The sequence below is a fragment of the Streptomyces sp. NPDC027185 genome, from assembly GCF_055567035.1.
In genome coordinates this window covers 645,657-702,402 of sequence record NZ_JBVHRF010000002.1, presented here as the reverse complement: position 1 = coordinate 702,402, position 56,746 = coordinate 645,657, and the positions used below count along the sequence as shown (strand labels likewise).

General features: G+C 73.4%; 50 protein-coding genes (1 of these 50 running past the window's edge). 27 read left to right on the top strand and 23 right to left on the bottom strand.

What is annotated here, in order from left to right:
• The 5 genes from ACZ4M8_RS08270 to ACZ4M8_RS08250 form a co-directional block, all read left to right on the top strand.
• A protein-coding gene (locus ACZ4M8_RS08270) for a sugar kinase (protein WP_467605308.1) crosses the window boundary here: on the top strand, nt 1-809 show its 3' portion. 313 nt of this gene lie to the left of the window's left edge; 809 of the gene's 1,122 nt are visible here — the last part of the coding sequence; its start codon lies off the left edge, out of view; the stop codon is at nt 807-809.
• A complete protein-coding gene (locus ACZ4M8_RS08265) occupies nt 806-1,594 on the top strand; it encodes an IclR family transcriptional regulator (RefSeq protein ID WP_467604440.1) in 789 nt (262 codons plus the stop codon). The genes ACZ4M8_RS08270 and ACZ4M8_RS08265 overlap by 4 nt, the downstream gene beginning before the upstream one ends.
• On the top strand, nt 1,591-2,001 hold the full coding sequence (locus tag ACZ4M8_RS08260; protein ID WP_399086577.1) for a RidA family protein: 411 nt from the start codon (nt 1,591-1,593) through the stop codon (nt 1,999-2,001). Before ACZ4M8_RS08265 ends, ACZ4M8_RS08260 begins: the two co-directional genes overlap by 4 nt.
• Nucleotides 2,002-2,314: 313 nt before the next feature.
• On the top strand, nt 2,315-3,793 hold the full coding sequence (locus ACZ4M8_RS08255; RefSeq protein WP_467604438.1) for a GntP family permease: 1,479 nt from the start codon (nt 2,315-2,317) through the stop codon (nt 3,791-3,793).
• Between the two features lie 267 nt (nt 3,794-4,060).
• The gene (locus tag ACZ4M8_RS08250) at nt 4,061-4,978 is read left to right on the top strand and encodes a S1 family peptidase (protein ID WP_467604437.1); all 918 of its coding nucleotides are present in this window, start codon (nt 4,061-4,063) and stop codon (nt 4,976-4,978) included.
• 124 nt (nt 4,979-5,102) lie between these two features.
• Here ACZ4M8_RS08250 and ACZ4M8_RS08245 read toward each other — a convergent pair whose 3' ends face one another.
• A complete protein-coding gene (locus tag ACZ4M8_RS08245; protein WP_467604435.1) occupies nt 5,103-6,149 on the bottom strand; it encodes a chitinase in 1,047 nt (348 codons plus the stop codon).
• Between the two features lie 371 nt (nt 6,150-6,520).
• On the opposite strand from ACZ4M8_RS08245, the gene ACZ4M8_RS08240 reads away from it, so the two are divergent.
• The 12 genes from ACZ4M8_RS08240 (at nt 6,521) to ACZ4M8_RS08185 (ending at nt 16,918) form a co-directional block, all read left to right on the top strand.
• Entirely contained in the window at nt 6,521-7,774 is a 1,254-nt protein-coding gene (locus ACZ4M8_RS08240; protein ID WP_467604433.1) for a hypothetical protein, read from the top strand.
• Nucleotides 7,771-8,487 (top strand): Flp pilus assembly protein CpaB, encoded by a 717-nt coding sequence (gene cpaB / locus ACZ4M8_RS08235; RefSeq protein WP_467604431.1) that lies wholly within the window; start codon nt 7,771-7,773, stop codon nt 8,485-8,487. Before ACZ4M8_RS08240 ends, cpaB begins: the two co-directional genes overlap by 4 nt.
• A 13-nt stretch (nt 8,488-8,500) precedes the next feature.
• Complete coding sequence (locus ACZ4M8_RS08230; RefSeq protein ID WP_467604429.1) at nt 8,501-9,847, top strand: AAA family ATPase; 1,347 nt, start codon at nt 8,501-8,503, stop codon at nt 9,845-9,847.
• A gap of 97 nt (nt 9,848-9,944) precedes the next feature.
• Complete coding sequence (locus ACZ4M8_RS08225) at nt 9,945-10,358, top strand: TadE/TadG family type IV pilus assembly protein (RefSeq protein WP_467604428.1); 414 nt, start codon at nt 9,945-9,947, stop codon at nt 10,356-10,358.
• Complete coding sequence (locus ACZ4M8_RS08220) at nt 10,355-11,017, top strand: TadE/TadG family type IV pilus assembly protein (RefSeq protein WP_467604426.1); 663 nt, start codon at nt 10,355-10,357, stop codon at nt 11,015-11,017. Before ACZ4M8_RS08225 ends, ACZ4M8_RS08220 begins: the two co-directional genes overlap by 4 nt.
• Nucleotides 11,014-12,351, top strand: a complete 1,338-nt coding sequence (locus ACZ4M8_RS08215; RefSeq protein WP_467604425.1) for a CpaF family protein — start codon at nt 11,014-11,016, stop codon at nt 12,349-12,351. The genes ACZ4M8_RS08220 and ACZ4M8_RS08215 overlap by 4 nt, the downstream gene beginning before the upstream one ends.
• Entirely contained in the window at nt 12,348-13,292 is a 945-nt protein-coding gene (locus tag ACZ4M8_RS08210) for a type II secretion system F family protein (RefSeq protein ID WP_467604422.1), read from the top strand. Before ACZ4M8_RS08215 ends, ACZ4M8_RS08210 begins: the two co-directional genes overlap by 4 nt.
• Nucleotides 13,293-13,299: 7 nt before the next feature.
• Nucleotides 13,300-14,193, top strand: a complete 894-nt coding sequence (locus ACZ4M8_RS08205; protein WP_467604421.1) for a DUF5936 domain-containing protein — start codon at nt 13,300-13,302, stop codon at nt 14,191-14,193.
• Nucleotides 14,194-14,648: 455 nt separating this feature from the next.
• On the top strand, nt 14,649-14,816 hold the full coding sequence (locus ACZ4M8_RS08200; RefSeq protein WP_399086539.1) for a hypothetical protein: 168 nt from the start codon (nt 14,649-14,651) through the stop codon (nt 14,814-14,816).
• A 41-nt stretch (nt 14,817-14,857) separates the two neighbouring features.
• Nucleotides 14,858-15,574 carry a pilus assembly protein TadG-related protein gene (locus tag ACZ4M8_RS08195; protein ID WP_467604419.1) on the top strand — a complete coding sequence of 239 codons (717 nt, stop codon included), beginning with the start codon at nt 14,858-14,860 and terminating at the stop codon, nt 15,572-15,574.
• A gap of 85 nt (nt 15,575-15,659) precedes the next feature.
• Entirely contained in the window at nt 15,660-16,241 is a 582-nt protein-coding gene (locus tag ACZ4M8_RS08190; RefSeq protein ID WP_467604417.1) for a hypothetical protein, read from the top strand.
• Nucleotides 16,242-16,249: 8 nt separating this feature from the next.
• Nucleotides 16,250-16,918: an OmpA family protein gene (locus ACZ4M8_RS08185; RefSeq protein WP_467604414.1), complete on the top strand. Its 669-nt coding sequence runs from the start codon at nt 16,250-16,252 to the stop codon at nt 16,916-16,918.
• A gap of 221 nt (nt 16,919-17,139) precedes the next feature.
• Here the strand turns inward: ACZ4M8_RS08185 and ACZ4M8_RS08180 are convergent, their stop codons facing one another.
• Together ACZ4M8_RS08180 and mgrA are read right to left on the bottom strand one after the other, a co-directional pair.
• Nucleotides 17,140-17,508 carry a DUF192 domain-containing protein gene (locus ACZ4M8_RS08180; RefSeq protein ID WP_467604412.1) on the bottom strand — a complete coding sequence of 123 codons (369 nt, stop codon included), beginning with the start codon at nt 17,506-17,508 and terminating at the stop codon, nt 17,140-17,142.
• A 654-nt stretch (nt 17,509-18,162) separates the two neighbouring features.
• Complete coding sequence (gene mgrA / locus ACZ4M8_RS08175) at nt 18,163-19,200, bottom strand: L-glyceraldehyde 3-phosphate reductase (RefSeq protein WP_467604410.1); 1,038 nt, start codon at nt 19,198-19,200, stop codon at nt 18,163-18,165.
• Between the two features lie 309 nt (nt 19,201-19,509).
• Here mgrA and ACZ4M8_RS08170 point away from each other — a divergent pair, with 309 nt between their 5' ends.
• From ACZ4M8_RS08170 to ACZ4M8_RS08155, 4 genes are all read left to right on the top strand, one after another.
• Nucleotides 19,510-20,289: an isoprenyl transferase gene (locus ACZ4M8_RS08170; RefSeq protein WP_467604409.1), complete on the top strand. Its 780-nt coding sequence runs from the start codon at nt 19,510-19,512 to the stop codon at nt 20,287-20,289.
• 414 nt (nt 20,290-20,703) lie between these two features.
• On the top strand, nt 20,704-22,041 hold the full coding sequence (locus ACZ4M8_RS08165; protein WP_399086517.1) for a PhoH family protein: 1,338 nt from the start codon (nt 20,704-20,706) through the stop codon (nt 22,039-22,041).
• A gap of 408 nt (nt 22,042-22,449) precedes the next feature.
• Nucleotides 22,450-23,145, top strand: a complete 696-nt coding sequence (locus tag ACZ4M8_RS08160; protein WP_467604406.1) for an aggregation-promoting factor C-terminal-like domain-containing protein — start codon at nt 22,450-22,452, stop codon at nt 23,143-23,145.
• 131 nt (nt 23,146-23,276) lie between these two features.
• Nucleotides 23,277-24,791: an AI-2E family transporter gene (locus ACZ4M8_RS08155; RefSeq protein ID WP_467604405.1), complete on the top strand. Its 1,515-nt coding sequence runs from the start codon at nt 23,277-23,279 to the stop codon at nt 24,789-24,791.
• Between the two features lie 148 nt (nt 24,792-24,939).
• Here ACZ4M8_RS08155 and ACZ4M8_RS08150 read toward each other — a convergent pair whose 3' ends face one another.
• Nucleotides 24,940-25,542, bottom strand: coding sequence for a helix-turn-helix domain-containing protein (locus tag ACZ4M8_RS08150; RefSeq protein WP_467604403.1), 603 nt, complete (start codon nt 25,540-25,542; stop codon nt 24,940-24,942).
• 100 nt (nt 25,543-25,642) lie between these two features.
• Here ACZ4M8_RS08150 and def point away from each other — a divergent pair, with 100 nt between their 5' ends.
• Complete coding sequence (gene def / locus ACZ4M8_RS08145) at nt 25,643-26,302, top strand: peptide deformylase (protein WP_467604400.1); 660 nt, start codon at nt 25,643-25,645, stop codon at nt 26,300-26,302.
• A gap of 118 nt (nt 26,303-26,420) precedes the next feature.
• On the opposite strand, the gene ACZ4M8_RS08140 is transcribed toward def, so the two are convergent.
• Together ACZ4M8_RS08140 and ACZ4M8_RS08135 are read right to left on the bottom strand one after the other, a co-directional pair.
• Complete coding sequence (locus ACZ4M8_RS08140) at nt 26,421-26,954, bottom strand: alkyl hydroperoxide reductase (RefSeq protein WP_030287967.1); 534 nt, start codon at nt 26,952-26,954, stop codon at nt 26,421-26,423.
• Between the two features lie 11 nt (nt 26,955-26,965).
• Nucleotides 26,966-27,520: a peroxiredoxin gene (locus ACZ4M8_RS08135; protein ID WP_467604399.1), complete on the bottom strand. Its 555-nt coding sequence runs from the start codon at nt 27,518-27,520 to the stop codon at nt 26,966-26,968.
• 296 nt (nt 27,521-27,816) lie between these two features.
• Here ACZ4M8_RS08135 and ACZ4M8_RS08130 point away from each other — a divergent pair, with 296 nt between their 5' ends.
• Nucleotides 27,817-28,794 (top strand): hydrogen peroxide-inducible genes activator, encoded by a 978-nt coding sequence (locus tag ACZ4M8_RS08130; RefSeq protein WP_467604397.1) that lies wholly within the window; start codon nt 27,817-27,819, stop codon nt 28,792-28,794.
• Between the two features lie 301 nt (nt 28,795-29,095).
• Here the strand turns inward: ACZ4M8_RS08130 and ACZ4M8_RS08125 are convergent, their stop codons facing one another.
• The 7 genes from ACZ4M8_RS08125 to ACZ4M8_RS08095 form a co-directional block, all read right to left on the bottom strand.
• Nucleotides 29,096-31,375, bottom strand: a complete 2,280-nt coding sequence (locus ACZ4M8_RS08125; RefSeq protein ID WP_467604394.1) for an FtsX-like permease family protein — start codon at nt 31,373-31,375, stop codon at nt 29,096-29,098.
• A gap of 74 nt (nt 31,376-31,449) precedes the next feature.
• On the bottom strand, nt 31,450-32,139 hold the full coding sequence (locus ACZ4M8_RS08120; RefSeq protein WP_467604391.1) for an ABC transporter ATP-binding protein: 690 nt from the start codon (nt 32,137-32,139) through the stop codon (nt 31,450-31,452).
• Nucleotides 32,136-32,660 carry a PadR family transcriptional regulator gene (locus tag ACZ4M8_RS08115; protein ID WP_399086492.1) on the bottom strand — a complete coding sequence of 175 codons (525 nt, stop codon included), beginning with the start codon at nt 32,658-32,660 and terminating at the stop codon, nt 32,136-32,138. The genes ACZ4M8_RS08120 and ACZ4M8_RS08115 overlap by 4 nt, the downstream gene beginning before the upstream one ends.
• A 119-nt stretch (nt 32,661-32,779) precedes the next feature.
• Nucleotides 32,780-35,152: an FtsX-like permease family protein gene (locus ACZ4M8_RS08110; protein WP_467604389.1), complete on the bottom strand. Its 2,373-nt coding sequence runs from the start codon at nt 35,150-35,152 to the stop codon at nt 32,780-32,782.
• The gene (locus tag ACZ4M8_RS08105; protein ID WP_467604387.1) at nt 35,149-35,835 is read right to left on the bottom strand and encodes an ABC transporter ATP-binding protein; all 687 of its coding nucleotides are present in this window, start codon (nt 35,833-35,835) and stop codon (nt 35,149-35,151) included. Before ACZ4M8_RS08105 ends, ACZ4M8_RS08110 begins: the two co-directional genes overlap by 4 nt.
• A 272-nt stretch (nt 35,836-36,107) precedes the next feature.
• Nucleotides 36,108-36,401, bottom strand: coding sequence for a type II toxin-antitoxin system antitoxin (locus tag ACZ4M8_RS08100; protein WP_467604384.1), 294 nt, complete (start codon nt 36,399-36,401; stop codon nt 36,108-36,110).
• Nucleotides 36,398-37,363 carry an SPFH domain-containing protein gene (locus ACZ4M8_RS08095; protein WP_467604381.1) on the bottom strand — a complete coding sequence of 322 codons (966 nt, stop codon included), beginning with the start codon at nt 37,361-37,363 and terminating at the stop codon, nt 36,398-36,400. The genes ACZ4M8_RS08100 and ACZ4M8_RS08095 overlap by 4 nt, the downstream gene beginning before the upstream one ends.
• Before the next feature lie 281 nt (nt 37,364-37,644).
• Between ACZ4M8_RS08095 and ACZ4M8_RS08090 the strand changes: the two genes are divergently transcribed.
• Nucleotides 37,645-39,930 (top strand): transglycosylase domain-containing protein, encoded by a 2,286-nt coding sequence (locus ACZ4M8_RS08090; RefSeq protein ID WP_467604378.1) that lies wholly within the window; start codon nt 37,645-37,647, stop codon nt 39,928-39,930.
• Between the two features lie 79 nt (nt 39,931-40,009).
• Here the strand turns inward: ACZ4M8_RS08090 and ACZ4M8_RS08085 are convergent, their stop codons facing one another.
• The 8 genes from ACZ4M8_RS08085 to ACZ4M8_RS08050 form a co-directional block, all read right to left on the bottom strand.
• Entirely contained in the window at nt 40,010-41,473 is a 1,464-nt protein-coding gene (locus tag ACZ4M8_RS08085; protein WP_467604376.1) for a catalase, read from the bottom strand.
• Nucleotides 41,474-41,689: 216 nt separating this feature from the next.
• Complete coding sequence (locus ACZ4M8_RS08080) at nt 41,690-44,020, bottom strand: SpoIIE family protein phosphatase (RefSeq protein ID WP_467604374.1); 2,331 nt, start codon at nt 44,018-44,020, stop codon at nt 41,690-41,692.
• Between the two features lie 85 nt (nt 44,021-44,105).
• Nucleotides 44,106-44,789, bottom strand: a complete 684-nt coding sequence (locus ACZ4M8_RS08075) for a class I SAM-dependent DNA methyltransferase (protein ID WP_467604372.1) — start codon at nt 44,787-44,789, stop codon at nt 44,106-44,108.
• Between the two features lie 223 nt (nt 44,790-45,012).
• Entirely contained in the window at nt 45,013-45,741 is a 729-nt protein-coding gene (gene fomD, locus ACZ4M8_RS08070) for a cytidylyl-2-hydroxypropylphosphonate hydrolase (protein WP_467604369.1), read from the bottom strand.
• Nucleotides 45,742-45,862: 121 nt separating this feature from the next.
• Nucleotides 45,863-47,284, bottom strand: a complete 1,422-nt coding sequence (locus ACZ4M8_RS08065) for a class II fumarate hydratase (protein WP_467604367.1) — start codon at nt 47,282-47,284, stop codon at nt 45,863-45,865.
• Between the two features lie 143 nt (nt 47,285-47,427).
• Complete coding sequence (gene hemC / locus ACZ4M8_RS08060; protein WP_467604365.1) at nt 47,428-48,363, bottom strand: hydroxymethylbilane synthase; 936 nt, start codon at nt 48,361-48,363, stop codon at nt 47,428-47,430.
• Nucleotides 48,364-48,578: 215 nt separating this feature from the next.
• A complete protein-coding gene (locus tag ACZ4M8_RS08055; RefSeq protein ID WP_467604363.1) occupies nt 48,579-49,601 on the bottom strand; it encodes an acetamidase/formamidase family protein in 1,023 nt (340 codons plus the stop codon).
• Nucleotides 49,598-51,271 carry an APC family permease gene (locus ACZ4M8_RS08050; protein ID WP_467604361.1) on the bottom strand — a complete coding sequence of 558 codons (1,674 nt, stop codon included), beginning with the start codon at nt 51,269-51,271 and terminating at the stop codon, nt 49,598-49,600. The genes ACZ4M8_RS08055 and ACZ4M8_RS08050 overlap by 4 nt, the downstream gene beginning before the upstream one ends.
• 201 nt (nt 51,272-51,472) lie before the next feature.
• Here ACZ4M8_RS08050 and ACZ4M8_RS08045 point away from each other — a divergent pair, with 201 nt between their 5' ends.
• Nucleotides 51,473-51,550, top strand: a complete 78-nt coding sequence (locus ACZ4M8_RS08045; protein WP_370443954.1) for a 50S ribosomal protein bL37 — start codon at nt 51,473-51,475, stop codon at nt 51,548-51,550.
• A 266-nt stretch (nt 51,551-51,816) separates the two neighbouring features.
• Here the strand turns inward: ACZ4M8_RS08045 and ACZ4M8_RS08040 are convergent, their stop codons facing one another.
• Complete coding sequence (locus tag ACZ4M8_RS08040; protein WP_467604359.1) at nt 51,817-52,479, bottom strand: hypothetical protein; 663 nt, start codon at nt 52,477-52,479, stop codon at nt 51,817-51,819.
• 703 nt (nt 52,480-53,182) lie between these two features.
• On the bottom strand, nt 53,183-54,880 hold the full coding sequence (locus ACZ4M8_RS08035; RefSeq protein ID WP_467604356.1) for a fumarate hydratase: 1,698 nt from the start codon (nt 54,878-54,880) through the stop codon (nt 53,183-53,185).
• Between the two features lie 384 nt (nt 54,881-55,264).
• On the opposite strand from ACZ4M8_RS08035, the gene ACZ4M8_RS08030 reads away from it, so the two are divergent.
• Entirely contained in the window at nt 55,265-55,963 is a 699-nt protein-coding gene (locus ACZ4M8_RS08030; RefSeq protein ID WP_467605305.1) for a DUF1707 SHOCT-like domain-containing protein, read from the top strand.
• 301 nt (nt 55,964-56,264) lie between these two features.
• Nucleotides 56,265-56,624, top strand: a complete 360-nt coding sequence (locus tag ACZ4M8_RS08025; RefSeq protein ID WP_399086444.1) for a WhiB family transcriptional regulator — start codon at nt 56,265-56,267, stop codon at nt 56,622-56,624.
• Nucleotides 56,625-56,746: the final 122 nt, after the last annotated feature.

Sequence of the window (56,746 nt, the reverse complement as noted above, 5' to 3'; positions counted from 1 at the left end):
GCGCCGGATCCGCCGCCTCCGCCATGGCGCCCGGCTCCCCGGAGCCCGCCGCCCTCGCCGGCGCCCGGATCCTGCACCTCACCGGCATCACCGCCGCCCTCTCCGACACCTGCCTGGACCTGCTGCGCACCCTCACCCGCCGCACCCCGGGCCGTCCCCTCGTCTCCTTCGACGTCAACTACCGCGTCGGGCTGTGGCAGGGCCGCCCGCAGGGCCCGAAGACCCTGCTCGACCTCGCCCGCGGCGCCGACCTCGTCTTCGTCGGCGAGGACGAGGCCGCCGCCGCCTGGGGCCTGCACGGCCCCGAGGCGATCCGCGCGGCGCTGCCCGAGCCCGCCGTCCTCGTCGTCAAGCAGGGGTCGGAAGGGGTGACGGTGCTGCACCGGGAGGACGGCGCGGCTTCCGGGGACCGCCTGGTTTCCGGGGACGGCCTGGTTTCCGGGGACGGCCTGGTTTCCGGGGACGGCGCACAGCCCGGAGCGCCCGCCGCCGCGCCCGCACCCGACACCGTCACCTACGCCCCGGCCCTCACCGTCGACGTCGTCGCGCCGGTCGGGGCGGGCGACGCGTTCGCCGCCGGGTTCCTCTCCGGGACGCTGCGCGGACTGCCGGTCTTCGACCGCATCCGGCACGGGCACCTCATGGCCGCCGCCGCCCTCACCGTCCCCGGTGACCTCGCCGCACCGCCGCGCCGCGCCCTCGCCGACCGCTTCGCCGCCCTCCCGGCCGAGGACTGGGGGAGACTGCGACTCGGCCCCGGCTGGACGGCGGAGCCGCACGACGCACGGGTGGAGGTCCCCCAGACATGAGCCAGACAGTCGACCGCGCACTGAGCATCCTGCCGCTGCTCGCGGAGGGACCGGCCAATCTCGAACAGGTCGCGGTCCGCCTCGGCGTCCACAAGTCCACCGCCCTGCGGCTGCTGCGCACCCTGCACGAGCACGGCATCGTCTACCGCCAGCCCGACCAGCGCTACCGCCTCGGCGCCCGGCTCTTCGCCCTCGCCCAGCAGGCCGTCGAGAACCTCGACGTCCGCGACATCGCCCACCCCCACCTCGTCGCCCTCAACGAGAGCTGCGGACACACCGTCCACCTCGCCGTCTACGAGGAGAACGAGGTCCTCTACATCGACAAGGTCGAGAGCCGCTACCCGGTCCGGATGTACTCGCGGATCGGCAAGCCCGTCGCGATCACCGTCGCCGCCGTCGCCAAACTGCTCCTCGCCGACCTGTCCGAACCCGAGCGCCGCGCCGTCGCGGAGAAGCTCGACTACCCCCTCTACACGCCCCGTTCCACCCCGAACGCCCCCGCCTTCCTGCGGGAGCTGGAGAAGGTACGCGAACAGGGCTGGGCCACCGACCTCGGCGGCCACGAGGAGTCCATCAACTGCGTCGGCGCCCCGATCCGCGGCGCCGACGGACGGGTGGTCGCCGCGATGTCGGTCTCCGCACCGAACGTCGTCGTCACCGCCGAGGAACTCCTCACCCTCCTGCCGCTGCTGCGCCGCACCGCCGACGCCATCAGCCGGGAGTACTCCGGAACCGCAATCCCCCGGCCCCCCGCCGGCCCCGCACAGGAAGCTGGAACATCATGACCGAGAAGACCGCGCTCACCCCGGCCACCCACACCACGCCGCCCGCGAAGTTCTCCCACGGCGTCAAGAAGGGCAACATCCTCCAGGTCGCCGGCCAGGTCGGCTTCCTCCCCGCCGTCGAGGGCCAGGCCCCCACCCCGGCCGGCCCGACCCTGCGCGAGCAGACCCTCCAGACCTTCGCCAACGTCAAGGCGATCCTCGAAGAGGGCGGCGCCACCTGGGACGACGTCATGATGATGCGCGTCTACCTCACCGACGTGGACCACTTCGCCGAGATGAACGAGATCTACAACGCCTACTTCGAGGAGCAGGGCCTGACCGCCCCGCCCGCCGCCCGCACCACCGTCTACGTCGGCCTGCCCAAGGGCCTGCTCATCGAGATCGACGCGCTCGCCGTCCTCGGCTGAGCCCACGGACCCGGCCATCCGGCCACCGTCCGCCCCGGTGCGGGCCACCCGCCCGCACCGGACCCGCCGGCCACCCGTACGGCGCCCACCGCAGGGACGCCGTACGGGGCCCGCGCCCGGGAGACCCACCGCAGGGGACGCCCGGCCGCACCACCCCCACGAGCAACCGCCTTGCCCTTAAAGCACCTTCACCCGCACCACCCGCCGCACGGCGCGGCGCCCCGTACTGCAGGGGCGCCGTGCCGCGGTCCGCCCTGCACCGAGACGCATTCCAGGGGCGCCCCCGGGCCCCCGACGACAACGGAGTCACACGATGTTCCTCGCCGCCGCCACCGCCCCCGCGCCGCCACCACCTCCGCACACCGGCGGGCTGCTGGCCCTGATACCGGGCACCCCGGGACTGCTGACCGTCGCCGTCCTCGGCATCGCCCTGCTGCTCCTCCTCATCATCAAGTTCCGGCTCCAGCCGTTCGTCGCGCTGCTCACCGTCTCCATCGCGGTCGGCCTCGGCGCCGGACTCTCGGTCACCGAACTCTTCGGCACCGTCCAGAAGTCCGACGTGAAGTCCATGATCGAGAGCGGTATGGGCGGCACCCTCGGCCATATCGCGATCATCATCGGCCTGGGCACCATGCTCGGCTCGATCCTGGAGGTCTCCGGCGGCGGCGAAGTGCTCAGCACCCGCCTGCTCAACCTCTTCGGCGAGAAGCGCGCCCCGCTCGCCATGGGCCTGACCGGCCTCCTCTTCGGCATCCCGGTCTTCTTCGACATCGGCATCTTCGTCCTCGCCCCGATCGTCTACGCGGCGGCCAAGCGCGGCGGCAAGTCGATGCTGCTCTACTGCCTGCCGCTGCTCGGCTCGCTGTCGATGACCCACGCCTTCCTGCCGCCGCACCCCGGCCCCGTCGCCGCCGCCGGCCTCTTCCACGTCGACCTCGGCTGGGTCATCCTCATGGGCCTGATCTGCGGTGTCCCCGCCGTCCTCGCCACCTGGGCGTGGGCCGCCTGGATCGGCAAGCGGATCTTCGTCGAACTGCCGCAGGACATGGCCGAGGCGGCGGACGAGGCGAAGGCGGCGGTCCTCGCCGAACAGCGCGCCGCCGGTGTCACGCCGCAGGAGAAGCCGGTCTCCCTCGGCGCCGTCCTGACGATCATCGCGATCCCGCTGGTGCTGATCCTGCTGTCGACGTTCTCGTCCATCGTGCTGGAGCCCAGCACGGCCCGTTCCGTCATCGAGTTCTTCGGCAACCCGTTCGTCGCGCTGACCCTCGCGCTGTTCGCCGCGTACTACCTGCTCGGCATCTGCCGCGGCTGGTCGCGCAAGTCGCTGGAGCGGGTCTCCACCGCCTCGCTCAAGCCGATCGGCAACATCCTGCTGGTCGTCGGCGCCGGCGGGGTCTTCGGCGCGGTTCTCCAGGGCAGCGGCGTCGCGACCGCCCTCTCCGACACCTTCCACGGCGTGGGCCTGCCCGTCATCGTGCTGGCCTGGCTGCTCTCGCTGGTCCTGCGCGTCGCCCAGGGCTCGGCCACCGTCGCCATCGTCACCACCGCCGGGATCGTCCTCCCTCTCGTCCAGGACCAGGGCCTCTCCCAGCCCCACCTGGCGCTGATCATCATGGCGATCTCCGCCGGTTCGATCTTCGCCTCGCACGTCAACGACGGCGGCTTCTGGATGGTCGCGAAGTACTTCGGCATCTCCGAACGCGACACCCTCAAGTCCTGGACGGTCCTGGAATCCGTCCTCTCGGTCGCCGGCTTCGCGGTGGCGGCGCTGGTGAGCCTGGTCGTGTAGCGGGACGGGGCGGAGCGCCGCCGGGGTGGCGGCGGGCACCTGTGCGGGGGTGCTTGCCGCCGCTCTTCCGTGCCTCGGGGGTACGGGCCCCGCCCCCGGAACAACCCGGACAACCCCGCCACTCCGGGCGCCGCAAGGGGGCGCGGTACGTCAACTTCCGGTTGATCCGGGCCGATTCATTGCCCTGGGGCCCCGGGGCGCCAACAATGCGCACGACAAACCGAAGGGCTGTTCGCCCTGCGGTACGCAGCGTGAGAGGACCCCACAATGAACCGACCTCTCGTCGGCACCCTCGCCACCGTCGTCCTGGGCGCCGCCGCCCTGGCGGGCACCGCCGGGACGGCCGGCGCCGCCCCGCGGTCCGGCACGGAGGCCACCGGCACGTTCCGTGCGCCCGGCACCATATCCGCCCCGGCGGCGTCCGGCGTCCACACGAAGACGGCGGACTTCGCCGGCACCGTCGCGCTCGACAACTGCTCCGGCTCGATCATCAAGCTCCCCACATCCAAGGACACCGACCCGGCGCTCGTCATGACCAACGGGCACTGCCTGGAGTCCGGGATGCCCGGCGCCGGCGAGGTCATCACCGACCAGCCCTCCAGCCGCGCCTTCACCGTCCTGGACGCGAGCGCCGGTGACCTCGGCACCCTCAAGGCCACCAAGGTCGTCTACGCGACGATGACCGACACCGACGTCACCCTCTACGAGACCGGCTCCAGCTACGCCGACATCCAGCAGAAGTACGGCATCAAGCCGCTGGAGCTGGACACCGCGCACCCCACCGACGGGCACAGGATCACGGTGGTGTCGGGCTACTGGAAGCAGACCTACTCCTGCTCCATCGACGGTTTCGTCCCCCAGCTCAAGGAGGGCGACTGGACCTGGAAGGACTCGGTCCGCTACACCACCGACTGCAAGACCATCGGCGGCACCTCCGGCTCCCCGGTCATCGACGAGGAGACCGGCAAGGTCACCGCGATCAACAACACCGTCAACGAGAGCGGTGAGAAGTGCACGCTGAACAACCCGTGCGAGGTCGACGAGAACGGCCAGGTCTCCGTCCACAAGGGCACCCCCTACGGCCAGGAGACCTACGGCATCGCGAAGTGCTTCACCGCCGGGAACAAGCTCGACCTGAACGCCTCGGGCTGTGAACTGCCCAAGCCGTCCGGCGTCCGCCGCTGACCCCCGCGACACGGCAGGCACCCGCCTCATGCAAGGACCGGGCCCCGCGCGCACGCTACGCGGGGCCCGGCCCGTATGAGGGGTGGCGCCGGGCCCGCCGCATCCGGGCCCGCGCGCCGGATGGCTACGGCAGCCCGTGCACGTGGCCGCCGACCTGGGTGGCGAAGGCGTTGCCGTTCTTCGCGTCCCAGTTGGTCGACCAGGTCATCGCGCCGCGCAGCCCCGGGTACGTCTTCGACGGCTTGAACGTGCCGCAGCCGCTGCCCTTCGTCAGGCAGTCCAGCGCGTCGTTGACCACCGACGGCGCGGTGTAGCCGCCGCCCGCCGCACTGGAGGACGCCGGGACACCGAGGCCCACCTGCGAGGGGTCGAGGCCGTTCTCCAGCTGGATGCAGGCCAGTCCGGTCAGGAAGTCCACGGTCCCCTGCGAGTAGACCTTGCCGTCACAGCCGAGCATCGAACCGCTGTTGTAGTACTGCATGTTGACGACGGTCAGGAAGTCCTTGATGGCCAGCGCCGTCTTGAAGTACTCGTTCTGCGGCGACTGCATGTCGATGGTCTGCGGCGCCATCGTCACCACCACATCGGAGTGCTTCGCGTGCACCGCCTTCAGCGCCTGGGACATGTAGGTGGAGTTCAGGCCGTTCTCCAGGTCGATGTCGACCCCGTTGAAGCCGTACTCGTCCATCAGCTTGTTCAGCGACGCGGCGAAGGCGTCCGCGGAGGCCGAGTCGGCGACCGACACCGACCCCTTCTCGCCGCCGACGGAGAGGATCACCGACTTGCCCGCGGCCTGCTTCGCCTTGATGTCGGCCTTGAAATCGTCCACCGAGCCGTAGCCGAGCGCCGGATCGAGGTGGAAGGTCAGCTCGCCCGGCTTGCCCGTGGCGTCGGCGAAGGCGACCGCGATGATGTCGTACGCGTCGTCGACGTCCTTCAGCTTCTGGACGGTGGCGCCGTTGTCGAAGTTCTGCCAGTAACCGGTCACCGCGTGCTTGGCGACGGCGGACGCGCCCGCGGCCGGTGCGGGTGCCCGGTGGGGCGCCGGCGCCGCCTGGGCGGTGCCCGCCGACAGCGCGCCGGCCGCCAGCAGCGCGGTCGCGGCGGCCGTGGCCAGCAGCGTCTTCCTCGTCGTACGGGATCGGACGTTCCTCGATGGTGCGCGAACCACGACTGCCTCCGTCTGTGGGGGAGTTGGGGGGTGCGGATGCGCGCTCAGGGGCCCCTGCGCTGCCGTACAACGTGGTCCAGACCAATGCCTCTGTCAAGGTTTCCGACGCCAACCGTTGCCCCGTGCGGGTGGCGGGCGTGACGATGGCGGGGAGGTGAAGTGGCCCTTCCGCGGGGGCCGCAGGCCCGGGGCGAGTGGTCCGGAACGTGTTCTCCCGGGCGTATCTCGCGGATAAAGTGGCTGGACGTACGGCGCCGAAGAGGCCGTCCCGCGCACCCGTCAGGGAGCGGCGGAGCGGCCACGGGGGCGCGAGCAGTGCCGATCCGCGGCCCCGGGGCCCCCGGAGGCCGGAGGGAGTTGGGGGGAAGCGCGTGCCGACCGCGATCGCCGTCACCGGCTCCGATCTCGCGCTGCCCGCCGCCGACCGCACCACCCCCGCGGCGGTGGTGCTCCCCGCCCCGCACCTCCAGCCCCTCGGCGAGGCGCTGACGCAGACCGCCGCGGTCCTTGAACACCACGGCCACCTCATCGTCCTCCACTCCGACGCCTGCCCGGCGGAGCACGTACGGCGGCTGCACACCCTGCGCGCCCTCCTGGAGAGCGACCGCATCGCCCTGGTCAAGGTCGACCTGCCGCCGCTCGGACTCGCCGTCCTCGCCCGCCAGCTGCGGGAACTCTCCCGCTCGGCGCTCAGCCCCGGCGTCCTCGCCTGCGCCGCCCGGCTGCTGGCGCACTACATCCACGCCGGGGCGCTGCTCGCCACCGTCGGCGGACTGGACCGCGTCGAGGTCGACCTCCGCGCCCATATGGCGTCCTGGCTGCCCGGCGTGCAGTTCGCGGTCCTCGCCGCGCCCGCGCCGCACCTGGTCAGAATCGAACGCCACAGCACCGACGCCGGACTCCCCGCCCCCTCGTACGCCACGGAACTGGCGCTCGCCAGGGGGCATTTCACCGGCGACTGGGTCGGCTCCGTCCTCGCCCCCGCCTGGCAGGTGCGCGGCGCCGAGGAGGTCCCGCTGCCCGCCGAGTCCGCCCACTGGTGGGGCACCCGCAAGCTCGTCGAGTTCGCCGCCGCCATCCCCGACCCGGCCCTGCTGCACCGCCTGGTCTCCTCCGTCCGCCGCGAGGAGTGCACCTGGTGCGGCCTCGAACTCCTCGGCGACCGCTGCGCGTTCTGCGGTACGCCCGCCCGCGCCGGGGAGCCCGTCGCCGCAGGTGGACGCGCGGTGACCGGCGGGCGGACGGGTGCCCGGAGCGCCCCGGCCGCGCTGCCGCCGGGCGGCCCGCCGGCGCTGCCCGGACCGCCGCCCGCGGTGGTGCCGCCCGCCGCGGTCCCGCCCGGGGGAGCGCCGCCCGCGGCCGCCGCGCCGTTGCCGCCGGACGCGCCGCCCGCGGGCCCGCACCCCCCGGGCACGCTCCCGGGCGGCCCGCACCTCCCGGGCCCGGCCCCCGGGCCCGGGGGCCCGTTCGCCGGGCCGCCGCCCGCCGGTCCGGCCGGGCATCCGCCGCCCGCCGGGCCCCCGTACGGTCTCGGGCTCTCCCCGGTGGCGCCGCCCGGCGTGCCCGGGGGCGTGCCCCGTCCGCAGCAGCCCCGTCCCGCCCCGATCGAGGTCCCCCACCCATGAACGCACGTCAGCGCCGCGGCCTGGTCCTGCTCCTGCTGTCGGTCCTGTGCGCGGCCGGCGCCTTCGCCGGGGTGCTCTCCGTCATCCGCGACGTCGAGTCGAAGGTCGGACCGGAGCGGACCGCGTACCGCCTCAAGGCCGATGTGGCGGCCTACACGCCGCTGGATCCGGGGCAGTTCGAGAAGGTCGCGATGCCCGAGCGGTGGCTGCCGCCGACCGCCGTCACCGATCTCGACGCCCTCAGCGGGAAGATAGCGGTCACCCCGCTGCACAAGGGCTCGCTGCTCCAGAACGACATGATCGTCGCCCGGCCCGCGCTCCGGCCCGGCCGCCAGGAGATCGCCATCATGATCGACGCGGCCACCGGTGTCGCCGGGAAGATCACCCCGGGTGCCCGGGTCAACATCTACGCCACCTTCGAGGGCAAGCGCCCCGAGGACAAGCCGGTATCCAAGGTCATCGTGGCCGGTGCCCAGGTCATCGACGTCGGCAAGCTCACCCCGCTCGCCGCGCAGGACCCCGGCGACAGCGCCACCGCCCGCCGCGAGGGCGAGGCCGTCCCGATCACCTTCTCGCTCGACACCAAGGACGCCCAACGCGTCGCCTACGCCGAGTCCTTCGCCTCCCACGTACGCCTCGCCCTGCTCGCCCCCGGCTCCGACCGCGCGATCCCGCCGGGCGAGCGCACCTACACCCTGGACGGCGACAAGTGACCCGGAGGCCCCGGTGACCATCCGCATCCTGCCCGCGGCCGGCGACCCCGACGCCGCGCGCGCCTTGAGCACCCTGCTCGCCCAGGTGCCCGACGCGGCCGCCGCGCCGCCGGTCGCCGACTCCGCCGCGCTCCTCGACGCGCTGGCCGGGGCGGCGCCGCCGGACGCCGCCGGGCCCGCCGCCGTCGAAGCGCTGCCCGAGGTCGTCCTCGTCCACGAACGCATCGGGCCGCTGCCCGCCCTCGACCTGATCCGCGAGGTCGCGCTCCGCTTCCCCGCCGTCGGCGTCGTCCTGCTCACCGCCGACGCCGGGCCCGCCCTGTACTCCGCCGCGATGGACGCCGGGGCCCGTGGCGTGGCCGGACTGCCGCTGGGCCACGACGAACTCACCGCGCGGGTACGGGCCGCCGCCCAGTGGGCCGCCGGGGTCCGCGTCCACCTCGGCGGCGGCCGGGAGCACCCGCCAGGGCCCGCCGGGACGCTGGTCACCGTCACCGGCGCCAAGGGCGGCACCGGCACCACCGTCACCGCCGTCCAACTCGCCCTCGCCGCCTGCCAGGCGGGCCGCCGCGTCGCTCTCGTCGACCTCGACCTCCAGTCCGGCGACATCGCCTCGTACCTGGACGTGCAGTTCCGCCGGTCGGTCGTCGACCTCGCCGGGATCGCCGACCTCTCCGCCCGCGTGCTGGCCGACGCCATACACGAGCACCCCACCGGCCTCGCGCTGCTCCTCGCGCCCGAGGAGGGCGAGCGCGGCGAGGAGATCGACGACCGCGCCGCCCGGCAGATCGTCACCGCGCTGCGCGCCCGCTACGACGTCGTCATCGCCGACTGCGGCTCCCAGATGCAGTCCGCCAACGCCGCCGCCGTGGAACTCGCCGACACCGCCCTGCTGGTGACCACCCCCGACGTCGTCGCCGTACGCGCCGCCAAACGGCAGGTACGGCTCTGGGACCGGCTGCGGATCCGTAAGGCCGGGTCGACGCTCACCGTCGTCAACCGCCTCACCCGGCACACCGAGATCCAGCCGCCGCTGATCGCCAAGGCCACCGGCACCGCGGTCGCCGCCGCCGCCGTCCCCGCCGCCTTCAAGGAACTCCAGCCCTGCGTCGACTCCGGCCGGATGCAGGACCTCGACGCCCGCTCCACCGTCCGCGCCGCCCTGTGGGCGCTCGCCGGTGAACTGGGCCTGGTGGCGGGCGCCCCCGCCGTCCCCCGCCCCAAGTCCGGCCACCGCACCCGCCCCTCGCTCACCGGCCGCCGCCGCAAGGCCCTGCCCGCCGGCCCCGCCACCGCGCAGCCCGCACCGGGCCCGGCGCCCGCCCCCGCGGCCCCGGCGGGCCCGTACGAGGAGGGCTGACGGGGTGAGGTGGCGGCCGGGGGGCGCGGTGCGCGGCGGCCCTGCGAGTACGGAGCGTGCGCCCGGGGCCGGCCGGTGCCCGGACCGGGGCGGGGCGGTGGTGGCCGGTGCGGCGCCGCTTAGCCGGCGTGACCGCGCCCGGTACGCCCCGGATCGCGGTCAGGTCACCGTCGAGTTCGCCGGGATGCTGCCGCTGATCCTGCTGGTCCTCGTCCTGCTGTGGCAGTTCGTGCTGGTCGGCTACACGTTCTCGCTCGCCGCGCACGCCGCCGACCGCGGGGCGCGGGCCGCCGTCGCCCTGCGTGGCGGCGGCCCCGGCGCCTGCCGCTCCGCCGCCACCGGCGAACTGCCCGCCGCCTGGCGCTCCGCCGCCACCGCCTCCTGCGCCGCCGACGCCGGACTGTGGCGCGCGACCGTACAGCTCAAGGTCCCGGTCCTCTTCCCGGGTTCCGCCGCCTTCCCCTGGACGGTCAGCGGCACCGCCGGAGCCGTCGACGAGGAGGGACGATGAGCACGGCCACGTACGACGGGACGCGCCGGACGCGCCGGATGCGCCGTACGGACGACCCGATCCGGCGCACCGGGCCGGGCGCCGGGGACGCCGCCGATGTCTCCGGCGCGCCCGGCGCGGTGTGGCTCCCCGGCGCGCCCGGTTCCGCCTCAGGCGCGCACCCGCCCGCCCCGCGCCGCCCCCTCGGCCTCCCGGGCGCGGGCCGCCTCCGGGCTCCCGCCCGCGCCCGCAGCCGTCCGGCCGCCCGCCGTCCGGCCGCCGCTCGCGACCGTGGTCAGGCGTCCATCGAATTCCTCGGCTTCCTTCCCCTGCTGCTGATCGTCGCGCTCGCCGTCGTCCAGCTGGGCGTGGCCGCCTTCGCCGTGCAGCAGGCCGGTACGGGGGCCCGCGCCGCCGCCCGGACCGCCTCGCTCGACCCGCGCGACCAGCAGCGCGAGCCGGCGGCCGCCGGGCGCGCCGCGATGACCGGCTGGGTCGCCGACCGCGCCCGGATCGGCGTCGCCGGGGCGGGCGACGCGGTCCGCGCCACCGCGACCGTCTCCCTGCCGTCCCTCATCCCCGGTGTCTCCCTCGGCTCCGTCAGCCGCAGCGCCACCATGCCCCGCCCCGCGGCCGCGCACGCACCGGGCGCCGCCCCCGAAGGAGCCCTCGCGCCATGAGCCTCAAAGGCCGGATCACCGCCCCGGAACCGGAGGGCGAGGCCCGCTCCGACGGACGCCTGGTGCCCGTCTACCGCGCCAAGCTGCTCCAGGAGATCGACCTCGCGGAGATGTCCGCGCTGACCGCCGCCGAACGCCGCTCCCGCCTGGAGCGCGTCCTCGGCCACATCATCAGCCGCGAGGGCCCGGTCCTCTCCACCGCCGAACGCGATCTGCTCATCCGCCGCGTGGTGGACGAGGCGCTCGGCCTCGGCGTCCTCGAACCGCTCCTGGAGGACGCCTCCATCACCGAGATCATGGTCAACGGCCCGGACCGGATCTACGTCGAACGCCACGGCCGCGTGGAGCCCGTCCCCGTCCGCTTCGCCTCGCACGAACAGCTGATGCAGACCATCGAGCGGATCGTCTCCACCGTCAACCGCCGTGTCGACGAGTCGAACCCGATGGTCGACGCCCGCCTGCCCACCGGCGAACGCGTCAACGTCATCATCCCGCCGCTCGCCCTCAACGGCGCCGTCCTCACCATCCGCCGCTTCCCCCGCGCGTACGCCCTCGCCGAACTCCTCGGCATGGGCACCCTCGACGAGCAGACGCTGCTGCTGCTCGCCGCCCTCGTCCGCGCCCGCTTCAACATCGTCGTCTCCGGGGCGACCGGCGCCGGGAAGACCACCCTGCTCAACGCGCTCTCCGGACTCATCCCGGACGGCGAACGGATCATCACCGTCGAGGACGCGGCCGAACTCCAGCTCCAGCAGAGCCACGTGATCCGCCTGGAGTCCCGCCCGCCCAACGTCGAGGGCAAGGGCCGTATCACCATCCGCGACCTGGTCCGCAACTCGCTGCGGATGCGGCCGGACCGCATCATCGTCGGCGAGGTCCGCGGCGGGGAGACCCTCGACATGCTCCAGGCGATGTCCACCGGCCACGACGGCTCGCTCGCCACCGTCCACGCCAACAGCGCCGAGGACGCCCTGATGCGGCTCCAGACGCTCGCCTCGATGTCCGACGTCAAGATCCCGTTCGAGGCGCTGCGCGACCAGATCAACAGCGCCGTCGACTGCCTCGTCCAGCTCGGGCGGGGCGCCGACGGCGCCCGCCGCATCACCGAGGTCGCCCTCCTCGACTCCCGCGGCCACCAGGCGTACCGCCTCGCCGCCGTCTGCCGCTTCGACACCGAACCGATGACCGCCGACCGGCGCGTCCACGGCCGCATCCGCCACTTCCCGCTGCCGCGCCGCACCGCCGAACGCCTGCGGATGGCCGGCGAATCCGTCCCGCCCGCCTTCGGCGTCGCCGCCACCGACGATCAGCTCGCCACCCGGGAGGCCCGATGACGCGCGCCCTCGACCCCGCGCTCCTCACCGCCGGCGCCGCCCTGCTCAGCTGCGTCCTCGCGGTCGCCGGGCTCCAGCTCTACGCGTCCGGGCGCGACCGGCGCCGCGCCGTCGTCGACCGGCTCGCCGACGACCGGCCGCCGGTCACCGGCCGGGGCCGCCGCTTCGCCGCCCTCGACCGTACGGTCCGCGCCACCCGCTACGGCCGGCGGCTGGAGAAACGGCTCGCCGCCACCGGACTCGACGTCACACCGGGCGAGTTCACCGCGTACCTCGCCGGGACGGTCGTCGCGCTCTGGCTGATCGCGCACGCCGTCCTCGCCGCGTTCTTCGGGCCGATCGCCGCGCTCACCGCCGTCTGGGCGGCGTTCGCCTTCCTCGACTGGCAGCGCCGCAAGCGCACCGAGAAGTTCATCAACCAGCTCCCGGAGCTGTCCCGGATCCTCGCCAACGCCACCCAGGCGGGTCTGGCGCTGCGCACCGCCCTCGGGATGGCCGCCGAGGAACTGGAGGCACCGGCGGGTCAGGAATTGGCCAAGGTGTCCGACAAGCTCGCCGTCGGCCACTCCGTCGAGGAAGCCCTCGGCGAACTCGCCGAACGCCTTCCCTCCCGCGAACTCGTCGTCCTCGTCACCACCCTCGTCCTCGCCAACCGCGCCGGCGGCACCGTCGTCGGCTCGCTGCGCAACCTCACCCGCACCCTGGAGGAGCGCAAGGAGACCCGCCGCGAGGTCCGCACCCAGCTCTCCCAGGTCACCGTCACCGCGTACGTCGTCCCGCTGCTCGGCATCGGCACCCTGCTGCTGATGAACCGCATCGCGCCCGGCGCCATCGACCGGATGACCTCCTCCTTCCTCGGCCAACTCGCCGTCGTCACCGCCTTCGTCCTCTACGGACTGGGCTTCTTCCTCATCCGCCGGCTCTCCAAGATCGACGTCTAGGGACCCCATGGGAATCGGAATCCTGCTGGCGCTGCTCTCCGCGCTGTCCGTCGCGGGCGTCTGCGGCGGTCTCGCGCTCTACCGCCGCGAGGCGAAACTCCCGCCCGACCTCGCCCTCTCCCTGGAGGTCGGCGCCCGCCGCACCACCGCCGTCGGCTCCGCCGTCGACCGTACGGGCATGCGCTACGCCCCGCTGGTACTGCGGCTGATGGGCCCCGACCGCGTCTCCCGGCTGCGCCGCCGCATCGACCTGGCGGGCAACCCGGGCGGACTGACCGTCGACCGGTACGCGGCCCGCCGCGCGGTCTACGGCGCGCTCGGGCTGTTCGGCGCGCTGGTGATGTTCCTGCGCGGCCAGCCGCTGCTCGGCGTGTTGATGGTGCTGTTCGCGTGCTTCTGGACCGAGGTCGGCATCCGCGCCGCCATCCGCCAGCGCAAGGACACCATCGAACGGACCCTGCCGGACTTCCTCGACGTCCTCGCCGTCGTCGTCAGCGCGGGGCTCGGTTTCCGCCAGGCACTGGACCGCGTCGCCGACCGTTACGAAGGCCCCTGGGCGGACGAACTGCGCATCACGCTGCGCCAGATGGACATGGGCGTCAGCCGCCGCACCGCCTTCGAGGAACTGCGCAAACGCAACGACTCCGAGCAGGTCGCCCAGTTCGTCACCGCCCTCCAGCAGGGCGAGGAGCTGGGTGCGCCGATCGTCGACACGCTCATCCAGATCGCCGACGACATGCGGCGCACCGACGCGCAGAGCGCCCGCCGCCGGGCCGCCCGCGCCGTCCCCAAGGCCACCGTGGTCGTCACCACCTTCATGGTCCCGGCCACCATGATCCTGCTGCTCGCCGGATTCTTCCTCGGCTCCGGCACCGACTTCGGCGCCCTGACGGGCAGATGACCGGCGCCGCCCGCCCCACCGGGCCGCGCCCCGCCGTACGCCCGGACGCCCGCCCCGCGGCGCCCCCGGCGGAGCGCCCCGTACCGGATGTGGGCAGGCGTCCGAAACCGTACGCGGACGACGACCGCTTGCCCCCAACTCCTTCGCTACAGCAACGAGTTGTGTCACAGTGGAGCCGCCATCGGGGTACGGGGTGTCCCGCGCGGGGACCGCAGGCGGATCGGGGGTGAACACAGTGCGAGCGGCGTCGCCACCGCCACGCACGCCGGATGGCCGGATTCTTTCGCTCCGGGCCTCCGTCGTGTCCTCCGAACAGGTTGGGGTAAGGATTCCCTGTCCCGGGAGGGCTCTCCCGGCGTACTTTTCTCGTGTCGTGACCGCGGGACTACGCGCCGACACCACGGGGACTGCCCAGCCGGACCAGAGCGGTACGGGGGCCCATGGAGGAGAAGACGATGGCGAAGCGGATTGTGGGGAACGACGACCGGGGGCAGACCTCGATCGAGTACCTCGGCATCATCGCGGTGGTCGTGGCGATCGTCCTGGTGCTGTCCACCACGGACTTCGGCAGTCAGATCGCGAACGCCATCGCGGACAAGATCTCCGAAGTCGTCGGCATCTAGCGGGCCGCGCCCCCGCGACCGCCCCGCCCGGCGCCCCCGCCATGACCGCCCCCGCCGCCCGCCCCCCGCGCGATGCCGGACAGGCGTTCCCGGTCTACATCGTGGCGGTCGCCGGGCTGCTCTTCCTCGCCCTCGCGTTCTTCGCCGTCGGCCAGGCCGCCGCCTCCCGGGGCGGCGCGCAGACCGCCGCCGACGCCGCCGCCCTCGCCGCCGGACAGAAATACCGCGACCGGCTGACCGAGAGCCTTCTCGACGCCCTGCGCTCCGGCGCCGACTGGCGCGACCTCCTCGAAGGGCGCGGCGCCGACTCCCGCGCCGCCTGCGACAGCGCCGGCTGGTTCGCCGGCCGCAACGACGCGGTCCTCACCGACTGCACCCCCGACTCCTGGCCCACCTCCTTCACCGTCCGGGTCCGCGCCCGCTCCGCCGTCGGCCGCTCCGTCGTCCCCGGTACGGAGTCCACCCACGCCGAGGCCCGCGCCACCGCCGTCGTCGAGCCCCGCTGCCACGCGGACCCGGCCGGCGACACACCCGCGCCACCCGGACCGTCCACCCCCGGCAAGGGGGTACCCTCCACCACCCCCGGACCCACCGGCGACCCCGGCACGGGAAAGGGGAAGGACGACGGCGCGGACGACGCCCCCCTCCCCGGGCTCGTCTGCGACGGAAAGGCATGGGACATCGAGCCCGGCGATCTCGACGACGGCCGCCGACTGCCCGGGGCCACCGACCTCTTCGCCGTACGGCTCACCCGATGACCGCGCCGCCGCCGGCCCCGGGCGCCCTGCCGACCGCCGTCCCCGACTGCCCACCGACCCGCTGACGACCGAAGGACTGGCATCCATGAGCATGCGGCGCACGACGAAAGCCGCCCGAGGAGCGGCCGCGACGGCCGCCGCGGCCGGCCTGACGCTGGTCGTCGCCGGCTGCGGTGGCGGCGACGCCGGGGGAGGGCGGACGGACGACCGGGCCCCGGCCCGCGACACCCGCCCCGCACCCGCCGGGTCCACCGCCCCCGCCGCCGACACCGACAAGGCCATCGGGGAGATGAAGGGCCCGGACGGCGTCACCCTCACCCTGCACTCCGCCGTCCGCGACTCCGGCGGCTTCGTCACCGTCAACGGCACCGTCACCAACCACGGCACCCGCGTCTTCAACGCCATCGACTGGCGCTCCAACGAATCCGAACTCCACTCCCGCTCCTCGCTCTCCGGCGCCACCCTCGTCGACAAGGCCGGCAAGAAGCGCTATCTCGTCCTGCGCGACACCGACGGCGAATGCCTGTGCACCACGGGCCTGAGCGGGCTGCGGCCCGGCGAGAGCCGCCCCGTCTTCGCGCAGTTCCCCGCCCCGCCCGCCAAGGTCACCGAGGTCGACTTCCAGCTCCCGACGATGCCGCCCGCCGACGTACGGATCACGGAGTGACCGCGACCATGCCCGCGACGCACCCGCCCCGCCCCCGCCCGACCGGTACCCGCCCCGCCGGTACGCGACCGCCGCGCGCCACCCGGACCGGCCGCGCCGTCACCGCCGCCGCCCTGCTGCTGGCCACCGGACTCGCCGCCCCCGCCGCCCGCGCCGACACCCCGCCCGGTCTGACCGAGGACACCACACCGCCGGTCGCCGTCGATCCGCACGACCCCGACCTGCGGATGGTGCAGGGCGCCACGCTGGCCCCGGCGAAGGTCCTCAACATCAAGTCCGTCGTCGAGACCGACGACGGCACCGAACGCCGCCAGGACACCAACGACAACGTCACGTTCGCACTCCAGGCGGAGGTGCTCTTCGGCAAGGACAGCGCCGAGCTGACCGACGACGCGCGCTCCCGCATCGCCGCCATCGCCGACGAGGCCACCAAGCAACACGCCGCAAAACTCCGGGTCTTCGGCTTCACCGACAACCTCGGCTCCGCCGCCCACGGCCTGACCCTCTCCCGCAAGCGCGCCGGTGCCGTCCAGCGCCGCCTCGCCCAGGACCTCGGCCCCGGCACCGCGTTCGAGATCCGCGGCTACGGCGAGCAGTACCCCATCGCCGACAACTCCACCGAAGCCGGCCGCAGGAAGAACCGCCGCGTCGAGGTCAGCTTCCCGCGCGAGGAGTGAGGGACGGCAGGGGAACGGCGGCGAGGCGCGCCCCCAGATGACTGCCCGTCAGTTTCGCGGCGCCCGCCGCCCGGGGGCGCACCGCCGCTGGCGCTTCGGTGCTCCAGGGCTCCGTCCCCGCCATCGATGAGGGCGCCCGACCACGTCGCCCCCGCGCGTACCACCCTGGTCCCTTCCGCCACCCGCCGTGTCCCTGCCGCCCACGGGCGCGCCGCCCTCGCCTACGGAGCGGTCTCCTCCGCCGTGGTACGCAGCGACAGCCGTACGCCCGGCCGCAGCCCCCACCCGGCCATCGCCCCGGCCGACGCCTCCAGGACATACCGGGCGCGCGGGCGCGGCAGGCCCAGCCGGCCCGGCTCCATGGTGCGCACCGCGAGCACCCGCAGGCGCCGGTCGAGATAGGCGACGTCGATCGCGAACCGCATCCCGAAGGTGTGCACCCCGCTCGCGGGCGTCAGCAGCAGCCCGCCCGTCACCCCGTCCCGCCCCAGCAGCCCCCGCCGCCGCGCCCGGTAGGACGCGGCGATCTCCACCGCGACCGGCACATCCGCCCCGTACACCGTCCCCGTACCGTCCCGCCACCGCGCCATGGCGGCCGTTCTACCAGCCGACCGCCGCACGGGCACGGCCGGTCGGGCCTCTTTCCGGAGCCCGGGGCTTCCCGCGGCCGCACTTCCCCCGCCTCCCGCGGTCCGGCCCGGCGACCGGGCGCCGCGCTCCGCGGCCGTACGGGGAACACGCCGGGCGAGGCCGTCCGGCGAGGGGCGGGGCGGGGCCGGCGGGGTGCCGGGCCCCGGGCCGGTGGGGCGCGGCAGCCACCCGGCGAGGCGTGCGGCGCCCGTCCGGGCGACGGTGATGCGCCCCGGCGCGCGACCGGGGCACACCGGTTCTTCGATGTTGCGCACACCACAGGGCTCATGGGGTTATGGTGGAAGCCCCCCCTCGGGCCGGTCCGTATCCCCCCACGGACCGGCCCGCTTTTTCTTTTTCCCGGCTCCGCTCCCGCGCCCGGCGCACGCCAGGGGCACAGGGCGCACAGGGGCGCACACCGCCCCGGCCACCGCACCGGCCGCTCCTCACCCGCACGACGGACCCGCGTCGCCGGGCGCCGCCCGCCGCCCCTCGGACACGGCCACCGGACCGCAGGGCCCCGGGTGCCCGGAGCCGGACCGCTGCCCCGGACACCGGCGGACCTCGGCCCCTCCCCTTCCGCCGCGCTCAGCTCCGGTGGCTTTTTCTCCCGCTCAGCTCCGGCGGGCCCAGATGTTCACTCCGTCGGTGGTCTGCGCGAACTCGTCGATCTCGGACAGCTCCGTCTCCGTCAGCTCCGGGGCGCCCAGTGCCGCGATGTTCGCCTCCAACTGCGTCACGCTGCTCGCTCCGATCAGCGCCGACGTCATGCGCGGATCGCGCAGCACCCAGCCCAGCGCCAGCTGCGCCAGCGACTGGCCCCGGCGGGCGGCGATCTCGTTGAGCCCCCGCAGCCGCCGCACCACGTCCTCGGAGAGCAGCCCCGGATCGAGCGACTTGCCCAGCGAGGCGCGCGAGCCCTCCGGGACGCCGTGCAGGTACTTGTCGGTGAGCAGCCCCTGGGCCAGCGGGGCGAACGAGATGCAGCCCATGCCCTCGCTCTCCAGGGTGTCCAGCAGCCCGTCGTCCTCGGTCCAGCGGTTGATCATCGAGTACGACGGCTGGTGGATCAGCGCCGGCACCCCCATCCCGCGCAGGATCCGCGCCGCCTCCCGGGTCTGCTCCGAGCTGTACGAGGAGACCCCGGCGTAGAGCGCCTTGCCCTGGCGGACGGCGGACGCGAGGGCGCCCATCGTCTCCTCCAGCGGGGTTTCCGGGTCGAAGCGGTGCGAGTAGAAGATATCGACGTAATCGACGCCCATCCGCTTCAGCGAGGCATCGAGCGAGGAGAGGAGATATTTCCGCGAACCCCATTCCCCGTACGGACCGGGGCGCATCCGATATCCCGCTTTGGTCGAGAGAATGATCTCGTCGCGGTAGGGCCGGAAGTCCTGAGCGAAGATCTTTCCGAAGTTCAGCTCCGCGGACCCGGGCGGCGGACCGTAGTTGTTGGCCAGGTCGAAATGGGTCACGCCCAGGTCGAAGGCGCGGCGCAGGATCGCGCGCTGGGAGGCCAAGGTGCGGTCGTCACCGAAGTTGTGCCAGAGTCCCAGGGAGATGGCCGGAAGTTTCAGGCCGCTGCGTCCGGTGCGCCGGTACTCCATGGAGTCGTAGCGCGATTCCGCGGCGCGGTACGGAGAAGAATCAGTCATGGTCAACTCCCTATCACGGCCCTGTGACGTACCTGATGGGGCCGCCGGTGGGCCCGAGAAGTAAAGTTGTCGGAATCAGGGAGTGTCTTCCCGATCTTCGTGGGCCCATGGTGCCCGGCGCCGCTCCGCGCGGCGCGGCCGCCTCACCCGCGACAAGCCGGTCCCGGAACGAGGCCCCGCCTCGTGGCGTACGGCACCGGACGCGACAGGCTCGCCGGCGAAGAGCGACGAGACACCCCCGTGGGCGACGGGGCGACCGCCAAATGGGCACGGAGGGGCTGGACCACACTCATGCTGCGATCTTCCGGGATGCGTATTCCGTATCCGCAAGCACTGCGGAATCTGGTCTACCGGCTGTACGCGCGACGGGTCGAGGGCCGGCTGGACCACAGCCAGGTGCCCAAGCACATCGGCGTCATCCTCGACGGCAACCGCCGCTGGGCGCGGGCCGACGGCCGCACGACCGAGCAGGGCCACCAGGCCGGCGCCGCCAAGATCGGCGAACTGCTGGGCTGGTGCGCCGAGACCGACGTCGAGGTGGTCACGCTCTGGCTGCTGTCGACCGACAACCTCGACCGGCCCGAGGGCGAACTGAAGCCGCTGCTCGGCATCATCGAGAACACCGTCCGTGATCTCGCCGCCGACGGCCGCTGGCGCGTCCACCACGTCGGCAACCGCGATCTGCTGCCCTCCGACACCCAGATCGTCCTCAAGAAGGCGGAGCAGGACACCGAGGACAACACCGGCATCCTGGTGAACGTCGCCGTCGGCTACGGCGGGCGTCAGGAGATCGCCGACGCGGTCCGCTCGCTGCTGCTCGAACACGCCGAGCGCGGCACCTCCTTCGAGGAGCTGGCCGAGACCGTCGACATCGACCTCATCTCCAAGCACCTCTACACCAGCGGCCAGCCCGACCCGGACCTCGTCATCCGCACCAGCGGCGAGCAGCGGCTGTCCGGATTCATGCTCTGGCAGTCGGCGCACTCCGAGTACTACTTCTGCGAGGTCTTCTGGCCCGCCTTCCGGAAGGTCGACTTCCTCCGCGCGCTGCGTGACTACGCGGCCCGCCACCGGCGTTACGGCTTCTAGCCCGCGATACCCGGTCCGTCCCGGTACGTCCCTCTCGGGGGCGGCCCGGCGCGGCACCGGAACCGGCCGCTCCCGTGCCCCGGTCACCCCAGGTGGTGGCCGGGGCACGGCCGTTCACGGCGTACGTCACCCAAGGTTCACCGCCTGTGCGCCCGCGCGCCGGGCATGGGCGCACCCCAACACGGGAAGGTTCCTGGCAGGTCGGCGTCCGGAATCAGACACGGGCGCCGTATCTCAGCGGACGGCATGGGGCCGTCCGCCCGGGAGGCCCTTTGCGCATCACGCAAGGCCCGTGCGATCCGCACGGACGACGCGGAGGGGCCGGTGTTCGGCCCGCGCAGCGCGGCCAGAACCCGGTCCTGTCCCCCGCGACGCCGTCGCACCCCGACCTCATCCGAGGGGGTTCGTCCACCCGTGGTGAACAGCAACAAGCGCCGTGAGAGCGGCCGGCACACCTACGTCCTCGACACCAGCGTCCTGCTGGCCGATCCAGGCGCCATGTCCCGCTTCGACGAGCACGAGGTCGTGCTGCCGGTCGTGGTGGTCACGGAGCTGGAGGCCAAGCGGCACCACCCGGAACTGGGGTACTTCGCCCGCCAGGCGCTGCGCCTGCTGGACGAGTACCGCGTACGGTTCGGGCGGCTGGACGCGCCCCTCCCGATCGGAGACCTGGGCGGCACCCTCAGAGTCGAACTCAACCACTCCGACCCGGGCATCCTGCCCGCCGCGTTCTGGAACGGCCACAGCCGCGTCGGCGACAACGACGCGCGGATCCTCGCCGTCGCCCGCAACCTCCAGGCCGAGGGGTACGACGTCACCGTCGTCTCCAAGGACCTGCCGATGCGGATCAAGGCGTCCTCCGTCGGTCTGCTCGCCGAGGAGTACCGCGCCGAACTCGCCGTCACCGACTCCGGTTGGACGGGCATGGGCGAGGTCACCGTCCCCGCCGACCAGGTCGACGCGCTCTTCGCCGACGAGGTCGCGCACATCCCCGAGGCCGCGGAGCTGCCCGTCCACACCGGGCTCGTCCTCCAGTCGGAGCGGGGCAAGGCGCTCGGCCGGGTCACCGAGGACGGCGCGGTGCGGCTGGTGCGCGGTGACCGCGAGGCGTTCGGCATCCACGGCCGCAGCGCCGAACAGCGCATCGCCCTCGACCTCCTGCTCGACCCGGACGTCGGCATCGTCTCGATGGGCGGCCGGGCCGGGACGGGCAAGTCGGCGTTGGCGCTCTGCGCGGGCCTGGAGGCGGTGCTGGAGCGTCGTCAGCACCGCAAGGTGATGGTCTTCCGGCCGCTGTACGCGGTGGGCGGGCAGGAGCTGGGCTATCTGCCGGGCAGTGAGTCGGAGAAGATGAGCCCCTGGGCGCAGGCGGTCTTCGACACGCTCTCCGCGGTGACGAGCAAAGAGGTCATCGAGGAGGTCGTGGAGCGCGGCATGCTGGAGGTGCTGCCGCTGACCCACATCCGCGGCCGGTCCCTGCACGACGCGTTCGTCATCGTCGACGAGGCCCAGTCCCTGGAGCGGAACGTCCTGCTGACGGTGCTCTCCCGGATCGGTGCCAACTCGCGGGTGGTGCTGACGCACGATGTCGCGCAGCGGGACAACCTGCGGGTCGGCCGGTACGACGGTGTGGTGGCCGTGGTGGAGAAGCTGAAGGGCCACCCGCTCTTCGCCCACGTCACGCTGAACCGCTCGGAGCGCTCGCCGATCGCCGCTCTGGTGACCGAAATGCTGGAGGACGGCAGCATCTGACCCGGTGTGTACGACGGGGCGCCGCCCGGAGAAGCCAAGGAGCTTAGCCGGGCGGCGTTCTGATGCGCGGGAATATCCGGGAATCTCAGGGGGCAAACCGGGTGTGAGCTTTCACACCCGGTGGAGAATTGATTCCCGGTGGCACCGTCGGGCAGAGTCTGGGTCCTGTCAGGCCCCGCATACGGCACCACCAGCATCCCCAGAGGTGCGGTACCAACCCGAACTTCATAGTGACCGCCGTATGCCGCCCGAGCACCACGCGGCCCCCGAGGGGGACGTACCGGGTCCGTGCCTCCCGTGACCAGCCGCCCCCGCCGCTCAACAGGGGGCGGACTAAGGGAAGCCAGCGCCAGGGGCACGATTGCGTCCGCGAGGTCACCTATGCGGGCGATGCTGGAAGGAAAACGTGTGAGCCGGATCTCGGTCCGGGGATTCGCCGTGGCCTCCGCCACCGCGGTCACCACCGTCGGCGCTGTCGCCGGCGTCGCCGTAGGCAACCAGGGCGCGGTCACCAACACCGCGAACACCGCCGCCGACACGACGATCGCCGACCTCCCCGCAGGCCAGCAGGCCCAGGTGCAGACGGCCTCCCTGACGCAGCAGGCGGACGACCAGTCCACCCAGGCCGATGTGGCAGCCCTCAAGTCCGCGCAGGAGTCGGCCCGCAAGGCCGCCGCGCAGACCGCGCAGGAGAAGAAGGACGCCGCGGACGAGGCGAAGGCCAAGGCCGACGCCGAGGCGCGCCAGAAGAAGCTGGAGGTGTCGCGTTCCGCGACGCGTGACGCCGGCGAATTCCTGCAGAAGGCTTCGTACACGGTCGCCGAGACGCAGGCCATCGCACGCCAGATGGTTCCGGCCGATCAGTTCCAGTGCTTCAGCAACATCGTGAACCACGAGTCGACCTGGAACTACCGGGCCACCAACGCCTCCTCGGGCGCGTACGGCCTCGTGCAGGCGCTCCCCGGTTCGAAGATGGCCTCCGCGGGCGCCGACTGGCAGACCAACCCGGCCACCCAGATCAAGTGGGGGCTGAACTACATGAACAGCCGCTACGGCAGCCCCTGTGGTGCCTGGAGCTTCTGGCAGCAGAACAGCTGGTACTAGGTCCGCCGGCCCCGGCAGTACCGCACGTACACCCGAAACCCCCGACCGCGTCAGCGTCGGGGGTTTCGTGCGTCCCGCACAGGTAACGTCGTCCCGTCAGGTGTGGGGGGCGGGAGGGGAAGAGGAACGACATGTCCAGATTGCCTCAGTGGGTCGGTGGCCTCGGCGCCGGTCTGACGCGGCTCGCGCAGCGGCTGGAGGAACAGCGCCGCCGGGCGGAAGCCGCGGCGGCGACCGAGGACGCGGAGGCGCTGCGGCGTGACGGGGGTGCGCGGCCCCCGGACGGGACGGGCGCCGCCGGGACGCCGGGCGCCGCCGAGGTGCCGGGTGCCCTGGGTACGGCGGGTGAGGAGACCGCCGGGGAGCGGGAGCCGACCGCGTCCGCCGGGGAGCGGGAGCCCGCCGGGGCGGGGAGCGCGGAGCCGCGGCCCGCGGAGCCGGTGGCGGCGTCCGGGGGCGCCCCGGTGGTGTCGGTGCCCGCGCCGCCTCTGTACGCGCCGGATGTCGCCGCGCGGCCCGATCCGGCGTCCGCGGTGCCGTGGGGGGTGCGGGTCGCGGCCGAGGCGGGGTGGCGGCTGCTGGTGCTGGCCGGGACGCTCTGGGTGCTGGCGCAGGTCATCACCACCATCGAGCTGGTGGTGCTGGCGTTCGTCGCGGCGCTGCTGATCACCGCGCTGCTGCAGCCGACGGTGGCCTGGCTGCGGCGCCGGGGGCTGCCGCGCGGTTTCGCCACCGCGCTGACCTTCATCGGCGGGTTCGTCGTCATGGGGCTGGTCGGCTGGTTCGTCGTCTGGCAGGTGCAGGCGAACATCGACTCGGTCTCCGACCGGATCCAGGAGGGCATCACCGAGCTGAAGGGGTGGCTGCTCAAGAGTCCGTTCCATGTGACCGAGGGTCAGATCAACAACATCGCGAAGAACCTCCAGGACGCGGTCGGCGCCAACACCGAGGCGATCACCTCCGCCGGTCTGGAGGGCGTCACCGTGGTGATCGAGGTGCTCACTGGCATCCTGCTCGCGATGTTCACCACGCTCTTCCTGCTCTACGACGGCCGCCGGATCTGGGAGTGGGTGCTGAAGCTCGTCCCGTTCGCCGCCCGGGAGGGGGTGGCGGGCGCCGGTCCGCGGGCCTGGCGGACGTTGACCGCGTACGTCCGCGGCACGGTGCTGGTGGCGCTGATCGATGCGATCTTCATCGGTATCGGGCTCTATTTCCTCAACGTGCCGCTGGCGGTGCCGCTCGCCGTCTTCATCTTCCTGTTCGCCTTCATCCCGCTGATCGGCGCGGTCGTCTCGGGTGCGCTGGCGTGTGTCGTCGCGCTCGTCACGCAGGGCATGTTCACCGCGCTGATGGTGCTCGCGGTGGTGCTGGCGGTGCAGCAGATCGAGGGGCACATCCTCCAGCCGTTCATCCTGGGCCGCGCGGTCCGCGTCCATCCGCTCGCGGTCATCCTGTCGGTGGCGGCGGGCGGTCTGATCGCCGGAATCGGCGGTGCGGTCGTCGCCGTCCCGCTGGTCGCGGTGACCAACACCGTCGTCGGCTATCTCCGTTCGTACTCCCTGGAACAGGCGGTACGGATGGCGCCGCAACCGCGCGGGGCCACCGCGCTCGGGGTGGCGCCGACGCCGGTGCGGCCACGGGATTGACGGTTGCGCCCCCGAGGGAGGTGCCCAAGCCCCGCGGACCGGGTGGTCCGCGGGGCTTCTTCGTCGCGGGTGGGCCGGGGCCGGATCGGCTGGTCCGCTCCGGTGGTGCGGGCCCGGGGCCGTGGGCCGGGCCGCGGCTCGGGACCGGTCAGGAAGCGGGCGGCGGTTCCGTACCGCCCGGCGGTGCCTGGTCTCCGGCGAGGAGCGGGAAGAGTCGGGTGACCGCGGCCACCGCCACGGCATCCGGCGGGCGCGCCGCGGGGTCCTCCCGGTCGCGGTAGCCGGCGAGCAGGCGGCGGACGGTCGCGGCGAGTTCGGCCGTCTCGGAGGGGGTGAGGTGGAGGACGGTGCTGAAGGACTCGTCCTGGCGCCACTCCGGCGGAGCCTGGTCGCGGTGGGTCAGCCAGTGCCGGTAGCTCTCGTCCTCCAGTCCGCGGGTGAGGGCGGTGAACTCCTCCGGCTCGCGGGCGTCGGTGTCGTGGGGGGAGTCCCACCGCAGCCGCCATGGCCGGGCCCGGCCTCCCGGGTGGGGCGCTTCCTCGATGAGGCCGTACCGGGCGAGCTGGCGCAGGTGGAAGGAGCACAGGCCGGAGCTGTGCCCGAGGCGTGCGGCGGCCTCGGTGGAGGTGAGGGTGCCGGTTTCGGCGAGCAGATCGAGCAGGGCCACCCGCACGGGGTGGTCGGGCAGCAGGCGGCGGGCCCGTTCCCGCAGGGCCGCTGCGGCTTCGGTTCCGGGGTTTTCCTCACTCATTTTGCAAAGTCTGCTACTTTGCAAAGCTCGTGGCAAGCCCACCGGGCCGGTGGCCCGGGGCGAGGTGCGCAGAGCTGTACGGAGAAGGGGTTGATGGCTGATGGCCACGGAGATCGGCGAGGCGGGGCGGGACCGCCGGGTGCGGGTGCAGGGCGAGCCTGTCGAGTCCTGGCCGCGGGTCACGGAGGAGGTGGAGCGCGGTGCGGTGCGCCGGATCACCGTGGTCGGGGAGGAGATCCTGGGCCGCCGGTGCCGGGAGGTGACCGAGTTCGGCACGGCCGGGCTGGCGAGGCTGATCGACGACATGTTCGCCACCAACCACGCGGCGGCGGGGGCGGGACTCGCCGCCAACCAGGTGGACGTGGACCTGCGGGTGTTCGTGTGGGACATCACGGACGACTGGGGCGTGCGCCATGTCGGCCACATCGTCAACCCGGTTCTCGGTGACGTGCCGGCCGAGGACCGCCGGCTGGTGGAGGAGCCCGAAGGGTGCCTGTCCGTCCCCGGCCCCTACCGCGTGGTGCCCCGCCTGGACCGTGCGGTCGTCCGGGGCCGCGACAAGGACGGCAACCCTCTCGTCATCGAAGGGAGGGGGTACTTCGCCCGGTGCCTGCAGCACGAGACCGACCACCTGCACGGGCGGCTGTACCTGGACCGGCTCGTACGGAAGGAACGGAAAGCCGCTCTCCGGGAGATGCGGGGCGCGGCGGACGAGGTCTTCGCCCGGAGAGCCGCGGCGGCGCGGCGGCTCGGGAAGTGACCGCGGACCCGGTGGCCGCCGCCGGCTCAGGACCGGGCGGTGGGACGGCCGGGTGTGTACGGGAAAAGCCCCGCGGACCGAGCGGTCCACGGGGCTTTTCCCATGCGCGGGGGCGGAATCACTCCGCGAGGGCGGCCTCGGCGTCGAGGGTGGCGCCGACGGCCTGGAGGACGGCGGCGATCTTGACGGCCTCCTGGATCGTCTCGCGGTCCACACCGGCCTTACGGAGCACCTGCTCGTGCGAGTCGAGGCACATACCGCAGCCGTTGATGGCGGAGACGGCCAGCGACCACAGCTCGAAGTCGACCTTGTCCACGCCCGGGTTGCCGATGACGTTCATCCGCAGACCGGCGCGCATCGTGCCGTACTCCGGGTCCGACAGCAGGTGCCGGGTCCGGTAGAACACGTTGTTCATCGCCATGATGGCGGCGGCGGACTTGGCGGCCTGGTACGCCTCGGGGGAGAGGTTGGCCTTGGCCTCCGGCTCCAGCTCGCGGAGCACCTTCGGCGAGCGCGAGGCGATCGCGCAGGCCAGGACGGTGCCCCACAGCTGCTGCTGCGGGAGGTCGCTGTTGCCGATGACCGAGCCGAGGTTCAGCTTCAGGTCCTTGGCGAAGTCCGGAACTGCGGACTTCAGTTCATCGAGAGCCATGAGGGATCAGCTCACTCGCCCGAGAGGAGCGCGACCGGGTCGAGGGTCTCGTCGCCCTTGGACCAGTTGCAGGGGCACAGCTCGTCCGTCTGGAGAGCGTCGAGGACCCGCAGGACCTCCTTGGGGTTACGGCCCACGGAACCGGCGGTCACCATCGTGAACTGGATCTCGTTGTTCTGGTCGACGATGAAGACGGCGCGCTGCGCGAAGCCGTCCTCGCCCTCGATGCCCAGGGCGCGCATCAGCTCGTGCTTGGAGTCGGCGAGCATCGGGAAGGGCAGGTCGGTCAGGTCCGGGTGGTCCTTGCGCCAGGCGTGGTGCACGAACTCGGAGTCGCCGGAGAAGCCGATGATCTGGGCGTCACGGTCGGCGAACTCGTCGTTCAGCTTGCCGAAGGCGGCGATCTCGGTGGGGCACACGAAGGTGAAGTCCTTCGGCCACGCGAAGACGATCTTCCACTTGCCTTCGTAGGTCTTGTGGTTGATCTGCTCGAACTCCTTGCCGGACTCGAGCGAAACGCAAGCGGTCAGGTCGAACTCGGGGAACTTGTCACCGACAGTGAGCACGCGCTCTCCTTGCAACACCGGAATTCCCTGTTCGGGGCATTCCTTGGGGGTTGGACGGATAGCACAGTGCCATACGGAGCATTGATCAGGGAAATAGCCGGAGTTGTTGATGTTGATTGGGTGGGGTTATCAGTGCTGTTCGGGGGGTGTGGGGAGTTCCGGTGAGCGGTGTGGTGGCGCCGGAAATCGGTTCACGGGGGTGACGGGAGCGCCGGGGGAGCGGCCGGAACCCGCGGGCCCGGCCGTGCGGGCGACCGCTCCGTAAACTGGAACACATCGATCGGAGGTGGTTATCAGTGGCGTCGCCGGTGAGTGGCGGACGGGCGCGGCAGCCGAGCCTGGCGCAGCTGCGGGCCTTCGTGGCGGTCGCCGAGCATCTGCACTTCCGGGAGGCGGCGGCCGAGATCGGGATGAGCCAGCCCGCGCTGTCCGGGGCGGTCTCCGCGCTGGAGGAGGCGCTCGGGGTGCAGCTGCTGGAGCGCACCACGCGCAAGGTGCTGCTCTCCACCGCCGGGGAGCGCGTCGCGGCGCGGGCGCGGGCGGTACTGGCCGCCGTCGGGGATCTGCTGGAGGAGGCGGAGGCGGCCCGCGCGCCGTTCACCGGGGCGCTGCGGCTCGGCGTGATCCCCACCGTCGCGCCGTATCTGCTGCCGACGGTCCTGCGGCTGGTCCACGACACCTATCCCGCCCTCGACCTCCAGGTCCACGAGGAGCAGACCGCCTCGCTGCTCGACGGGCTCGGGCACGGGCGGCTCGACCTGCTGCTGCTCGCAGTGCCGCTCGGCGTCCCGCAGGTCACCGAACTCCCGCTGTTCGACGAGGACTTCGTGCTGGTCGCGCCGAAGGAGCACTGGCTGGGCGGGCGCGGTGACATCCCCCGCGAGGCGCTCAAGGAGCTGGATCTGCTGCTGCTCGACGAGGGGCACTGCCTGCGCGATCAGGCCCTCGACATCTGCCGGGAGGCCGGGCGCGAGGAGGGGGCGCCGGTCACGACCAGCGCGGCGGGCCTGTCCACGCTGGTGCAGCTGGTGGCCGGCGGGCTCGGGGTGACGCTGCTGCCGCGCACCGCGCTGCGGGTGGAGACCGCCCGTAACGACGAGTTGACCACCGGGTACTTCGCCGATCCGGCGCCCGCCCGGCGGATCGCGCTGGCGATGCGCAGCGGCGCGGCGCGCCAGCGCGAGTTCGAGGAGTTCGCGGCGGCGCTGCGGGTGGCGCTGCGGGGGCTGCCGGTACGGATGGTGGAACCGGCGGGCGGGGCGAGCGCGCGGTAGGGCCGCCGGAGCGGGGCGAGGCGGCCCGGTGCCGGGGCGCTGCGTCCGTCCGCCTCGGGTGGTCCGGTGCCGAGCACTGCTTCCGTCGCCTCGGGTGGTCCGGTGCCGACCACTGCTTCCGTCGCCTCGGGTGCGGTCCGGTGAGCGCGTGGTCGGCGCCTCCTGTCCGGTCCGGTGCCGGAGCGTCTGGTTTCGCCGCCGTCCGTCGGGGCCGGTCACCCGGTCCGGGCCGTCGCCGGGCCCCGTCCCGTACCGCCCGGCCGTACGACGTCCGGCGCGGCTTGCGCCCGCCGGGCCCGCCTCACTCCGTCCGCAGCTCCTCCGGGCGCATCATCCGCCACAGGGGCGGCAGGCTCAGGGCCGTCACGAAGAGGATCACGCCCCCGCCGATACCCGTCATACCGGCCACCACCGGCCAGTCCACCTGGACCGGGATGCCGAGCATCCCCAGCAGCAGGGAGCCGAGGAGCAGGCCGCAGCTGACCGCGAGGGCCAGTCCGAGCAGGACCGGGATGGCGGTCTGCCACAGGACCGACCAGCCCAGGGCGGAGCGGCGGGTGCCGAAGGCGTGCAGTGAGGAGAGGATCCGGCGGCGTTCGTGGAGCTGCTCCACCGTCGAGATGATCAGGCCCGCGCCGATCAGCAGCAGGGTGACGGAGGCGGCGGCGAACAGGCCGTCGCGGGCGCCGGAGTAGGCCCGGTCGTGCGGATTGTCCACGGCGGAACTCTCGTACACCGCCGGGGTGACCCGGGCCAGGGCGGTGCGGATCCGTTCGACGGCGTCCGGGACGGCGCGGTCGTAGCCGATGCGCAGCGCCATGTCGCCCAGGCCCAGACGGTGGATGTCGACGGTGGAGGGGGTGGCGAGGACGGCGTAGTGGTGCGCGTCGGGGCCCCGGCCCGGGTTCAGGAGCCGGGCCGTCCGCGCGTCGGCGGGCACCTTCCACGGGCGTGGGTCGGCGTGGTCCTCCGGGGAGAACGCCGGGTTGAGGTCGAGCGTGGCGCCGGGCCGGACCGTCTGCGTCCCCCGGCCCGGAATGACGAAGACGTCGCCGTCGCGGCAGGAGCCCAGTGCGGCCACCCGGCGCAGTTCGGCGCAGCTGCCGACGGCGAGGTCGGTGTAGCGGTCGGAGCCGGGCACCGTGCCGAGGGTGGCCTCGATGACGCCGCGGGCGTCGGTCACGCCACGGGTGGCGCGCGCCGCGGCGAGTGTCCGTTCCGTCTGCGGCCAGCTGTCGGCCTGGGTGGTGTAGCCGAGGCGGGGCAGGGCGGCGGAGCGGGCGTACACCGCGGCGAAGCCGCTCTGCATACCGGTGAAGAGCATGTGGACGGCGAGCGCCCCGGCCACCGCGACGGTGATGCCGCTGACCGCGCGGGTCGCCGCGCCGCTGGACAGCTGGAGCCGCCGGACGGCCAGCTGCCACGGCACCGGGCCGCCGCGCAGCCGGCCCACCACCCTCTCGACCAGCCACGGCAGCAGCGCGGTGACGCCGAGCAGCAGCAGTACCGAGCCGCCGGCCAGCTGCGCGGTGTTGGCGACGGTGTCGTTCCAGACCTCCCGGCGGACCATCGGGATCAGCAGCGCCGCGCCCAGCGCCGGCAGCAGCAGCCGCCACCACAGCCGGCGGTGCGGCGCGGCCCGCCGGCGCACCACGCCGAGCGGATCGACCGTCACCCCGCGCTGCGCGAACAGCGTCACCAGGACGGAGACGGCCGGAACGAGGACGCCGATCAGTACGGCGGGCAGCGGTCCGGGCCGGACGTCGGCGGGGAAGACGTTGATGTCCCACAGGGTGATCGCCCCGGCGGTCTGCCGGGCGGCGAGGAACAGCGCGGTGCCGCCGGCCAGCCCCAGTGCCGCGCCGAACAGCGCCTCCCCGGCGGCGATCCGGCGGGTGGTGGCGATGTCCGAGCCGAGCAGCCGCAGCGCCGCCAGCCGCCGCCCGCGCTGTTCGTTGCCGAACCGGGCGGACGTCCCGATGAAGACCGTCACCGGCGTCAGCAGCGCCACACACGTCATGATCACCAGCAGGGTGGCCTGCGGGGTGAGCGGCCGCGGGGTCCAGCTCTTGCCGAAGTGGTCGATGCGGTACCCGGTGGGCGGCCGCAGCGCCGTGCTGCCCGCGACGTAGGTCAGCTCCGCCGGGCCCCGGAGCCCGCTGTCGCCGATGACACCGGTGATCTTGTACGGCAGCCGCTGCCGCAGCAGGGCGCTGTCCGGCTCGCCCAGCAGCTCCTTGAGCTGTGGGGAGACCACCATCTCGCCCGGTCCGGGCAGGCGGTCCAGACCGGGCGGGACCGGCGGGTGCGCGCCGTCGGGGCGGACGAGGCGGCCGCGGATCGGCTGCCCGTGGAAGACGGTGTCGGCGCTCGCGTAGCGCACGGTGGTGTCGGAGCGCGGCGGTTCGTGCAGCTGACCGAGGTTCTCGCGGGCCTTCTCGCGGCCGTGCCAGGCGTTCATCAGCGTCGGTACGGACGCGCCGACCAGCAGGACGGCGACGCCGAGGGCCACCCCGACCGCCGTCAGTGCGGTGCGGGTCCAGCCCTCACGGCCGCCGCCCGCGGCGAACCGCACGCCCATGGCCAGATCCCGGCACCAGCCGCGGACGGGGGCGGGCGGCCGCGGAGCCGTACCGCGCGCCCGACCCGGAGTGCTCACCGCAAGCCTGCCAGCAGGTCCTTCACCTTGCCGTCGCGGACGGTGATCTCGCGGTCGGAGTAGGCGGCGACCCGGGTCTCGTGGGTGACGAGGACGACCGCCGCCTGTGTCTCGCGGGCGGCGTCGGTCAGCAGCGTCATCACGCGTTCGCCGTTGAGGGAGTCCAGCGCGCCGGTGGGTTCGTCGGCGAAGACGACGCGGGGGCGGGTGGCGAGGGCGCGGGCGACGGCGACGCGCTGGCCCTGGCCGCCGGAGACCTCACCGGGCCGCTGCTTGCCCACGTCCTCGACCTCCAGCCGCTCCAGCCACTCCCGCGCCTGCCGTTCGGCCTCCTTGCGGCGGGCGCCGCCCAGCCGGAGCGGCAGGGCGACGTTCTCCAGGCAGGTCAGTTCCGGGACGAGCTGGCCGAACTGGAAGACGAAGCCGAAGTCGGTGCGGCGCAGGGCGCTGCGTTCGGCGTCGTTCATCGCGGTCAGTTCGCGGTCGCCGTAGTGGACGGTCCCGGTGTCCGGCCGGACGATGCCCGCCAGGCAGTGCAGCAGCGTCGACTTGCCGGAGCCGGACGGGCCGAGGACGGCGACGACCTCCCCGGCGTGGACGGAGAACTCCGCACCGTCCAGCGCGGGCGTGGCGCCGTAGGACTTGCGCAGGTCGCGGGCGACGAGCAGGGAACCCTCGGGCGTCATTCGTGCACCGTCTGGGCCAGCCGGTCGAGGCGGGCGGCGGTCAGCTCCAGCCAGCGCAGATCGGCCTCCAGGTGGAAGAGGGCGTGATCGCAGATGAGCTGGTCGGCGAGGTCGCCCTGACGCTTGCGTTCGGTCAGGGTGCGCATCAGCCGCAGATGTTCGGCGCGCTGGGTGTCGAGCAGTTCGGCGGCGTCGCGTCCGGTCATCAGCGCGAGCACGACCTTGGTGTACAGCGTGGACTGGAGGTACGGCTCCGGCTTCTCCGGACGGCTCAGCCACTGCCCGACGTCGGTGACCCCGGCGTCGGTGATGGCGTACCGCTTGCGCTCGGGGCCCGCACCCGCCTCGACGCCGTCGACCTCGACCAGACCGTTCTTCAGCAGCCGGGACATGGTCGAGTAGACCTGCCCGTAGTGCAGCGGACGGTCGTGCCCGAAGTGCTCGTCGAAGGCGCGCTTGAGGTCGTAGCCATGGCGGGGACCGGACTCCAGAAGGCCCAGCAGCGTATGACCGATTGACATGGCGACCACCTTACGTCGTGGGTGTATCCCGGGTGTATACGCTCCATGTATACGTACCCGCCACGGGTGCCGGAACGCCCCGCGGAAGCCGGCGTCCCGGCCCCGCGGGGCGTGCCGGCTCACTCCGTCCGCAGGCCGTCCGGGCGCATCAGCCGCCACAGTGACGGCAGGCTGAGCAGCGTCACCAGCGCCACCAGCAGGCCCCCGGCGAGCGGCAGCGGCCAGACGTCCGACCAGTCGAACGTGGCCTTGCCCGCCGTCCGCAGCAGGGCGGAGCCGAGCCCGAGCCCGGCGGCCAGCGCGAGGACCAGCCCGAGGACGACGGGGATGGCGGTCTGCCACAGCACCGACCGGGCGAGCGTGGCGCGGCGGGTGCCGAACGCCACCAGGACCGACAGCAGCCGCCGCCGCTCGCGCAACTGCTCCACGGTGGTCACCAGCAGTCCGGCGCCGACCAGCGCCATCGTCGCGGTCGCGCCGAGCAGCAGTCCGGTGTGCACGCTGGCGTACTGCGGGTCGCGCTCGGTGTCGTGCACCGCCGAGACGGCCACCTCCGGGCCGAGCGCGGCGGCGGTGTTGCGGACGCGCTCCTCGGCGTCCGGCACCCCGGGATCGGTCCGGATCAGCACTCGGGCGTAGGCGTCCGGGAGCCCGGTGGTGCCGAGGGCGCCGGGGGTGGCGAGGACACCGAGCGTGCTCATGCCCGTCGGGTCCTTGCGGGCGGCGACCTCGCGGGTCCGCTCCGGGACGGTCCACAGGCGGGGCGCGCCGACCGGCTTGCCGGTGTCCTCGTCGGCGTTGAGCAGGACCCGGGCGCCGGGGCGGGCGACGGTGCGGACGGCCTCGGCGTCGGAGGCCAGGCCGCCGCGGACGGCGAGGAAGACGTCACCGTCACGGCAGGGACCGGTCCGCGCCACCTCGGCCAGCGACGCGCAGTCGCCGACGATCAGCGACGCGTCGGGCGCGAAGTCCTCGCCCTCGCGCGGCGGGCCCGGCCGGGTCACCTGTGCCTGGATCAGTCCGCGGGCGCTGCGGACGCCCTCCGTCCCGGCCAGCCGCGCGATGTCGCGGCGCAGGTCGGCGGCGGGCGCCTCCGGCAGCGCCACGGACAGCCGGGCGCGGCTCGGGTCCTGTCCGGTGCGCGAGACGAAGTCGCTCTCCAACGCGGTGACCAGCATCTGGAGGGCCAGCGCCCCGGCCACCGCGACACAGATGCCGCTGACCGCGCGGGCCGCCGCGCCGCCGCTCAACTGGAGCCTGCGGACGGCCAGTTGCCAGGAGACGGGCCCGCCGCCGAGCCGGCCGACGACCGCCTCGATCACCCACGGCAGCAGCGCGACGACGCCGCACAGCGTCAGCGCCGCACCCGCCGCGGCCGGATAGATGTCGCCGCCGCTGCGCCGCGGGTCGAGCCGCCCGCCGAGCAGCAGCACCACCGGGCCGCCGACCAGCAGCGGCAGCCGCCACCACAGCCGGCGGCGCCGGACCGTACGGCCGCGGACCACGCCGAGCGGTTCGACGGCGACGCCGCGCAGCGTCAGCAGGGCGACGGCGACGGCGGCCACCGGGACGGCCACCGCGATCAGCGCGGTCAGCGCCGGCAGCGGGGTCAGGTCCGCGGGGAAGGCGTTGATGTCCCAGACGGTGACCGACCCGGCGAACGTACGGCAGACGAGGAAGAGCACACCGCCCAGCGCCAGTCCGCACAGCGCGCCGAAGAGCGCCTCGCCCGCGGCGATCCGCCGGACGGTGGGCAGGTCGGCGCCGACCAGCCGGAGCGCGGCCAGCCGCCGGTCGCGGCGGTCACCGCCGAAGCGGACCGCGGTGGCGATGAAGACGGCCACCGGCATCAGCAGCACCACACACGCGATGAGGATCAGCATCAGCAGCATCGGGCTCATCGGCGGCCCGGGATCGTCGGCGCCGAAGCGGTCCAGCCGGAAGGCGCCGCCGTCCGTGGTGAGAGCGTCGCTGGTCAGGTAGTACGCCAGCTCCTTCGGCCCGACGAGTCCCGGATCGGCGACGGTGCCGGTGATCTCGTACGGCAGCCGCTGCCGCAGCAGGGCGCCGTCGGGGGAGGCGAGCAGGGAGCGCAGGGCGGGGGAGACCACCATCGCGCCGGGGCGCGGGTACGCGGAGACACCCGGCGGGAGCGGGGCGTGCGGTCCCTCGGGGCGCACCTGCATCCCGAAGACCCGCTCCCCGCGGAAGGAGGTGTCGTTCTGGTACGCGAGGACGGTGTGGTCGGAGGCGGGGGGCGGGCCGTCGCCGTTGAGGAGCTGGCGGGCCATGCCCCGCTCGTGGCGGCCGCCCATCAGCTCCGGGACCGACGCGGCGCCGAGCAGCAGCAGGACACCGAGCCCGACGCCGACCGCGGTCAGCGCCGTACGGATCCAGCTCTCGCGGCCGCCGCCCGCGGCGAAGCGCAGGCCCATGGCGAGGTCGCGGAGTGCCCCGGCCACCGCGGTCCGCCGGTGCGGAGGGCGTGTCATACGGCGGTCACCGCTTCCTTCACCTTGCCGTCGCGGACGAGGACCTCGCGGTCGGAGTAGGCGGCGACGCGGGTTTCGTGGGTGACGAGGACGACGGCGGCGCCGGTCTCGCGGGCGGCGTCGGTGAGCAGGCCCATGACGCGTTCGCCGTTGAGGGAGTCCAGCGCGCCGGTGGGTTCGTCGGCGAAGACGACGCGGGGGCGGGTGGCGAGGGCGCGGGCGACGGCGACGCGCTGGCCCTGGCCGCCGGAGACCTCACCGGGCCGCTGCTTGCCCACGTCCTCGACCTCCAGCCGCTCCAGCCACTCCCGCGAGCGCGCCTCGGCCGCCTTGCGTGCCGTCCCGGCCAGCCGGAGCGGCAGGGCGACGTTCTCCAGGCAGGTCAGTTCCGGGACGAGCTGGCCGAACTGGAAGACGAAGCCGAAGTCGGTGCGGCGCAGGGCGCTGCGCTCGGCGTCGTTCATCGCGGTCAGCTCGCGGTCGCCGTAGTGGACGGTCCCGGCGTCGGGCCGGACGATCCCGGCCAGGCAGTGCAACAGGGTGGACTTGCCGGAGCCGGAGGAGCCGAGGACGGCGACGACCTCCCCGGCGTGGACGGAGAACTCCGCACCGTCCAGCGCGGGCGTGGCGCCGTACGTCTTGCGCAGGCCACCGGCGTGGAGCAGGGAGCCGGACGGGGTCATGGGCGGGCCTCCGGGGGTGCGGGCAGGGGGCGACCTTCGAGCATACGGAGCACTCTACATGAGGTGTATACATTGCGTGTATAGCCAGGGATGCCGGACGCTCCTGGGAGTGGTTCGGGGGGTGTGGGGCGGGTGCGGCCCCGGGGCGGCCCGCGCCCGGCCTGCCCGCGGTCAGCCCGGTCCGGCGGCCTGCCCGCGGCCCGTCCGGTCCGGCGGTCCGTCCGGTCCGGCGGTCCGTCCGGCCCGGAGCGCGCCGCGGGGCGGCGGGCCGCTCAGCCCGCCGCCCCGCCGCCCTTGTTCCCGGCCCCGTCTCCGGCCCCGCCCTCGTCCCGCGCCTTCGGCGGTCGCCCCCGGCGGGGCGGGCCGCCGGCCCCGCGCGGCAGCCGGCCCGTGTCCGCCAGCGCCTTCCGCAACAGGAACTCGACCTGCGCGTTGGTGCTGCGCAGTTCGTCCCCGGCCCAGCGGGCCAGCGCGTCGTGGATCAGCGGGTCGAGCCGCAGCAGCACCTGCTTGCGCTGCCGCGGCCGCCGCGCGGGCCCCTGGCCCTCGGGGCTGTCGTCACTCACTGGTAGAGCGAGCCCGTGTTCAGCACCGGCTGCGCGGCGCGGTCACCGCACAGCACCACCATCAGATTGCCGACCATCGACGCCTTGCGCTCCTCGTCCAGCTCGACGATGCCCTGTTCGCTGATGCGCACCAGCGCCTGCTCGACCATGCCGACCGCGCCCTCCACGATCTGCTGCCGCGCCGCGACGACCGCGCCCGCCTGCTGCCGCTGGAGCATCGCCGAGGCGATCTCGGGCGCGTAGGCGAGGTGGCTGAAGCGGGATTCGATGATCCGTACGCCGGCCGCCTGGACGCGGGCGGTCAGTTCGGCGGCGAGCTTCTCGGTGATCTCCTCGGCGTTGCCGCGCAGCGACAGCGCGTCCTCGTCGTGCGCGTCGTAGGGGTACTCGATCGCGATGTGCCGGACCGCCGCCTCGGTCTGCGTCGAGACGAACTCCAGGAAGTCGTCCACCTCGAAGAGCGCCTGCGCGGTGTCCTCGACCTGCCAGACGACGATCGACGCCAGCTCGATCGGGTTGCCGTACGCGTCGTTGACCTTCAGTACCGCGGTCTCGTGGTTGCGGACCCGGGTGGAGATCTTCCGGGCGCTGGTCAGCGGGTTGACCCAGCGCAGTCCGTCGGTGCGGATGGTGCCGACGTACCGGCCGAAGAGCTGGATCACCCGCGCCTCGCCCGGCGCCACCATCTTCACGCCCGTCATGCAGAAGAACGAGGTGAGCAGCGTCAGGATGCCGACGATGATCAGCGGTGCGGCGACGCCGGGGCTGCCGCCGGAGCCGGCGATCCCGCCGCCGATGATCATCGCGATGCCGAGGAAGACGCCGAGCGTGGTCAGCAGCAGCGCCAGACCGCCCGGAATGCTGTGCGCGGCCTTCTCGCGGACCTGCGGAGCGGGCATCTCGGGCCCGTCGGCGAGCGGCGCGCCGCCCCCGGACGCCGGTGCGGATGTGGTCTCGGACATGGCAGCCCCCGTTTCTCGTGGCGCGCCCGGACATGTCGGACGCGGGGCCGGCGGCACGCCCCGGGCGGCTCCCGGAGCGATGTCACCGACTCATCAAAGTGATATCACTTTTACCGGCGGGGTGCGGTGATGCGCAACCCCGGGCCCGCGGTTCCCGCTGGGTCAGGTGCTGTTTGTCACGTACGAAAACCCCGTGATCGATGAGCATTTGGGGGCAGATGCGGTGTTAGCTTCAACAGCTGACCCAGTGGGGGGCGGTACGAGCGAAAGTGACAGGAGCCATGGGCCGAGCGGACGCGACAGGAACGCGGCAGGGGAGCCGCGGGGCCGGGCCCCGACGCCCGAAGGGCCGGATACGCCGCCTCTTCACCTGGAAGAAGATGCTCGGCACCTTCTTCGGGATATGCCTCCTCGGCATAGCCGGCGCCTTCGGCCTGTACTTCTACGTCGACGTCCCCGCGGGCGGCACCGAACTCGCCACCGCGCAGAGCAACATCTACAAGTACGCCGACGGCAAGGTCCTCGCCCGCACCGGCAAGCTCAACCGCGAGAGCGTCCCGCTCAGCCGCGTCCCCCTCAAAGTGCAGCACGCCTTCGTCGCCGCCGAGAACAAGACCTTCTACGACGACTCCGGCGTCGACCTCAAGGGCACCCTCCGCGGCATCTACAAGACCCTCCGCGGCGAGGGCAAACAGGGTGGCTCCACGATCACCCAGCAGTACGTCAAGAACTACTACCTCTCCCAGGAGCAGACGGTCTCCCGCAAGCTCCAGGAGATCGTGATCTCCCTCAAGGTCGACAACGAGAAGAGCAAGTCGGAGATCCTCGACGGGTACCTGAACACCAGCTACTACGGCCGCGGCGCCTACGGCATCCAGGCCGCCGCCCAGGCGTACTACCGCACGGACGCCGACAAGCTCACCGTCTCCCAGGGCGCCTACCTCGCCTCGCTGCTCCAGGCCCCCAACCAGTACGACTGGGCGCTCGCCACCCCCGACGGCAAGAAGCGCGCCCAGGCCCGCTGGGCGTACACCCTCGACAACATGGTCGAGATGAAGTGGCTCTCCCGGAGCGAGCGCGACCAGCAGAAGTTCGACGTACCGAAGGCCCCCAAGCCCCAGGAAGGGCTGACCGGCGCCGCCGGCTACCTCGTCCAGGCGGCCAAGGACGAACTCTTCGCCCACGGCGTCGACGAGAAGAAGTTCGCGCTGGGCGGCTGGACCATCACCCTCGGCATCGAGAAGGACAAGCAGCTCGCCCTGGAGAAGGCCGTCAAGCGCAAGCTCACCGACACCCTCGACCCCAAGCTGCGCAAGGCCGACCGCGACGCCCAGCTCGGCGCCGCCTCCGTCGACCCCAGGACCGGCCACATCGTCGCGATGTACGGCGGCGCCGGGTACACCCAGCACTACATCAACAACGCGACGCGCCAGGACTACCAGCCGGCCTCGACCTTCAAGCCGCTGATCCTCGCCACCGCCCTGGAGAACCACGCCACCACCCAGGACGGCCGCCCGATCACCCCGGACACGATCTACGACGGCACCAACCGGCGCCCCGTCGTCGGCGGCACCGCCCCGTTCGCCCCGCCCAACGAGGACCAGCACAGCTACGGCAACATCCCCGTCCAGCAGGCGATGAACAACTCCGTCAACTCGGTGTTCGCGCAGATGGGCGCCGATGTCGGCCTCGACAGCCTGAAGAAGACCGCGACCTCGCTGGGCATGAACGGCGCCCGGATGGACGTCCAGCCGGCCATGACCCTCGGCTCCATGGGCGCCAGCCCCGTCCAGATGGCCGGTGTCTACGCGACCTTCGACAACCACGGCCGCAAGGTCACCCCGACCCTGGTCACCAAGGCCGAACACGCCACCGACCCGGAGCCGGACCTGCCCGACCCGATCGGCGACCAGGTCCTCAGCCGCAAGACCGCCGACACCGTCACCTCCGTCCTGCGCGGAGTGGTCGACGACGGTACGGCCACGGCGGTGCAGGACACCTCGTACCAGGCGGCGGGCAAGACCGGTACCTCCGACGACAACAAGTCGGCGTGGTTCGTCGGCTACACGCCCAAGCTGGTCACCGCCGTCGGCATGTTCGGCGAGGCCGAGGGCGGTAAGCAGGTCACCCTCCGCGGCGCCGGCGGCGGCGGCCGCGTCAACGGCGGTGGCTACCCGGCGCAGGTGTGGGCCGCCTACAACGCCGCGGCGCTCGGCTCCGACGCCGGTGCCACCTTCGACCTGGAGGCCGACTCCGGTATGGGCGTGGCCCCGCCGCCCCCGACGAACACCACCACGCCCCCGTCGGGGACGCCCTCGGGCACCCCGACCACCGGAAGTCCCTCGGGTACCCCGACCACCGGAAGCCCCTCGGGCACCCCGACCACCGGCAACCCGACGCCCACCGACACCGCCTCCACCCCGACCGACCCCGGCACCGGCGACCCCAACGGCGGAACCACCGGCGGCCCCGGCGGCAACGGCGGCCAGAGCAACGGTGGCACCGGGAACGGCGGCGGCAACGGCCACAGCAACGGCGGTACGGGCGACCTGACCGGGCTGAACTGACGCCCCCGCCGCCACACACCCGCGGCCCCCGCCTCGTCCGTACGAGGCGGGGGCCGCGGGTGTGTGAACAGCGGCAGGTTCAGCCGCCGTTGACCTTCTTGGCGATCCGGTCGCCGAGATCCTTGTCGACATTGCGCCAGTACTGGAACGCGCGCTCCTGCACCGCCGCGCTCACCCCGTCGCTCAGATGCCCGGCGATGTTGCCCACCAGCCGCTCGCGCGCCGCGTCGTCCAGCACCTTGCGGACCATCGTCCCCGGCTGCCCGAAGTCGTCGTCCTCCCGGCGCTTGGTGTACGCCTCCCGGACCAGCTCACCGGCGGACTCCCAGCCCACCGGGTCCACCCCCTCCTGCCGCGCCGCCGCCGGCCCCCCGTAGGAGTTCGGCGCGTACGGCCGGGCCGTACGCGCGGGATCGAACCGCATCGGCCCGTCCTTCGCGTACGAGTGGACCGGGACGTGGGCCCGGTTCGGCGGCAGCTGCGCGTAGTTCGGGCCGATCCGGTACCGGTGCGTGTCCGGGTACGAGAACAGCCGGCCCAGCAGCATCTTGTCCGGCGACGGGCCGATGCCCGGCACCAGGTTCGACGGTTCGAACGCCGCCTGCTCGATGTGGATGAAGAAGTCCTCCGGGTTCCGGTTGAGCGTCATCCGCCCGACCTCGATCAGCGGGTAGTCGCCGTGCGGCCACACCTTCGTCAGATCGAACGGGTTGAACCGGTAGTCCGGCGCGTCGTCGAACGGCATGACCTGCACATACAGCGTCCACGACGGGGCGTCGCCGCGCTCGATCGCGTCGTGCAGATCCCGGCGGTGGAAGTCCCCGTCCTCTCCGGCGATCCGGTCGGCGTCCGCCTGTGTGAGGAAGTCGATCCCCTGGTCGGTCTTGAAGTGGTATTTGATCCAGAACTTCTCGCCCCCGGCGTTGACCCACATGTACGTGTGCGACCCGTAGCCGTTCATGTGCCGGTACGACTTGGGGATGCCGCGGTCACCCATCAGCCAGGTGACCTGGTGCGCGGACTCCGGCGACAGCGTCCAGAAGTCCCACATCATGTCGTTGTCGCGCATCCCGTTGTCCGGACGGCGCTTCTGGGAGCGGATGAAGTCCTGGAACTTGATCGTGTCCCGCACGAAGAAGACCGGCGTGTTGTTGCCGACCAGGTCGTAGTTGCCCTGCTCGGTGTAGAACTTCAGCGCGAAACCGCGCGGGTCGCGCCAGGTGTCGGGCGAGCCCTGCTCACCGGCGACGGTCGAGAAGCGGGCCAGCATCTCGGTCGTCTTGCCCGGCTGGAAGAGATCCGCCTTGGTGAACTGGCTGACGTCGTTGGTGACCCGGAAGGTGCCGTACGCACCGCTGCCCTTGGCGTGCACCACCCGCTCGGGGACCCGTTCCCGGTTGAACAGGGCCATCTTCTCGATCAGGTAGTGATCGTGCAGCGCGATCGGGCCGTCCGGGCCGATGGTCAGCGAGTTCTCGTCGCTCCCGACGGGGATGCCGACGTTGTTCGTCGTGTGCGGGACGTTCTGCGCGGGGCTGGACATGGAGGAGCGCCTCCGTTCCGGGAAGGAAGTCGGGGAGTGGGGGGTGGGGGCCGGTCAGTCCCTTTTGTCCACCCAAGCAGTCAACGCCGCCGACGGCATGTCGGCAACCGTGACCCGACGCCCCCGCCCGGGACGCACCCGCACGGACGAAAGCCCCGCCCGGCTGCCCGGACGGGGCTCCGCTCCCGCCGGACGCCGACGCGCCCGGCCGGGTGATCACCGCTGACCGGCGCCCGGCGGCATCGACAGCTCGAACCACACGACCTTGCCCATGCTCAGCCGGGTGGCGCCCCAGCGCCGCGCCAGACGGTTGACGAGATAGAGCCCGCGCCCGCCCTCGTCCGACGGCCGTGCCTGCCGCAGCCGGGGCAGCTGCGGAACGTCGTCGCCGACCTCGCACCGCAGCACGTCCGTCCGCAGCAGCCGCAGCGTCACCGGCCGCTCCGCGTACCGCACCGCATTGGTGACCACCTCGCTGACCAGCAGCTCCACCTGGTCCGTCAGCTCCTCCAGGCCCCAGCGCGACAGCGCCCGCCGGGCCAGCCGGCGCGCCTGACCCGCCGTCTGGGCCTTCGGATCGAGATACCAGTACGCGACATCGCTGGGCGCTATGCCGTCGAACCGCGCCGCCAGCAACGCGATGTCGTCATCGCGGTCGCCGGGCCCGAGCATGTCCAGCACCTCGTCGCAGAGCGGCTCCAGCGGCGGCGGGTTCGGGCCCGTCAGCCGCGCCGTCTCCGCCAGCCGCTCCCGCAGCTGCTCGATGCCGGTCCACACGTCCCGGATCCGCGACTCCACCAGACCGTCGGTGTACAGCACCAGCGTGGCCCCCGCCGGGGCGTCCAGCTCCACCGCCTCGAAGTCGACACCGCCGACCCCGATCGGCGCGCCCGCCGGGACCCGCAGCACCTCCGCCCGGCCACCGCGGTGCAGCATCACGGGCGGCGGATGCCCCGCGTTCGCCACGATGATGCGGTGCGCCACCGGGTCGTACACCGCGTACAGGCACGTCGCCATCCGGTCCGAGCCCAGCCGCTGCGCCTGCTCGTCGAGGTGGTGCAGCACCTCCTGCGGCGGCAGATCCAGACCGGCCAGCGTCTGCGCCGTCGTCCGCAGCTGCCCCATGATCGCCGCCGACGTCATCGAATGCCCCATGACGTCCCCGACGACCAGCGCCACCCGGCTGCCGGGCAGCGGAATCGCGTCGTACCAGTCACCGCCGACCCGCGCCGTCTCCGCCGCGGGCAGATAGCGGCTCGCCAGGCGTACGCCGGTGGGCTGCGGCAGCGAGTCCGGCAGCATCGTGCGCTGGAGCGCGTCGGCGATGTACGCCTCCCGGCCGTAGAGCACCGCCTTGTCGACACCGAGCGCGGTGTGCGTCGCCAACTGCGCCGCGACCAGCAGGTCGTCGCCCTCGAACGCCGGACGGTCCGGGCGGCGCAGGAACACCGCCGCACCGATCACCCGGCGGCGCCCGCGCAGCGGCGCCAGGATCACCCGGCGCCCGCCCGGCAGCACCGTGCCGTCACCCAGCAGCTCCGGCAGCGCCGTCCGCGCCGCCGGGACGTCGCCGAACAGCGGCCGCACCCCGCGGAGCACCTCCGCCAGCGGCCCGCCGGTCAGCACCTCGGCCAGCTCGGCGGCGCTACCGCCCATCGCCGGCCCCAGGTCGGGCTGCGCGGGCAGCACCGGCAGCCGGATGCCGTTGGTGTCCGGCTCCTCCGGGATCCGGTCGGTACGCCGCAGCCGCAGCACCATCGGGCCGGTCGGCCGCTCGTCGCCCACCGGCAGCGGATCGCGCAGATACACCAGGATCGCGTCGGCGAACGTCGGGACCGTCGCCCGGCACAGCCCCAGCACGATCTCGTCGAGGTCGATACCGCGGGCGATCCGCCGGGTGGCCGCGCCGATGAACCGCAGCCGGTCCCCGCCCGCCTGCCGGGCCGCCGCCGTCTCCTCGCTCTCGCCGGGATGACCGGCGCGGGCCGGCACCACCGGCGGCGCGCCCTCCCCGGGCCGCGCGCCCTCGCCCGGCACCACCGCGCCGCCCGCCGGACCCGCGGGCGGCGGGACGAACGCCCCGGACGGCGCCTCGTCACCCGGCGGCCGCGACCGGCCGCCCTCCCGCGGGCGCCCGATGCCCTCGGCCGGACCGTGACCGGGCCGCGGCCCACCGGGACGCGGCTCGCCCTGCTCCGGCGGCTGCGCCCCGCCGACCGCTCCGCGCGCCGCCAGACCATCGTCGTACGGGCCGTGCCCGTCGGCCGCCGGAGGACGGCCGTGCCCCGCGGCGGGCTCCCCGCCGCCCGGCCCGGCACCGGCCGTGACCAGCGGAGCGTCCGGCGCTCCGGCCCCCTCGCCGCGCCCGGCGGAACCGGCCCCGGGCAGCGGTGCGAAGCCCGCCGCCCCCGGCTGCCGGAGGGCGCCGCGTGGATCGGGCACCGCGCCGAGCGGCGCCGAGGAGCCCGGCCCCCGCGCAGGGGACGCCGAAGGAGCGGCAGGCGGGGCCGGCTGCCGCAGGTGGTGGGAGGTTGGGTGCTCCGTCACGCGTGGGATTCCATCCGTCCGGGGCTGCGCGCCCGACGCGCCGCGTGTCAAGCGCGCCGGTGCGACGCGCCTGACCCGCTGCGTCTCAAGCGCGTCGCAGGTGCAGAAAGAGCTGGATCTCGGGTGGTACGTCCGTACTGGCCGGGGCGTACGCGTAGGAGTCCTCCCCGGCGATGTCGAAACCGGCGTCGTGCACGACACGGCGCAGGTCCTCACGCAGGAAACCCGATACCCGGATCGAGTTGCCCAGGAACGGAATCGTGAAGTCGTCCACGTCGGCCTCGACCATGGACAGGGCCATCACCCCGCCCGGCCGTAGCAGATCATGCAGCATCCGCAGCGCATAGGGAATCTCCGCGCGCGGCAGCATCAGCAGGGCGAAATACGCCGTGATCCCGTCGAACGACCCGGGGCCGCCCAGCGCACCGTTCCGCAGCTCCGCGATGTCCATCCGGTGGAACTCCGCCCCGGGGACGTTGTCCCGGGCCAGCTTGACCATCGCGGGGGAGAGGTCGATGCCCACCACCCGGTGGCCCGCCTCGGTGAGCTGGCGGGAGGTGGGCAGGCCGGTGCCGCAGCCGACGTCCAGCACCCGCGAGTCCGGCGGCAGTTCACCGGCCAGCCACGCGGCGGACGAGACCTGCTCGCCCTTGTGCGGGAACGCTTCGTCGTAGCGGTCACCGATCGCGTCGAACGCCTCGGCCTGCCCGGCCCGGTCCAGCGCTAACCGGTTCAGGCCCTCGTACTCGTCGTAGCTGTCAGCGCTCACGACCTCGCCTCTCCTGCGACCGCGGTCAAGTTCTGTTCTGTCCGGTGGAGTTGCGCCTGTGCAGTCTCGCGGAGGACGATCCTACGGTTCGTGGCCCCGGGCGCAGCAAGGGGGCTCGGCGCCCCTGCCCGCCGAGCGGGCCGAGGAGTTGCCCCTGGGCGCGTCTTTCCACCGTTCGCCCCGTTCACTCGCCCGTATCCGCCTTTCCTCTCTTCGCCGCTCGCTACCGCAAACGCTCGGGTACACGGTCCCAGTCCTCCGGCAGCGACGGCAGCTCCCACGCCGGATCGGGCCGCCAGTCCTCCCAGCCGTCCCGGAACGGCGCGCCCCACGCGGTGATCCGCTCGACCGCCGCCCGGCCCGCGGCCCGTACCCGCGCCGCCTGCTCCGGCGGCATCAGCCCGTCCCGCCGGGCCTGGCCGAATTCGTCCTCGTCCCGCCACTCCCAGCTGCGGTCCGGGTAGACGCACAGGTCGAGGAAGTGGTCCTGCGAATCGATCCCGCCCGACCAACGGACGCGCGGCTCCTCCAGATTCACGTACCAGTTCTTGAACCGCCAGGAGTGCTCCCAGAACAGCCACACCGACCACGGCTCGCCCGGCCGCGCCAGCTTCAGCACACCCGTGCCGAACCAGCGGTCGTACGAGATCCGGCGCGGTCTGGTGTAGCGCGTCGCCAGGGGCTCGCGGTGCACGGCGGTGCCGTCGGCCATCACCGGCTTCACGCAGGCGGTGCCCGGTGCCATCCACACGGCCAGCAGGTCCTCGGTGTCCCGGACCACGGTCACCGGGCGGCAGATGTGGAACCGCGAGGCGTCGGCGTTGTCGCGGTAACGCCACAGGATGTGTGTGCCGGGGGCCCAGCGCGCGGCCGGAGCCGCCTCCCGCCGTGGCCCGGGAGCCGTGTGCCCGGCCGGCGTGCCCGCCGTCGTCCCCGCCCTCTCCGCTGTCATGGCCAGATCTTAGGGCCTGCCGTGGCCGGTGCGCCGTCCGCCCGGGAGGTGGTGCGGGCGGGCGGCGCCGAGGAGGGCGGGACGGCGCCGGCGTACGCCGTGACGTGGGCCGTCCGCGCCGTCACGGGTGCGTCATCCGCAACACGTCGAGCGCCTCGTCGAGTTGCGCGGTCGTCAGCAGCCCCCGCTCCACGTAGCCGCCCTCGTCCACGACCTGACGGATCGTCTTCCGCTCCGCGAGCGCCCTCTTGGCGACCTTCGCCGCCTCCTCGTACCCGAGGTATCTGTTGAGCGGGGTGACCACCGACGGCGACGACTCGGCGTACTCGCGGGCGCGTTCGGCGTGGGCGGTGATGCCGTCGACGGTGCGGTCCGCGAGCAGGCGGGCGACGTTGGCCAGCAGCCGGATGGATTCCAGGACGTTCTTGGCGATCACCGGGAGCATGACGTTCAGCTCGAAGTTCCCGGCGGCGCCGGCCGCGGCGACCGTCGCGTCGTTGCCGGTGACCTGGGCGGCGACCATCAGCACCGCCTCCGGGATCACCGGGTTGACCTTGCCCGGCATGATCGAGGAGCCGGGCTGGAGGTCGGGCAGCGCGATCTCGGCGAGGCCGGTGCGCGGCCCGGAGGCCATCCACCGCAGATCGTTGGCGATCTTCGTCAGGCCGACGCCGATGGTCCGCAGCTGACCGCTGATCTCCACCACGCCGTCCCGCGCGCCCTGCGCCTCGAAGTGGTCGCGCGCCTCGGTGAGCGGCAGGTCCGTGGCGCGGGCGACCCGCTCGATCACGGCGGCGGAGAAGCCGGGCGGGGTGTTGATACCGGTGCCCACCGCCGTGCCGCCCAGGGGGAGTTCGGCGAGCCGGGGCAGCGAGGCGCGCAGCCGCTCGACGCCGTACCTCACCTGCGCGGCGTATCCGCCGAACTCCTGCCCGAGCGTCACCGGCGTCGCGTCCATCAGGTGGGTACGCCCGGACTTCACCACCTCGGCGAACTCCGCGGCCTTGCGCTCCAGGGCCGCCGCGAGGTGGCCGAGCGCCGGGATCAGATCGCGGGTGACCGCCGCCGTCGCCGCGATGTGGATCGATGACGGGAAGACGTCGTTGGACGACTGGCTGGCGTTGACCTCGTCGTTGGGGTGGACGTCCCGGCCCAGCCGCTCGCTCGCCAGCGTCGCGATGACCTCGTTGGTGTTCATGTTGGACGAGGTGCCGGAGCCGGTCTGGAAGACGTCCACCGGGAAGTGGTCGTCCCACCGGCCCGCCGCGACCTCCTCCGCCGCCGCGGCCACGGCCCGCGCCACCTCCGCGTCGATCACGCCCAACTCGGCGTTGACCTCGGCGGCGGCGGCCTTGATCCGCGCCAGCGCCTCGATGTGGGCCCGCTCCAGGCGCTGCCCGGAGACGGGGAAGTTCTCCACCGCCCGCTGGGTCTGCGCCCGCCACTTGGCGTGTGCGGGCACCCGCACCTCGCCCATGGAGTCGTGCTCGGTGCGGTACTCCGCGTCCGTCGTGCCGCCTTGCCGGTCCGTCCTGTCGTTCACCTTCGACACCTCCGACCGGCACAGCGTCCGGCGGCTCCGCGGTGTTCCCGGCGGCTGGAGTTACCGACGGTAATAGCTCGTGCGGCCTACGTTTCCGGCGCTCTCCGGGGAGCGCCGGAAACATAGGTGCCGAAATCGCCCGGTCAGTGCGCGATGCCGTCGATCAGCTCGCGGGCGCCCTGCCGCAGCAGCGCCACCGCCACCGACGTGCCCAGCGTCGCCGGATCCAGCCGACCGGCCCACTCGTGGGCGTTGAGCACCGTCTTGCCGTCGGGCGTGAACACGCTGGCGCGCAGCGACAGATCGCCGCCCCGCTCGGCGCGGGCGTACCCGGCGATCGGGGAGTTGCAGTGCCCCTGGAGGACGTGGAGGAACATCCGCTCCGCCGTCGCCTCCCGGTGGGCGGCCGGGTCGCCGAGCGGGCTGACGGCGTCGATCAGCTCCGTATCGCCCTCGCGGCACTGGAGCGCGAGGATGCCGGCGCCGATCGGCGGGCACATCACGTCCGGGGAGAGCACCTCGGAGATCACGTCCGTGCGGCCGATGCGCTCCAGACCGGCGACCGCCAGCAGCAGCGCGTCCGCGTCGCCCGCGGCCAGCTTCTCCATCCGGCGGTTGGCGTTGCCGCGCATCGGCACGAACTCCAGATGCGGGTGCGAGGCGGCGAGCTGCGCCCGGCGGCGCACCGATGAGGTGCCGATACGGGTCCCGGCGGGCAGCTCGTCCAGGGTGAGCCCACCGGGGTGGATGAGGGCGTCCCGTACGTCGTCGCGCTTGAGGAACGCGGCGAACGCCGTGCCCGCGGGCAGCGGCCGGTCGGCGGGGACGTCCTTGACGCAGTGCACCGCCAGATCGGCCTCACCGGCCAGCAGCGCCGCGTCCACCTCCTTGGTGAACGCGCCCTTGCCCTCGACCAGCGACAGATCGCCCAGCCACTTGTCACCGGTGGTCTTCACGGGGACGACCTCGGTGCGCACCCCCGGATGGAGCGCGGTCAGCTCGGCGCGTACCCGCTCCACCTGGGCGAGCGCCATCGGCGAGTCACGGGAGACGATTCGGATCAACTCAGGGGCGGACATGGCTCCACGATAGGCCGTCGCCCCCGGAGACCGTACGGCGGCGGGCCGTGGGTCCCGTACGGGTCAGGGACCGTCTCCCGTACGGGTCAGGGCCGCGCCGCCCGGGGTGCTCCGGTGTGCCGGACGGCCCGGTGCGGCCACGCGGCCCCGGGGGCGCCACCCGGCGCGCGGGGCACCGCCGCACGCCGGTCCCGTACGCCGCCCCCGTCCGGTGGTCAGCGCAGGGCCGCGGCCCGCCGGCGGAGTTCGGCGTGGAGTCCGCCGTGCACCTCGACCGGGGGCAGCCACTCCTTGCGGAGCTTGGCGACGCAGGTGTAGTTGCTGTCGCAGACGTTGGCCAGCGGGGACTCCACGGCCTGCGTCACGAACTGGTACGCGTCCAGTTCGCTCAGCCCGAAGTCCCGCGCCAGCCACTGCACCAGGTCCAGCTGCGAGATGCGGAAGGCGTCCTCCAACGGGCGCGCCGAACCGGTCGAGATCAGATGGGTGTCGGACTCGATGCGCGGCCAGGGCGTCGCGACGCCCTTCAGCAGCTCCACGATCACCACCGTGTGCATCGCCGTCTCCACCGCGACCCCGCAGGTCTCGCCCTCGCCCTGGCGCGCGTGCCCGTCACCGAGGCTGAACAGCGCGCCCTCGACGTTCACCCCCAGGTAGCAGGTGACACCGGCACGCATCTCCGGGGTGTCCATGTTGCCGCCGTGCGCGTCCGGGACGAGCGCGGAACGCGCCTCCAGGTTGGCCGGTGCCACCCCCACCGTGCCGTGCATCGGCTCCATCGGGAGCGTCAGCGTGTGGTCGCTGTCCCGGGCGGTGAAACGGCACAGCCGCCGCTCCCGGTCGAGCTCCCAGATCCACACCGTCTCCGGGAGCGGCGGGTGCAGGGCGGCGGTGGTGTGGGTGGCGGTCAGCGCCCCGAAGAGCGGCACGGTCGTCGACGCCGCCCAGTCCCGGCGCGGTTCGACGGAGACGAAGTGCACCGCCAGCGTGTCCCCGGGCTCGGCGCCCTCGACGTGGAACGGCCCGGTCTGCGGATTGAGGTACGGGAACTCGCAGACCCGCGAGACCAGGTCGTCGGTGGTCCGCACCCGGCCGCCGAAGCAGTCCTCGGTGAAGACGTCCAGGACGGTGCCGGGGGCGATCCGCGCGACGGGCGGGACGCCGCCGAACGTCCAGGCGTACTCCTGCGCGGTGGGCCGGACGGTGAGCACACGCGGGTCGGCGGCGGGGTCGGTCATCGGGACTCCTCATCGTGGGAGGGATCGGACGATACGGCGGGCCGGGGCGGGCCCGGAGGGGCGGCGCCGGACGCGCCGGGGCGCACGGTGGACGGGGGCGCGCCGGGGCGCGCCCCCGGTCCGTACGCGCCCTCCCGCGCGCTGTCCGCCGTGTCGGGCCCGGCGGCGGAGCCCTCGGACGGGCCGGGCTCCGGGCCCGCCGCCTCGATGCCGAGGAGCCCCACGGACGCCGGCGCGTCCGGCCGCCGCGACCGCACCACAGCGACCACGACCAGCCCGGCGGCCATCCAGCCGGCCACCACCGGCCCCGCGTACGAGACCGGCGCGGTCAGCTCCGCGACGAACGGGAAGGCCGGGATGCCGGCGGCGGTCAGCAGCGCCGGGGTGAACGCGGCGATGCCCAGTACCGGGAGGAGCAGATGGCGCACCGGGCGGAACGCGGCGCGGCGACGGCGCAGGAAGTAGCCCGCGCAGGCGGCGTTGGTGAGCAGGTAGACCGCGATGACCGCGACCACCACCACCGTCGCCAGCAGCAGGAACGCGGTCCGCGGGCCGAACGCCCCGCCCAGGAGCAGCGCCGCGCCCAGCGCGGTCACGAACTGCGCCGCCAGCCCCGTCACGGGTGAGCGGTGCACCGGATGGACCCGCGCGAAGGCCCGCGGGAAGAGCCCGTCGCGGGCCAGCGCGAAGGCGGTCCGGGTCGAGGCGTTGGTGGCCGCGTTGGCGTTGGCGACCGTCGAGTTGACCACCGCCAGGAAGATCAGCACCCAGAACGCCCCGTAGGAGGCGCGGGCCACGCCGTCCCAGGACTTCGCGCCGGACGGCCCGAAGGAGGCGAACGCGTCCGGTCCCACGTACACCGTGATCGCGTACGTGGTGAGGACGAACAGCAGCCCCACCGAGAGCGCCGCCCCGAGGACCGCGCGGCGCACCGTACGGCGCGGATCGCGGGCCTCCTCGGCCAGCGGCGCCGCCGCCTCGAACCCGGCGAACGCCAGCACGGTGTAGACCGAGCCCGCGACGACACCGGAGAGCCCCGGGTGGTCCGGCGGGGTGTGCGAAGTGCCGAACACCGACAGGGTGTTGTGCCCGCCGGCGGCCGCGATCAGCACCACCGCGAGCACCACGAAGACCAGCACCTCGAACACGCCGAGGACGGTGCCCAGCCGTGCGGAGGCCCGTATGCCGAAGAATCCCGTCACCGCGATCAGCGCCGCCCCGGCGAGCACCCACGGCCACCACAGGCCCGCCGGGTACCCGGGCCACGCCTGGTGCAGCGTGTCCGCCACCGTGAACCCCAACTGGAGCAGCAGCAACGCCGGTACGAGCGCCTCGACCAGGAGGTACGTCCAGGCCACCAGGAAGCCGACGACGGGGTGCAGCCCCTGGGCGCTGTACGTCGCCACCGAACCGGCCGACGGCAGGTGCCGGGCCAGCTCCGCGACGGACGAGGCGGTGAACAGACAGGCGACCAGGGCGATCAGCACCGACAGCGGCAGCGCGCCGCCCGCGTACGCCGCGCCCGCCGGGATCGACACCGCGACGGCGGCGGCCGGCGCCATCGACGTCACGCTCTGGAACAGCACCTCCCGCAGCCCCACGGCGTCCCGCCGCAGCCCCGGGCCGCCCCTGTCCGCCCCCTGCCGCCCCGCGCGCCCCTGCTGCCCCACGGCCAACTCCCGTACCTCTGACGGACCGGACCCCCCGCAGCGTAGGGAGGCGGCCCGGGTGACGGAAGGGGCCATACGGTCATGCCCCGGGCGCCCCCGGGGTGCGCCGGGGGACGGGCCCGGTGGCCGAAATCGCGTGGCGGGGCCCCGGTGTGCAAGGGTGGAAACTCGTTGAAAGCACCTCGGTGAAGGGAGACGCGCATGTCCTCGAAGCGACGCCGCAAGAAGAAGGCACGCCGCAAGAACGGAGCCAACCACGGCAGCAGGCCCCAGTCCTGAACCGTCGGCTCTCCACGGCAACGCCGGTGCCCCGCCTCCCAGCCGGAGAGCGGGGCACCGGCGCGTCCGGGGGCGGGCGCCCGGCCGCACGCCGGGGTGCCCGCGGCGACGGGCCCGAGGGGCGGCCCCCGCCGCGCCGGGCGGGGCCACGGGAAGCCGCACGCAGCCGACGGTGCGGAAGGCGGCCCCGCCGCGCCGGGCGGATACGCCCGCCCCGCCCCGCCGCCTCCCCGACCACGCGGCACCGCGCACCGCGCCCGCCGTCCTCAGCCGGCGCCGACCGCCACCGCCCGGCCCGTGACCCCCGCCCCCGCCGCCTTCGGCAGGAACCGCAGGCTGCGCAGGAAAGGCAGCAACAGGGCGCAGTAGTCCGCCCAGTGATCGGTGCTCGGGGTGCTGAACGTCACCGTCGCCAGCGTCTGCGCCCCGGGCACGGCGTCCGGCGGTACGGGGATGAACACCTGGAGCTGGGCCATCCCCGCGGCGGCGTCACCGGGCGCGCCGTCCTCGTCCGGCCCCGGGGCGTCCGCCCGCCGCACCGCGAGCGCCGCCGGACCGCACGGCAGCGTCAGGGCGCTGACCTCCGCACCGGCGGCGTGCTCGGCGAGGGCGGCGCCCACGCCCGCGACCGCGGCATCGGCGTCCCGGTAGGGGAGCGGGGAGAGCGCGAGGGTCAGCGTCCCCATCGACCACGCGCCGCGGATCCGCCCGAGACAGGTGGCGGCGTAGCGGATGCCCGTGGCGGCGAGCAGCGCCGACGCCCGCGCGTACTCCGCGGTGAGCCGGGCGAACCGGCCGGACGGCAGCCCGGACCCGCCGTCGGCTTCCAGCCGCGCTCTCACCTCGTCCTCCGCCTGCTCGGTGGAGAGTCCGGGGACGACTTCCCGGAAGACCGACGGAATCTCGAAGGCGACGCTTACCGCACTCATTCGACTCACCATGATCGCTGGACTATCGACTATCGCTGGAATTACTGCCGCGTAACCGTCCGGTGCGCGGCCCGAGGGACCGCCGGACGGTAGCACCGACCGCAGCCGGTGCTGAGGGAGAGTGATACCGGGGGAGCCCACGCCGGGCCGCGTCCACCGCGCCGGTATTCCCGCCGGGGAAATTCCGGAAAGGCGGGACAGGCGGGGGGGGAAAAGACGCCGCGTAGGCCGGGGGCCGGACGTTCCGTACCGCCGTGACAAGCCCCGTCAGGGCCGTGAACGGGCGGTCGCCGGGCTCAGGGGGCGCGGGACGGGGCGCTAGGGAGCGGGCGGAAAGGCCGAGCCGAGGCGGTGCATCCGGCGCTCGGCTCGATTTCTCGGCAGGACGGACTGCTCGCCGCCGACCGCGAAATCCCTGGAAACGAACCGGTACATCGATGCTCCCGTACGACGAACCGCGCAGCGACCGGCATTCCCGGCCGATAAAGCTCCCCGAGGCTAACACGGCGATATTGCGCCACGCGCCCGCGCCGATGCGGACACAACTCCCGTACACCGCCGGGGAATTCCCCGGAATCGGGCGTCGGGGGAAATACCGGCAGAACGCGTCCGGCCGCCACCCCGCGCGGGGTGGCGGCCGGACGGAAGGGGCGCGCCCAGGACGGTGCGGGGCGCACGCGGCAAGCGCGCACGCCCCCGAGGGTCAGGCCCCCTGACGCACCGGGATGCTGGTGAACGTCGGCGCGGGCGCCGGGTCCTGGAAGAAGTCGTTGCCCTTGTCGTCGACGACGATGAACGCGGGGAAGTCCTCGACCTCGATCCGCCAGACCGCCTCCATGCCCAGCTCCTCGTATTCCAGGACCTCGACCTTCTTGATGCAGTCCTGCGCGAGGCGGGCCGCCGGACCGCCGATGGAGCCGAGGTAGAAGCCGCCGTGCGCCGCGCAGGCGTCGGTGACCTGCTGGGAGCGGTTGCCCTTGGCCAGCATGATCTTCGAACCGCCGGCCGCCTGGAACTGCTCGACGTACGCGTCCATCCGGCCCGCGGTCGTCGGACCGAAGGAACCGGAGGCGAAGCCCTCGGGCGTCTTGGCCGGACCGGCGTAGTACACCGGGTGGTTCTTCAGGTACTCCGGCATCTCCTCGCCGGCGTCCAGCCGCTCCTTGATCTTCGCGTGGGCGATGTCACGGGCGACGACCAGCGTGCCGGTGAGCGACAGCCGGGTCTTGACCGGGTGCTTGGTCAGCTCGGCGAGCATCTCGTCCATCGGGCGGTTCAGGTCGATCCGCACCGCGTCGAGGTCCGGACCCGCGCCCTCGGTCAGCTCCTCCTCGGTGGTCTCCGGCAGGAAGCGCGCCGGGTCGGTCTCCAGCTGCTCCAGGAAGACGCCCTCGGCGGTGATCTTCGCGACCGCCTGCCGGTCCGCCGAACAGGACACCGCGATGGCCACCGGGCAGGACGCGCCGTGCCGCGGCAGCCGCACCACGCGCACGTCGTGGCAGAAGTACTTGCCGCCGAACTGCGCGCCGATGCCGATCTTCTGCGTCAGCTCGAAGACCTTCTCCTCCAGCTCCTTGTCCCGGAAGCCGTGGCCGGTCGGCGAGCCCTCGGCGGGCAGCTCGTCGAGGTAGTGCGCGGAGGCGTACTTGGCGGTCTTCAGCGCGTACTCGGCGGAGGTGCCGCCGACGACGATCGCCAGGTGGTACGGCGGGCAGGCGGCCGTACCCAGCGAACGGATCTTCTGCTCCAGGAACTTCATCATGGAGGTCTCGTTGAGGACCGCCTTCGTCTCCTGGAACAGGAACGACTTGTTGGCGCTGCCGCCGCCCTTCGCCATGAAGAGGAACTTGTAGGCGCCGCCGTCGGTCGCGTACAGCTCGATCTGCGCCGGCAGGTTGGAGCCGGTGTTCTTCTCGTCCCACATGGTCAGCGGCGCCATCTGCGAGTACCGCAGGTTGAGCTGGGTGTACGCGTCGAAGATGCCGCGCGAGAGGGCCTCCTCGTCACCGCCCTCGGTGAGCACCTGCTGGCCGCGCTTGCCCATGACGATCGCGGTGCCGGTGTCCTGGCACATCGGGAGCACGCCCGCCGCCGCGATGTTGGCGTTCTTCAGCAGATCCAGCGCGACGAACCGGTCGTTGGCGCTGGCCTCCGGGTCGTCGAGGATCTTGCGGAGCTGTGCGAGGTGCGTCGGGCGCAGGTAGTGCGCGATGTCGTGCATCGCCTCGGCCGCCAGCTTGCGCAGCGCCTCCGGCTCGACCTTGAGGAACGTCCGGCCGTCCGCCTCGAAGGTGCTCACGCCCTCCGAGGTGACCAGGCGGTACTGGGTGGTGTCCGCGCCTACGGGGAGCAGATCGGTGTAGGCGAATGCGGGGCCGGAGGGGCGGGAGACGGGGGGCATGAAGGCCAATCCTCACTCGACAGGGGGGTTCCGCTGACGTCTGCGGCAGCACCGACCAGCGTAGAACCCCGGCGGAGCACGCCGCTTGTGAGGTAGGGCTCAGTCCCTTACGTACCTCGTGAGGGGCGCCCGGCGTGCGGCGGCGCGCCCCTCACGAGCGCTCTGGGAAGCCCCTTGCTCCCGCACCCGGGGCGCCCCGTACGGGTCCCGCCCGTCCGGGACGGGTTGCCCGGCCGTGTCCCGAATCCCTGTTCGCGATGTATCGCGTTTGGGTACGCTGGGGCCGTGGATGCTGACAACCGGGGGACCGACCCCGCGACCCCCGCCGGACCGCGCGACGACAGCGGCCGGCAGCCCGCGCGTGCCCCGCGGCGCCCCGTCGACATGACCAAGCCCGTCGCCGAGGCCGACCTCCGGGCGTCGGACGCGGACCGCGACCGGATCGCCGGGATCCTGCGGGAGGCGCTGGCCGAGGGCAGGCTGGACGCCGAGGAGCACGCCGAGCGGATCGACGCGGTCTACCGCGCCAAGACCCTGGGCGAGCTGGAGCCGATGGTGCGGGACCTGCCCGCACCGGGCGGCGCGGCCCGCACCGCGCGGCAGCCGTCCGCCGCCGAGCCGTACGGGCCCGTGCCGGACCAGAGTCTGGTCGCCGTCTTCAGCGCCTCGACCCGTAAGGGCCGCTGGCGGGTCCCGGGGCGGATCAACGCCGTGGCGATCTTCGGCAGCGTCGAGATCGACCTGACCGAGGCGCTCTTCCCGCAGCAGCAGGTGCAGATCAACGTCACCGCCCTCTTCGGCAGCGTCGAGATCCGCGTCCCGGAGAACCTCACCCTCCGCAGCAGCGGCTCCGGCGTACTCGGCTCCTTCGAGGTGGCGACCAACGACGCGGTCGAGCCGGACGCCCCGATCGTGCAGGTCAACGGCTACGCCGTGCTGGGCAGCGTGGAGGCAAGACCCAAGCGCGGCGCCTGGGTCCGCGACCTCATCGGCCGCCTGCGCGACGACCGCCACCAACTCCGCGACCCCCGCCGCGCCGAACGGTACGACCGCCACGACCGCTTCCCCGAGGACGGCCGCTGAGGGGCGCGCCGCGGGCACGTGAGCGGCCCGGCGACGGGCGGCGCCGCGCCTGCCGCTCCGGTCGGGGCCGGGCCGGACGGGGCGCGCCGGCGATCCCGGCGCCCGCGTACGACGGCGTCCGGACCGCCCGCGGGGCCGCTCCCGGAGCCCCTTCCCGATCACCACGGTGTGCATAAGCGCGGGTACAGCGGGTAGGGCTGGGGGCATCGTCTCTCGTACGGCGGCGGGCTGCGAAGTGCCGTGCGCAGAGGGACGGACCAGGGTGCCGCCCACATGCCGAAGCCGTCGTCAGGAGTAGACCGTGCTGCTACCGCAACAGCCCCTGCAGGCCGCCGCTGCCGTCCCGTCCCCACGTCTCCCCTCGCGCGACGAGGCCGGCCCCTGGCACGCCGACGCCGCGTGCCGCCGGGACGAGGCCGGGCTCTTCTTCGCCCCGTCCAAGGAGCCCACCGCCGCCCGGCTGGCGCGGGAGGAGGCGGCGAAGCGGGTCTGCGCCCGCTGTCCCGTGATGCTCGAATGCCGCGAGCACGCCCTGCTCCAGCCCGAGCCGTACGGCGTCTGGGGCGGTCTGACCGCCGCCGAGCGCCGGGTGGTCCTCACCCGGCGCCGCCGCCGCGAGGCCGACATCCCGCGGCAGAGCCGGATGCCCGCCGCGGGCTGAACCACGAGCGGCACGGCGCGGGGGAACTGAGAGGGGAGGAGGGGAAGTTCTGCACGTTGGGGTGAACGGGATAGATAATGACGAGTCGGAGGGGTGGGTACCCACGAAGAGGGGGAAGAAGT

What these genes read in the sequence shown, in the direction of transcription:
- ACZ4M8_RS08265 (WP_467604440.1), top strand. Translation starts at nt 806, where the DNA reads ATGAGCCAGACAGTCGACCGCGCACTGAGCATCCTGCCGCTGCTCGCG.
- ACZ4M8_RS08260 (WP_399086577.1), top strand. Translation starts at nt 1,591, where the DNA reads ATGACCGAGAAGACCGCGCTCACCCCGGCCACCCACACCACGCCGCCC.
- ACZ4M8_RS08255 (WP_467604438.1), top strand. Translation starts at nt 2,315, where the DNA reads ATGTTCCTCGCCGCCGCCACCGCCCCCGCGCCGCCACCACCTCCGCAC.
- ACZ4M8_RS08250 (WP_467604437.1), top strand. Translation starts at nt 4,061, where the DNA reads ATGAACCGACCTCTCGTCGGCACCCTCGCCACCGTCGTCCTGGGCGCC.
- cpaB (WP_467604431.1), top strand. Translation starts at nt 7,771, where the DNA reads ATGAACGCACGTCAGCGCCGCGGCCTGGTCCTGCTCCTGCTGTCGGTC.
- ACZ4M8_RS08220 (WP_467604426.1), top strand. Translation starts at nt 10,355, where the DNA reads ATGAGCACGGCCACGTACGACGGGACGCGCCGGACGCGCCGGATGCGC.
- ACZ4M8_RS08215 (WP_467604425.1), top strand. Translation starts at nt 11,014, where the DNA reads ATGAGCCTCAAAGGCCGGATCACCGCCCCGGAACCGGAGGGCGAGGCC.
- ACZ4M8_RS08210 (WP_467604422.1), top strand. Translation starts at nt 12,348, where the DNA reads ATGACGCGCGCCCTCGACCCCGCGCTCCTCACCGCCGGCGCCGCCCTG.
- ACZ4M8_RS08205 (WP_467604421.1), top strand. Translation starts at nt 13,300, where the DNA reads ATGGGAATCGGAATCCTGCTGGCGCTGCTCTCCGCGCTGTCCGTCGCG.
- ACZ4M8_RS08200 (WP_399086539.1), top strand. Translation starts at nt 14,649, where the DNA reads ATGGCGAAGCGGATTGTGGGGAACGACGACCGGGGGCAGACCTCGATC.
- ACZ4M8_RS08195 (WP_467604419.1), top strand. Translation starts at nt 14,858, where the DNA reads ATGACCGCCCCCGCCGCCCGCCCCCCGCGCGATGCCGGACAGGCGTTC.
- ACZ4M8_RS08190 (WP_467604417.1), top strand. Translation starts at nt 15,660, where the DNA reads ATGAGCATGCGGCGCACGACGAAAGCCGCCCGAGGAGCGGCCGCGACG.
- ACZ4M8_RS08185 (WP_467604414.1), top strand. Translation starts at nt 16,250, where the DNA reads ATGCCCGCGACGCACCCGCCCCGCCCCCGCCCGACCGGTACCCGCCCC.
- ACZ4M8_RS08180 (WP_467604412.1), bottom strand. Translation starts at nt 17,508, where the DNA reads ATGGCGCGGTGGCGGGACGGTACGGGGACGGTGTACGGGGCGGATGTG.
- mgrA (WP_467604410.1), bottom strand. Translation starts at nt 19,200, where the DNA reads ATGACTGATTCTTCTCCGTACCGCGCCGCGGAATCGCGCTACGACTCC.
- ACZ4M8_RS08170 (WP_467604409.1), top strand. Translation starts at nt 19,510, where the DNA reads ATGCGTATTCCGTATCCGCAAGCACTGCGGAATCTGGTCTACCGGCTG.
- ACZ4M8_RS08155 (WP_467604405.1), top strand. Translation starts at nt 23,277, where the DNA reads ATGTCCAGATTGCCTCAGTGGGTCGGTGGCCTCGGCGCCGGTCTGACG.
- ACZ4M8_RS08150 (WP_467604403.1), bottom strand. Translation starts at nt 25,542, where the DNA reads ATGAGTGAGGAAAACCCCGGAACCGAAGCCGCAGCGGCCCTGCGGGAA.
- def (WP_467604400.1), top strand. Translation starts at nt 25,643, where the DNA reads ATGGCCACGGAGATCGGCGAGGCGGGGCGGGACCGCCGGGTGCGGGTG.
- ACZ4M8_RS08140 (WP_030287967.1), bottom strand. Translation starts at nt 26,954, where the DNA reads ATGGCTCTCGATGAACTGAAGTCCGCAGTTCCGGACTTCGCCAAGGAC.
- ACZ4M8_RS08125 (WP_467604394.1), bottom strand. Translation starts at nt 31,375, where the DNA reads ATGGGCGTGCGGTTCGCCGCGGGCGGCGGCCGTGAGGGCTGGACCCGC.
- ACZ4M8_RS08120 (WP_467604391.1), bottom strand. Translation starts at nt 32,139, where the DNA reads ATGACGCCCGAGGGTTCCCTGCTCGTCGCCCGCGACCTGCGCAAGTCC.
- ACZ4M8_RS08115 (WP_399086492.1), bottom strand. Translation starts at nt 32,660, where the DNA reads ATGTCAATCGGTCATACGCTGCTGGGCCTTCTGGAGTCCGGTCCCCGC.
- ACZ4M8_RS08110 (WP_467604389.1), bottom strand. Translation starts at nt 35,152, where the DNA reads ATGACACGCCCTCCGCACCGGCGGACCGCGGTGGCCGGGGCACTCCGC.
- ACZ4M8_RS08105 (WP_467604387.1), bottom strand. Translation starts at nt 35,835, where the DNA reads ATGACCCCGTCCGGCTCCCTGCTCCACGCCGGTGGCCTGCGCAAGACG.
- ACZ4M8_RS08095 (WP_467604381.1), bottom strand. Translation starts at nt 37,363, where the DNA reads ATGTCCGAGACCACATCCGCACCGGCGTCCGGGGGCGGCGCGCCGCTC.
- ACZ4M8_RS08090 (WP_467604378.1), top strand. Translation starts at nt 37,645, where the DNA reads ATGGGCCGAGCGGACGCGACAGGAACGCGGCAGGGGAGCCGCGGGGCC.
- ACZ4M8_RS08085 (WP_467604376.1), bottom strand. Translation starts at nt 41,473, where the DNA reads ATGTCCAGCCCCGCGCAGAACGTCCCGCACACGACGAACAACGTCGGC.
- fomD (WP_467604369.1), bottom strand. Translation starts at nt 45,741, where the DNA reads ATGACAGCGGAGAGGGCGGGGACGACGGCGGGCACGCCGGCCGGGCAC.
- hemC (WP_467604365.1), bottom strand. Translation starts at nt 48,363, where the DNA reads ATGTCCGCCCCTGAGTTGATCCGAATCGTCTCCCGTGACTCGCCGATG.
- ACZ4M8_RS08055 (WP_467604363.1), bottom strand. Translation starts at nt 49,601, where the DNA reads ATGACCGACCCCGCCGCCGACCCGCGTGTGCTCACCGTCCGGCCCACC.
- ACZ4M8_RS08045 (WP_370443954.1), top strand. Translation starts at nt 51,473, where the DNA reads ATGTCCTCGAAGCGACGCCGCAAGAAGAAGGCACGCCGCAAGAACGGA.
- ACZ4M8_RS08040 (WP_467604359.1), bottom strand. Translation starts at nt 52,479, where the DNA reads ATGAGTGCGGTAAGCGTCGCCTTCGAGATTCCGTCGGTCTTCCGGGAA.
- ACZ4M8_RS08035 (WP_467604356.1), bottom strand. Translation starts at nt 54,880, where the DNA reads ATGCCCCCCGTCTCCCGCCCCTCCGGCCCCGCATTCGCCTACACCGAT.
- ACZ4M8_RS08030 (WP_467605305.1), top strand. Translation starts at nt 55,265, where the DNA reads ATGACCAAGCCCGTCGCCGAGGCCGACCTCCGGGCGTCGGACGCGGAC.